This is a genomic window from Tepidanaerobacter sp. EBM-38, assembly GCA_001896545.1.
In the GTDB taxonomy this organism is placed as follows: Bacteria; Bacillota; Thermosediminibacteria; order Thermosediminibacterales; family Tepidanaerobacteraceae; genus Tepidanaerobacter.
Genome location: MPOT01000106.1, coordinates 1 through 57,671 on the forward strand (window position 1 = coordinate 1; position 57,671 = coordinate 57,671).

Annotated in this window: 66 protein-coding genes and 2 pseudogenes (1 of these 68 running past the window's edge); all 68 read right to left on the reverse strand. The window is 35.1% G+C overall.

Annotated elements, in window-relative coordinates; translation table 11 throughout:
- Positions 1–58 precede the first annotated feature (58 nt).
- Positions 59–886 carry a flagellar motor switch phosphatase FliY gene (gene fliY, locus BUC45_RS11465; protein ID WP_296972461.1) on the reverse strand — a complete coding sequence of 276 codons (828 nt, stop codon included), beginning with the start codon at positions 884–886 and terminating at the stop codon, positions 59–61.
- On the reverse strand, positions 879–1,874 hold the full coding sequence (gene fliM, locus BUC45_RS11470; protein ID WP_296972463.1) for a flagellar motor switch protein FliM: 996 nt from the start codon (positions 1,872–1,874) through the stop codon (positions 879–881). The genes fliY and fliM overlap by 8 nt, the downstream gene beginning before the upstream one ends.
- A gap of 19 nt (positions 1,875–1,893) precedes the next feature.
- Positions 1,894–2,358, reverse strand: a complete 465-nt coding sequence (locus BUC45_RS11475; protein WP_296972465.1) for a flagellar basal body-associated FliL family protein — start codon at positions 2,356–2,358, stop codon at positions 1,894–1,896.
- Between the two features lie 14 nt (positions 2,359–2,372).
- Positions 2,373–3,125: an OmpA family protein gene (locus tag BUC45_RS11480; protein WP_296972574.1), complete on the reverse strand. Its 753-nt coding sequence runs from the start codon at positions 3,123–3,125 to the stop codon at positions 2,373–2,375.
- Complete coding sequence (locus BUC45_RS11485) at positions 3,109–3,906, reverse strand: motility protein A (protein WP_296972466.1); 798 nt, start codon at positions 3,904–3,906, stop codon at positions 3,109–3,111. Before BUC45_RS11485 ends, BUC45_RS11480 begins: the two co-directional genes overlap by 17 nt.
- Before the next feature lie 35 nt (positions 3,907–3,941).
- Positions 3,942–4,127, reverse strand: coding sequence for a flagellar FlbD family protein (locus tag BUC45_RS11490; RefSeq protein WP_366750261.1), 186 nt, complete (start codon positions 4,125–4,127; stop codon positions 3,942–3,944).
- Positions 4,128–4,187: 60 nt separating this feature from the next.
- Positions 4,188–5,438, reverse strand: coding sequence for a flagellar hook protein FlgE (locus tag BUC45_RS11495; RefSeq protein WP_296972472.1), 1,251 nt, complete (start codon positions 5,436–5,438; stop codon positions 4,188–4,190).
- Between the two features lie 71 nt (positions 5,439–5,509).
- Entirely contained in the window at positions 5,510–5,893 is a 384-nt protein-coding gene (locus tag BUC45_RS11500; protein WP_013778296.1) for a TIGR02530 family flagellar biosynthesis protein, read from the reverse strand.
- A 15-nt stretch (positions 5,894–5,908) separates the two neighbouring features.
- Positions 5,909–6,295 (reverse strand): flagellar hook capping FlgD N-terminal domain-containing protein, encoded by a 387-nt coding sequence (locus BUC45_RS11505; protein WP_296972473.1) that lies wholly within the window; start codon positions 6,293–6,295, stop codon positions 5,909–5,911.
- Between the two features lie 12 nt (positions 6,296–6,307).
- A complete protein-coding gene (locus tag BUC45_RS11510; RefSeq protein WP_296972474.1) occupies positions 6,308–7,636 on the reverse strand; it encodes a flagellar hook-length control protein FliK in 1,329 nt (442 codons plus the stop codon).
- 34 nt (positions 7,637–7,670) lie between these two features.
- Entirely contained in the window at positions 7,671–8,234 is a 564-nt protein-coding gene (locus tag BUC45_RS11515) for a magnesium transporter MgtE (RefSeq protein ID WP_296972476.1), read from the reverse strand.
- Positions 8,218–8,688: a flagellar export protein FliJ gene (gene fliJ / locus BUC45_RS11520; protein WP_296972478.1), complete on the reverse strand. Its 471-nt coding sequence runs from the start codon at positions 8,686–8,688 to the stop codon at positions 8,218–8,220. Before fliJ ends, BUC45_RS11515 begins: the two co-directional genes overlap by 17 nt.
- Positions 8,685–10,013, reverse strand: coding sequence for a flagellar protein export ATPase FliI (gene fliI / locus BUC45_RS11525; RefSeq protein WP_296972482.1), 1,329 nt, complete (start codon positions 10,011–10,013; stop codon positions 8,685–8,687). Before fliI ends, fliJ begins: the two co-directional genes overlap by 4 nt.
- A complete protein-coding gene (locus BUC45_RS11530) occupies positions 10,003–10,764 on the reverse strand; it encodes a FliH/SctL family protein (protein WP_296972484.1) in 762 nt (253 codons plus the stop codon). Before BUC45_RS11530 ends, fliI begins: the two co-directional genes overlap by 11 nt.
- Positions 10,748–11,758: a flagellar motor switch protein FliG gene (gene fliG, locus BUC45_RS11535; protein WP_013778289.1), complete on the reverse strand. Its 1,011-nt coding sequence runs from the start codon at positions 11,756–11,758 to the stop codon at positions 10,748–10,750. Before fliG ends, BUC45_RS11530 begins: the two co-directional genes overlap by 17 nt.
- Positions 11,759–11,770: 12 nt before the next feature.
- Positions 11,771–13,330: a flagellar basal-body MS-ring/collar protein FliF gene (gene fliF, locus BUC45_RS11540; RefSeq protein WP_296972488.1), complete on the reverse strand. Its 1,560-nt coding sequence runs from the start codon at positions 13,328–13,330 to the stop codon at positions 11,771–11,773.
- A 20-nt stretch (positions 13,331–13,350) separates the two neighbouring features.
- On the reverse strand, positions 13,351–13,638 hold the full coding sequence (gene fliE / locus BUC45_RS11545) for a flagellar hook-basal body complex protein FliE (protein WP_296972491.1): 288 nt from the start codon (positions 13,636–13,638) through the stop codon (positions 13,351–13,353).
- A 22-nt stretch (positions 13,639–13,660) separates the two neighbouring features.
- The gene (gene flgC / locus BUC45_RS11550) at positions 13,661–14,092 is read right to left on the reverse strand and encodes a flagellar basal body rod protein FlgC (protein WP_296972494.1); all 432 of its coding nucleotides are present in this window, start codon (positions 14,090–14,092) and stop codon (positions 13,661–13,663) included.
- A 3-nt stretch (positions 14,093–14,095) separates the two neighbouring features.
- Positions 14,096–14,500 (reverse strand): flagellar basal body rod protein FlgB, encoded by a 405-nt coding sequence (gene flgB / locus BUC45_RS11555; RefSeq protein ID WP_296972495.1) that lies wholly within the window; start codon positions 14,498–14,500, stop codon positions 14,096–14,098.
- A gap of 393 nt (positions 14,501–14,893) precedes the next feature.
- Positions 14,894–15,679, reverse strand: coding sequence for a GTP-sensing pleiotropic transcriptional regulator CodY (gene codY, locus BUC45_RS11560; protein ID WP_296972497.1), 786 nt, complete (start codon positions 15,677–15,679; stop codon positions 14,894–14,896).
- Between the two features lie 44 nt (positions 15,680–15,723).
- Positions 15,724–17,120 (reverse strand): annotated as a pseudogene (gene hslU, locus BUC45_RS12085) (ATP-dependent protease ATPase subunit HslU).
- Positions 17,121–17,133: 13 nt separating this feature from the next.
- Positions 17,134–17,664, reverse strand: a complete 531-nt coding sequence (gene hslV, locus BUC45_RS11575; RefSeq protein ID WP_296972502.1) for an ATP-dependent protease subunit HslV — start codon at positions 17,662–17,664, stop codon at positions 17,134–17,136.
- Positions 17,665–17,685: 21 nt separating this feature from the next.
- Positions 17,686–18,588, reverse strand: a complete 903-nt coding sequence (gene xerC, locus BUC45_RS11580) for a tyrosine recombinase XerC (protein WP_296972504.1) — start codon at positions 18,586–18,588, stop codon at positions 17,686–17,688.
- Between the two features lie 76 nt (positions 18,589–18,664).
- Positions 18,665–20,005, reverse strand: coding sequence for an FADH(2)-oxidizing methylenetetrahydrofolate--tRNA-(uracil(54)-C(5))-methyltransferase TrmFO (trmFO, locus tag BUC45_RS11585; protein ID WP_296972507.1), 1,341 nt, complete (start codon positions 20,003–20,005; stop codon positions 18,665–18,667).
- 18 nt (positions 20,006–20,023) lie between these two features.
- Positions 20,024–22,096, reverse strand: coding sequence for a type I DNA topoisomerase (gene topA / locus BUC45_RS11590; RefSeq protein ID WP_296972508.1), 2,073 nt, complete (start codon positions 22,094–22,096; stop codon positions 20,024–20,026).
- Positions 22,097–22,173: 77 nt separating this feature from the next.
- Positions 22,174–23,268 (reverse strand): DNA-processing protein DprA, encoded by a 1,095-nt coding sequence (dprA, locus tag BUC45_RS11595; RefSeq protein ID WP_296972511.1) that lies wholly within the window; start codon positions 23,266–23,268, stop codon positions 22,174–22,176.
- Between the two features lie 14 nt (positions 23,269–23,282).
- Positions 23,283–23,819: pseudogene (gene cobO, locus BUC45_RS11600) on the reverse strand (cob(I)yrinic acid a,c-diamide adenosyltransferase); the annotation flags it as partial.
- Between the two features lie 21 nt (positions 23,820–23,840).
- The gene (locus BUC45_RS11605; RefSeq protein WP_296972513.1) at positions 23,841–25,388 is read right to left on the reverse strand and encodes a YifB family Mg chelatase-like AAA ATPase; all 1,548 of its coding nucleotides are present in this window, start codon (positions 25,386–25,388) and stop codon (positions 23,841–23,843) included.
- A gap of 11 nt (positions 25,389–25,399) precedes the next feature.
- On the reverse strand, positions 25,400–25,753 hold the full coding sequence (locus tag BUC45_RS11610; protein ID WP_296972515.1) for a YraN family protein: 354 nt from the start codon (positions 25,751–25,753) through the stop codon (positions 25,400–25,402).
- On the reverse strand, positions 25,750–26,388 hold the full coding sequence (locus BUC45_RS11615; RefSeq protein WP_296972517.1) for a ribonuclease HII: 639 nt from the start codon (positions 26,386–26,388) through the stop codon (positions 25,750–25,752). Before BUC45_RS11615 ends, BUC45_RS11610 begins: the two co-directional genes overlap by 4 nt.
- Positions 26,389–26,405: 17 nt before the next feature.
- The gene (gene ylqF, locus BUC45_RS11620; protein ID WP_296972575.1) at positions 26,406–27,263 is read right to left on the reverse strand and encodes a ribosome biogenesis GTPase YlqF; all 858 of its coding nucleotides are present in this window, start codon (positions 27,261–27,263) and stop codon (positions 26,406–26,408) included.
- Positions 27,264–27,299: 36 nt separating this feature from the next.
- A complete protein-coding gene (rplS, locus tag BUC45_RS11625; RefSeq protein ID WP_013778272.1) occupies positions 27,300–27,641 on the reverse strand; it encodes a 50S ribosomal protein L19 in 342 nt (113 codons plus the stop codon).
- Positions 27,642–27,773: 132 nt separating this feature from the next.
- Positions 27,774–28,493, reverse strand: coding sequence for a tRNA (guanosine(37)-N1)-methyltransferase TrmD (gene trmD, locus BUC45_RS11630; protein ID WP_296972519.1), 720 nt, complete (start codon positions 28,491–28,493; stop codon positions 27,774–27,776).
- Positions 28,493–29,050, reverse strand: a complete 558-nt coding sequence (rimM, locus tag BUC45_RS11635) for a ribosome maturation factor RimM (RefSeq protein WP_296972521.1) — start codon at positions 29,048–29,050, stop codon at positions 28,493–28,495. The genes trmD and rimM overlap by 1 nt, the downstream gene beginning before the upstream one ends.
- Positions 29,051–29,119: 69 nt before the next feature.
- A complete protein-coding gene (locus tag BUC45_RS11640) occupies positions 29,120–29,347 on the reverse strand; it encodes a KH domain-containing protein (RefSeq protein WP_013778269.1) in 228 nt (75 codons plus the stop codon).
- Between the two features lie 59 nt (positions 29,348–29,406).
- Positions 29,407–29,679, reverse strand: coding sequence for a 30S ribosomal protein S16 (gene rpsP, locus BUC45_RS11645; protein WP_296972523.1), 273 nt, complete (start codon positions 29,677–29,679; stop codon positions 29,407–29,409).
- A gap of 14 nt (positions 29,680–29,693) precedes the next feature.
- Complete coding sequence (ffh, locus tag BUC45_RS11650) at positions 29,694–31,031, reverse strand: signal recognition particle protein (protein WP_296972525.1); 1,338 nt, start codon at positions 31,029–31,031, stop codon at positions 29,694–29,696.
- Between the two features lie 2 nt (positions 31,032–31,033).
- Positions 31,034–31,393 carry a YlxM family DNA-binding protein gene (ylxM, locus tag BUC45_RS11655; RefSeq protein WP_296972526.1) on the reverse strand — a complete coding sequence of 120 codons (360 nt, stop codon included), beginning with the start codon at positions 31,391–31,393 and terminating at the stop codon, positions 31,034–31,036.
- A gap of 180 nt (positions 31,394–31,573) precedes the next feature.
- Positions 31,574–32,467 carry a signal recognition particle-docking protein FtsY gene (gene ftsY / locus BUC45_RS11660; RefSeq protein ID WP_296972528.1) on the reverse strand — a complete coding sequence of 298 codons (894 nt, stop codon included), beginning with the start codon at positions 32,465–32,467 and terminating at the stop codon, positions 31,574–31,576.
- Between the two features lie 19 nt (positions 32,468–32,486).
- The gene (smc, locus tag BUC45_RS11665) at positions 32,487–36,041 is read right to left on the reverse strand and encodes a chromosome segregation protein SMC (RefSeq protein ID WP_296972529.1); all 3,555 of its coding nucleotides are present in this window, start codon (positions 36,039–36,041) and stop codon (positions 32,487–32,489) included.
- A 128-nt stretch (positions 36,042–36,169) separates the two neighbouring features.
- Positions 36,170–36,430 (reverse strand): stage V sporulation protein S, encoded by a 261-nt coding sequence (locus tag BUC45_RS11670; protein ID WP_013778263.1) that lies wholly within the window; start codon positions 36,428–36,430, stop codon positions 36,170–36,172.
- Positions 36,431–36,532: 102 nt separating this feature from the next.
- Positions 36,533–37,249, reverse strand: a complete 717-nt coding sequence (gene rnc, locus BUC45_RS11675; protein ID WP_296972531.1) for a ribonuclease III — start codon at positions 37,247–37,249, stop codon at positions 36,533–36,535.
- 9 nt (positions 37,250–37,258) lie between these two features.
- Entirely contained in the window at positions 37,259–38,500 is a 1,242-nt protein-coding gene (gene fabF / locus BUC45_RS11680) for a beta-ketoacyl-ACP synthase II (protein WP_296972532.1), read from the reverse strand.
- Between the two features lie 139 nt (positions 38,501–38,639).
- Complete coding sequence (gene acpP / locus BUC45_RS11685) at positions 38,640–38,879, reverse strand: acyl carrier protein (protein WP_013778260.1); 240 nt, start codon at positions 38,877–38,879, stop codon at positions 38,640–38,642.
- 130 nt (positions 38,880–39,009) lie between these two features.
- The gene (fabG, locus tag BUC45_RS11690; RefSeq protein WP_296972533.1) at positions 39,010–39,750 is read right to left on the reverse strand and encodes a 3-oxoacyl-[acyl-carrier-protein] reductase; all 741 of its coding nucleotides are present in this window, start codon (positions 39,748–39,750) and stop codon (positions 39,010–39,012) included.
- Positions 39,751–39,753: 3 nt separating this feature from the next.
- Positions 39,754–40,689, reverse strand: coding sequence for an ACP S-malonyltransferase (gene fabD / locus BUC45_RS11695; RefSeq protein ID WP_296972535.1), 936 nt, complete (start codon positions 40,687–40,689; stop codon positions 39,754–39,756).
- 15 nt (positions 40,690–40,704) lie between these two features.
- A complete protein-coding gene (gene fabK, locus BUC45_RS11700) occupies positions 40,705–41,646 on the reverse strand; it encodes an enoyl-[acyl-carrier-protein] reductase FabK (RefSeq protein ID WP_296972536.1) in 942 nt (313 codons plus the stop codon).
- A gap of 49 nt (positions 41,647–41,695) precedes the next feature.
- Positions 41,696–42,676, reverse strand: a complete 981-nt coding sequence (locus BUC45_RS11705; RefSeq protein ID WP_296972537.1) for a beta-ketoacyl-ACP synthase III — start codon at positions 42,674–42,676, stop codon at positions 41,696–41,698.
- Positions 42,677–42,693: 17 nt separating this feature from the next.
- Positions 42,694–43,680, reverse strand: coding sequence for a phosphate acyltransferase PlsX (gene plsX / locus BUC45_RS11710; protein ID WP_296972539.1), 987 nt, complete (start codon positions 43,678–43,680; stop codon positions 42,694–42,696).
- A 22-nt stretch (positions 43,681–43,702) separates the two neighbouring features.
- Complete coding sequence (fapR, locus tag BUC45_RS11715; protein WP_296972540.1) at positions 43,703–44,287, reverse strand: transcription factor FapR; 585 nt, start codon at positions 44,285–44,287, stop codon at positions 43,703–43,705.
- 169 nt (positions 44,288–44,456) lie between these two features.
- Positions 44,457–44,765, reverse strand: a complete 309-nt coding sequence (locus tag BUC45_RS11720) for a hypothetical protein (RefSeq protein ID WP_296972541.1) — start codon at positions 44,763–44,765, stop codon at positions 44,457–44,459.
- 13 nt (positions 44,766–44,778) lie between these two features.
- The gene (gene secF, locus BUC45_RS11725) at positions 44,779–45,648 is read right to left on the reverse strand and encodes a protein translocase subunit SecF (RefSeq protein WP_296972542.1); all 870 of its coding nucleotides are present in this window, start codon (positions 45,646–45,648) and stop codon (positions 44,779–44,781) included.
- A 12-nt stretch (positions 45,649–45,660) separates the two neighbouring features.
- On the reverse strand, positions 45,661–46,902 hold the full coding sequence (gene secD / locus BUC45_RS11730) for a protein translocase subunit SecD (protein ID WP_296972544.1): 1,242 nt from the start codon (positions 46,900–46,902) through the stop codon (positions 45,661–45,663).
- 115 nt (positions 46,903–47,017) lie between these two features.
- Positions 47,018–47,167, reverse strand: a complete 150-nt coding sequence (scfA, locus tag BUC45_RS11735; RefSeq protein WP_296972545.1) for a six-cysteine ranthipeptide SCIFF — start codon at positions 47,165–47,167, stop codon at positions 47,018–47,020.
- A gap of 71 nt (positions 47,168–47,238) precedes the next feature.
- Positions 47,239–47,622, reverse strand: coding sequence for a TIGR04086 family membrane protein (locus BUC45_RS11740; protein WP_296972546.1), 384 nt, complete (start codon positions 47,620–47,622; stop codon positions 47,239–47,241).
- Between the two features lie 91 nt (positions 47,623–47,713).
- Positions 47,714–48,001, reverse strand: a complete 288-nt coding sequence (yajC, locus tag BUC45_RS11745) for a preprotein translocase subunit YajC (RefSeq protein ID WP_296972548.1) — start codon at positions 47,999–48,001, stop codon at positions 47,714–47,716.
- A gap of 181 nt (positions 48,002–48,182) precedes the next feature.
- Entirely contained in the window at positions 48,183–49,301 is a 1,119-nt protein-coding gene (gene tgt, locus BUC45_RS11750) for a tRNA guanosine(34) transglycosylase Tgt (RefSeq protein WP_366750264.1), read from the reverse strand.
- Positions 49,282–49,923, reverse strand: coding sequence for a transporter associated domain-containing protein (locus tag BUC45_RS11755; RefSeq protein WP_296972552.1), 642 nt, complete (start codon positions 49,921–49,923; stop codon positions 49,282–49,284). Before BUC45_RS11755 ends, tgt begins: the two co-directional genes overlap by 20 nt.
- A 16-nt stretch (positions 49,924–49,939) precedes the next feature.
- Positions 49,940–50,965: a tRNA preQ1(34) S-adenosylmethionine ribosyltransferase-isomerase QueA gene (queA, locus tag BUC45_RS11760; RefSeq protein ID WP_296972553.1), complete on the reverse strand. Its 1,026-nt coding sequence runs from the start codon at positions 50,963–50,965 to the stop codon at positions 49,940–49,942.
- Between the two features lie 36 nt (positions 50,966–51,001).
- On the reverse strand, positions 51,002–52,498 hold the full coding sequence (locus BUC45_RS11765) for a SpoIID/LytB domain-containing protein (RefSeq protein ID WP_296972555.1): 1,497 nt from the start codon (positions 52,496–52,498) through the stop codon (positions 51,002–51,004).
- A 33-nt stretch (positions 52,499–52,531) separates the two neighbouring features.
- Complete coding sequence (ruvB, locus tag BUC45_RS11770; RefSeq protein ID WP_296972557.1) at positions 52,532–53,530, reverse strand: Holliday junction branch migration DNA helicase RuvB; 999 nt, start codon at positions 53,528–53,530, stop codon at positions 52,532–52,534.
- Between the two features lie 12 nt (positions 53,531–53,542).
- Positions 53,543–54,124 carry a Holliday junction branch migration protein RuvA gene (gene ruvA / locus BUC45_RS11775; protein WP_296972559.1) on the reverse strand — a complete coding sequence of 194 codons (582 nt, stop codon included), beginning with the start codon at positions 54,122–54,124 and terminating at the stop codon, positions 53,543–53,545.
- 2 nt (positions 54,125–54,126) lie between these two features.
- On the reverse strand, positions 54,127–54,627 hold the full coding sequence (ruvC, locus tag BUC45_RS11780) for a crossover junction endodeoxyribonuclease RuvC (protein ID WP_296972561.1): 501 nt from the start codon (positions 54,625–54,627) through the stop codon (positions 54,127–54,129).
- 62 nt (positions 54,628–54,689) lie between these two features.
- Complete coding sequence (locus tag BUC45_RS11785; protein WP_296972562.1) at positions 54,690–55,247, reverse strand: BofC C-terminal domain-containing protein; 558 nt, start codon at positions 55,245–55,247, stop codon at positions 54,690–54,692.
- An 83-nt stretch (positions 55,248–55,330) separates the two neighbouring features.
- The gene (locus tag BUC45_RS11790; protein WP_296972564.1) at positions 55,331–56,065 is read right to left on the reverse strand and encodes a YebC/PmpR family DNA-binding transcriptional regulator; all 735 of its coding nucleotides are present in this window, start codon (positions 56,063–56,065) and stop codon (positions 55,331–55,333) included.
- Between the two features lie 46 nt (positions 56,066–56,111).
- The gene (gene nadE / locus BUC45_RS11795) at positions 56,112–56,837 is read right to left on the reverse strand and encodes an NAD(+) synthase (protein ID WP_296972566.1); all 726 of its coding nucleotides are present in this window, start codon (positions 56,835–56,837) and stop codon (positions 56,112–56,114) included.
- Between the two features lie 39 nt (positions 56,838–56,876).
- Positions 56,877–57,515 carry a YigZ family protein gene (locus BUC45_RS11800; RefSeq protein ID WP_296972568.1) on the reverse strand — a complete coding sequence of 213 codons (639 nt, stop codon included), beginning with the start codon at positions 57,513–57,515 and terminating at the stop codon, positions 56,877–56,879.
- A gap of 134 nt (positions 57,516–57,649) precedes the next feature.
- Positions 57,650–57,671: the final stretch of a cell wall hydrolase gene (locus tag BUC45_RS11805; RefSeq protein WP_296972570.1), read on the reverse strand. Its footprint extends 665 nt past the window's final position; only the last 22 of its 687 coding nucleotides appear in the window; its start codon lies beyond the right edge, outside the window — the gene reads right to left on this strand; its stop codon occupies positions 57,650–57,652.

Here is a 57,671-nt window from a genome sequence, read left to right on the forward strand (position 1 = left end):
ACGAGTTATCTCTTTTTGAGTCATGTTGAATGTCTCCTCTCGCATACCTGACATTTTATCAGAATAAATTCAACATGACATTATCACAGAATAACAACAGTTCTTTTTTAGATATAGTTGAAATAGTCTCCTGTTCTGTTATATTTTGAACTGGAGTATGTTCACTATGTATTTGTTTTGGTTCCTCAATAATTTTTTCATCCTTTGCAGTACCTATATTGGTATCTGTTTCGCTTAAGGAGAGGGAATAGAGTTGCTCTGCTAAACTTTTTGCAAAAGGGATAGGCATCAGTTGCATTATCTCACTTTTTAAAAAATCACCTACTTCCATTTTGAAAGAAATATTTACTATATCTTCAAATTCATCAAAATATCCTTTTAAAGAATCTGTAGCTAAATTCATTCTGGTCACACGCGGAGGTGATATATTAATATCTTTTTTGAGCATTATAGACAATGAAGTTGCTGCAGATCCCATCATTTGATTCATTGCTTCTCCAACGGCACTCATTCGAATATCATCTAATTCGATATCAATATTACTTCCGTCACCTCCCATCATAAGATCTGCTATTATTTTCGCATCATCTTCCTTCATAATCATTAAAGTGCTGCCATTAAGACCCTTTGTATAGGAAACTTCAATACTAATAAAGGGTATGGGATAAGCTTCCTTCAATTTTTTGATATTTGTAATATATACTTTTGGAGTGGTAATAATTACTTTATTTCTTAGTAAAGAATATAATGTGGTAGCCGAAGTTCCAATAGATATATTACCAATTTCTCCTAGCACATCCATTTCTTCTTTTGTTATTTGAACATTTTCAGTTACTCCATTCATAAGTTCCTTGATTTCTTCAGATGACAGCAACTGATCATCCATTAAATTCGCCCCCCTCTCCAAAGTTTTTTTGTATTTTAATTGCCATTTTATTATGGTGAACACCAATAGAACCCGAGAATTTCAATTTATCTTTAATGTAAATATCTGCGCCATCTCTTATATTTTTATTCAAAGCTATCACATCTCCGGTTGCGAGATTAATAAATTCACCAACTGTTATAAGAGCTCGACCGAGCTCCGCTCTAATTTCTGTTTTAGTATCGTAAATTTTATTAGTTATTAATTGCTTTGTTGTCTCTGATTGTTCTTGCTTACTGGTAGACAACCATATTCTAGTAGACAATTTAGGTATTATTGGTTCCAATACAATATGAGGTATACAAATATTAATCATACCTTCACTCTTGCCGACTTTAGCATTAAATGTAATTAAGGCAACTGCTTCATTAGGAGAAACTAACTGCACAAATTGAGAATTTGTTTCAAGCTTTTCCAAAGTTGTTTGTATATCTGCAATATCTTTCCATGCATCGCTTAATATTCTGGTCATTTTACTAAAGACTTTTTCAATAATACCGGTTTCAATTTCTGTTGGTTCTCGTAATTTTCCACTATATTCTCCCGGTCCTCCCAAGAGTCTATCGATAATTGAAAAAGCTATGGATGGATTTATCTCCATTATGGCAGCACCTTTTAATGGTGAAAAGTCTACAACAGCAATCAATGAAGGATTAGGTATAGAAAAAATAAACTCATTATATGTCATCTGTTCCACAAAAAATACATTTATTTGAACAACAGTCCGTAATTGTGCAGAAAGATAAGTAGTCAGTAATCGAGCAAAATTTTCGTGTATCATGCTTAATGTGTGTAGCTGCTCTTTTGAGAATTTATTTGGACGCTTAAAATCATATGGCTTGACTTTTTTATCCAATTCTTTGCTTTTAATTTCTTCTGCTTTTACTTCTCCAGTGGACAGGGCTGACAGAAGAGCATCTATTTCATTTTGAGAAAGTATATCAGACAATATATCCGCCTCCACCCACTTAATTTACGATGATGCTTGTAAAGTATACATCGACAATACTTCCATCATTTAGAATTTGGTTTAAGGACTCTTTAATTTTTTTTCTTAAATTCTCCATGCCTTTACTATCTTTAATTGAATCATAAGTTTCAGATCTAAGTATTACAAAAATCCTATCTCTTATTTCACTTTCTTTTAATTTAAGTTCATTTTCTACATCTTTACTATTTAATAGGTAGACCAAAGATAATCTTATATATCCTTTATCTGATAAATTTGTAAGAAATTCTCCTGCATCATAAGTTATGTTACTTTTGGATTGTTCTACAACTGTTTTATTGTTACCGGCTCCGGCTATGTTTTTTGCTACAAAATAGGCTATTCCACTTGTTATCAACATTAAAATAAATAAAAGCAAAATAATAATTAACAGGTTTTTGAATTTGCTCCTATTCTTTTTTTCTGTATTATTCTGTGTTGCCAAAATTATATCCTCCTTTATTTAGGTTCCTCTGCTTCTGATGCGGATTTTAAAATTATAATGTCAACACGTCGATTTAAAGCCCTGTTTTTTTCTGAATCATTAGGAGCTATCGGCCTGTACTCACTATAACCTGCAGCCGATATAATATATGGAGACAAGTTATGTCTTTCTATCATATATTTTACCACATTTACAGCTCTTGCAGTTGATAATTCCCAATTTGAGGGAAATTCCCTTGTATGTATAGGTAAATTATCTGTATGGCCTTCAATTCTTATTTGTCTGTGACTTTCGATAAGCAATGGTGCAAGTTTATCCAGAATTTCTTTTGCATCATTCCTTATATCCGCTTTTCCAGAATCAAATAAAACTCCCTCAACAAATCTTACGACTAATCCACGCTCATCTAAATTAACCTGGACACCACCTATATTATCTTCATCTATGATTTTCTGAATTTTTTCTTCTAATAACTCAAATTCTCTTTGTTCCTCTGCAGAAACTAAAAAACTTCCTACATCTCCTGCTTCGATAAAATCGCCTTTGCTTAAAGTCATACCACCTTCAATTATTCCCAATGAACCTTGCAGCGAAAGCATTGCCATATCAAATTTCTTTTGGTCAACACTTGAGAGTGAAAACAGCAGCACAAAGAATATAAGAATTTGTGTAATTAAATCACCGTAAGTAGTCATCCATGCAGGAGCACCTGCTGCTTGTTTGTCATTTTTATTACTTCGTCGTCTGCTGCTAGGCAATATCTTCACCGCTTTCAATATCTTTATTTGAGTTCACATACTTTCTACTAGCAGGTGCTAAAAATGCCTTTAGTTTTTCCTCAATAATTCTTGGGTTTTCACCGGCTTGTATGGAAAGCATGCCTTCTATCATTACTTCTTTAATGAGTATTTCTTCACGGCTTCGCACTTTAAGCTTTCCGGCCATAGGTATAAAAAACAAATTAGCAACTAATGAACCATAAAAGGTAGTAACCAGAGCTACTGCCATCCCGGGGCCTATTAAATCAGGGTTATCCAGGTTTTTCAACATATTTATCAGCCCAATAATTGTGCCTATTAGACCAAAAGCTGGTGCTAACGCACCCATTGTTTCAAGCATTCCTTGCCCTTCGCTGTGCCTTTCCTCTAAAAAAGCAAGTTCGGTTTCCATTATATTTTTTACCAACTCGGGATCCGTGCCATCGACAATCAGCAATATACCTTTTTGCATAAAATCATCTTTTAACTGATAAGCGGCATCTTCAAGTGCAAGCAGTCCTTCTCGGCGAGCAGTTTCGGCAAGGCTTATAATAGTTCTTATTACATCACCTGCATCAATAGGTTTTTCAGTAAATACAATCCTTATGATTTTCATTAGACTGGTGAATTTTGAGAAAGGATAGTTGACTAATGTGGCTGCTATAGTACCTCCAAATACTATCATAGCAGAAGGGATATCTATGAATGCCATTAATGTTCCACCCATAAAAATGGCCCACATAAACAATATAATGCCACTTATAATACCGATTATGGTAGCTAAATCCATTCTTTGCTGCACATCCCTTCAAAATTTTACAAGTTTTACTGCAAAAAAACACGCTTTTTGTATTGTATAACTTTATTAATAATCTCGTCTTTTTTCTCTAATACTACAAGTTTCTTATCTGTGGTTAATGTTATGACGGTGTCTGGTGTAGATTCTAGACTTTCAATCAATTCGGCATTTAAAACAAATTTTGTGCCGTTTAGCCTGGTCAGCTCTATCATATTATTTGACACCTCATTTCCGGGCTTGATTTTTATCAAGCCCGGTTATTTTATGATTGCCTACCGCTTGAGATTAACCAATTCTTGAAGCATTTCATCAGAAGTTGTAATTATACGCGAATTAGCTTGAAAGCCTCTTTGGGTTATTATCATTTGAGTAAACTCTTCCGAAAGATCTACATTAGACATTTCTAAATACCCAGGCGCAATAGCACCTCGGCCGCCGGTACCGCTCTCACCGATCTGCGGTTCTCCGGAGTTATTCGAGTATCGGTACATATTTTGCCCCGCTTTTATCAGACCTGCTGGGTTATCAAAATTTGCAAGAGCTACTTGTGCTAACTGTTTGCTGTAACCATTGTCAAAGATGCCGGTTATAACCCCTGTAGTATCAGTGGTAACATCCGTCAGAGTTCCTGCGGGGTATCCGTTTTGATAGGAAAGATCAACATTTGTTTCCTTGGCATATTGTGTAGTACCAGAAAAATCTATACTAATTGACATATCGGCAGCTCCATTTACATTGTTCAAAGCAATGGTCAATGGTCCTCCTGTAGCAGAATCGTATTTACCGCTTCCACTTGTTTCAAAAGTTATAGTGCCGGAATTGTCACCCGGATTGGTTTCTGTTCCGTCGGCATGAGTTATTTTGTAACCCCATTCATTGGCATTTGTTTTAGTAAATTCAATTGTTAAGTTATGAGCACATCCCAGAGAATCGTATACTTTAAATGGTAGCGAATATGTCCCATTATTTTCTGTTTCTGCATTGAGATTCTTTCCAAAACGGATTTCAGTCGTAGGTGACGCAGGTATCATCATGCCTTTCCTGATTTCTATGCTTCCAATTGACTGTGGTGACTTATCTGCTGGAACTTCATGTTTTTCCGTATCCTGCCAGCCCATGACTTTAAGTCCGTTAGCGGTATTTATTAGATTGCCGTTCTCGTCAAACCCAAAGTTTCCCGCTCTAGTATAGAACATATCAAGGCCGTCACCAACAATAAAGTATCCGTCGCCTTCAATGGATAAATCAGTCATGTTACCGGTATATTCAGCACTGCTTGATGAATGTATGGTATCAATCGATGCAATTGTCATGCCTAGTCCTACTTGCATTGGATTAGTACCGCCGCGATTTCCTTGGGGTGACGCAGCTCCGCGCATAGTTTGACTTAAAGTATCCTGGAATGTAACTCTGCTTTTTTTAAATCCGACTGTATTGACATTTGCAATGTTATTTCCTATAACGTCCATCTTGACTTGATGATTTCTTAGGCCGGTTACCCCAGAAAACATTGACCGCATCATAAAAACTCCTCCTTATTTTTGGCGCCTACTCCTTCAGTCAGTCCGGAGCTTAAGCCTCCTTACGGTCCGGCTTATAAAATTACGGCACCGTCTATATTTGTAAACACATTCTCTTTTACGCTGTCTCCATTCATAGCTGTAATTACTGTTCGATTTTTTATACTAACAACAAAAGCCATATCATTCATTAATATGAGCGATTCTCTTACACCCTTTTGCTCAGCTTTATCTACCGCATTATTAATCATTTCCTTTTGATCTTTTGTTAACTTGATGTTTCGCATATTCATACGCATTTGAGCATGCTGCGATATTTTAAGTTCTTTATCTTCTATCTTTTGCTGAAGAATTTGATCAAAGCCTTTTTCAGGAATCGTTTGTAGCTTTTTTACCCCTGTTGAAATCGGTGAAATACCAATATTCTTCCCGGATTGTATTTTAGAATAATCCTGCATATGCCCCCACCTCTTTTATCTTATCTCAGCTACATTTTCAATAGGTATCTTTACTTCACTATCTTCATTGCTAATTATCAAGTTTACGCTTCCTCTATCAAAGGCAATCCCCTTTATAGTGCCTTCAACTTCATTTTGCTCAACTACAGCTTTTGCTGTTTTACCTATTGTGCTTATAGCGGAAAGGCTGGCCATTTGCATATTAAGATTTTGCATTTGCTCTAAGGAACTAAATTGAGCTAATTGAGCGATATACTCATTGTTGTCCATAGGCTCTAACGGGTCTTGATACCTCAATTGGGTAACCAGAAGCTTTAGAAAGTCATCTTTATCCAAATTTGTTGTTCCAAGTTTCTGCTCTTGGTTTGCGGTGTAATAATAGTCAGTATTGATTATAGACACGATATCACATCCTCATACTTTATAGTTTATTCTGCTGACATTTCCCCATTGGTCATAGTAGTCCTGTAACAGAACCTCTCGATTTTCTGTTTCTTGTTTGTTAAAAATATTTCGTACGCCTTTGGATTTATTATAACTGCTGTTGCTATTTGACTGCTGATTGAATGCTCCCATTTCCAATTCATCCGACAACTTATATACATTTATTTCCGAAACACTATATCCTTGTTGCTTAATTTGATGTTGAAAGTCAATAGCATGGAGTTTTAGTATATCTCTTACTTGTGTATTTTCTACAAAAAGCTCTGCTTTCAACTTATCTTTATCTGTGAATACTTTGATTAATACATTACCAAGATAATCCGGTTTCAGCCTGATGCTCACCTGTTGGGTTTCGCCTTCTAAAGCAAAATGCATCTTGTCCACCAATTGATTTAATATTTCGGTGGTTTGGCTGTTTTCCGCGGAAAATAAAGTTGGACTAATTTTATCATTTTGCGAAACAGCGACTGATTCCTTTACATATGTGTTAGCAGCATCCAAATATAGTGATTCTGCCATGTTTTTATCATCATATATAATCTGATTGTTTCGTAAATCGTTGTTTAAACCATGTTCATCTCCAAAAACTTTTTCAACATTATTATCCCTGGTGTAAGTAGTAGGTGAACTGTTTTCTTCTTTATCTATTAAATTGTGAATATCGAACTTTTCAAGACTACTCTTTTCATGCTTGTCCTGGACTAATAAATTAGTCGTTGATGAATTATACTCCCCGATAAGCTTGTCACCATTACCATACCTTGTGAGGTCTTCGGTTTGCTCTATTTCCGGCTTAGTATTTGTAAGTATTTCGTTGAGCAAAACATGTATTTCTTTTGAATCTATTTCCAGCATATTTGTTGGAAAAGCCTTTTTCATTGCCAAATAGAATATTTCGGCAGTATCTTGGGTCACATCACCGTTTATACTGAATTCCTGCAATATTTCTTGCCAGCATTGAATTAACTTATTTTGGTGAAACTCCGTATTAGTATAAAGGTTAGCCAAATCTGCATTAAGATTTATATCTGCATCTTGCAATTGGCCGTTGACTGCTGCTTGTAAATCCTCAATTTGAACATTGATATTTAATAGATTTAATAGCTGTATCAAAAAAGCACTGTTTTCTTGCATCTTGCTATCCTTATCATCAGTATTCAAGTCTTTTTCAATTATTTTTCTTATACCTTCGAGATGATCTTCAAAGCTTTTTGAGTTTTTACCGATATTTGGTTTCTTTTCATTGAAGTTATTAACCGAGTCACACGCCACTTCAAAAGCTTGCAATGCCATTTCCATGTTTATCACCCCCTTTCCATAATAATAGTTTTATTTATAAGCCGCTCATTTTTTCAGTAATTGAAGCGGCTTTTTGTGGATCAAGGTTTGATAAGATTTCAGAAACTGTTTCTTTTTTCATGTTCTGAAATAGCTGTATTAAGAAATCATCTTCTATATTTTCTAAAATCTTAGCAGCACTTCTTGCTTCCATCAGTTCATAATACTGAGCTAAGTCTTTAATATTTTTTATCTGCGTTTCTTGTTTTCCCTTGGCGACCTCAAGTTCCTGCTCTAAAGCCTCAAGCTCAGCCTGTTTTTTAAGCAGCTCTGATTCTTTGTTTTTTATTTCCTGCTTTTGTTTTTCTATTTCTAACCATTCGTCTTCTATTCTCTCTTTTTCCTCTTCAATTGTTTTCTCATCTTCTGGTATTTCACTAAATTGTTCAAGAGATACTTTATTTTTCAAAATGGGAATCTTGGAAAAAACAGCTTTGACCGAGGGATGTAATCTATCTAAATCATAGAATTTAAAGCAAAAAAAGCAAACAGCTGCAATAATTAAAGCTATTATTATTCCAATTATGATAATAGTTTTGCCGCTAAAAATATTCTTCATCAGGTGTATTCCTCTCTAAACGACTATAATTTATATTAGCGACCTCGTCACTAATTTTTTGTTCTTCATTATTTACTCTTTTATTGTAGTCAATATATTTTTTTTCTTTAATTTTTTCGAAGATTTGCTTTTCGCGTCTATGAGCTAAATAGGAAAGTCTCCTTTTTTCATAAATATCATGAGCTTGTTTAACGGCTATCTTTTGCGCATCAATTTGGGATGTCATATGAGAAACATATATGCTATAGTCTGATAAAAGCCTTGTTTCAACTGAATCAGATAGTTTTTTTTCAATCCCCTCCCATACCTTTTTTTTTGATAATTCCAATTGAACCAAATGCTTTTCCTCTTTATTTCTTTTAATAACCGCCTCAGCAAGTCTTTGTTTTTCCATTTTTTCTTTAAGTTGTTTTATTCTTAAAGGAGTCTCTAATCTAAAGTAAAACTTCTTCATAATTCTTCATCCTCAAATATTCTTTCTAATGCGCTTATGGTCTGTTCAAACTCTATCTTTTCTTCTACTTCCTGTTTCAAGAACTTTTCTATTTTATCGATATACTTTATCGACTCATCAATCTGAGGATTGTTGCCTTTTACATATGCCCCTATGTTTATAAGATCTTCTGCTTCTTTATAAACTGAAAGTATGTTTTTTACTCTACCTGCCAGTTTCCGATGATTTGGAGTAACAATATCATTCATAAGCCTACTTATGCTTGCCATTACATCTATAGCGGGATAATGATTTTTATTTGCAAGTTCCCTTGACAAAACTATATGACCATCTAAAATGCCGCGAACCGCATCTGATATAGGTTCATTCAAATCATCGCCATCTACTAAAACCGTATAAATCCCGGTTATTGAACCCTTCGCAGATGTTCCCGCCCTTTCCAAAAGTTTGGGAAGTATTGCATAAACCGAAGGAGTATATCCTCTGGTCACTGGAGGTTCACCTGCTGCTAAGCCAACCTCCCTCTGGGCCATAGCAAATCTTGTTATTGAGTCCATCATTAATAAAACATTTGCTCCCTGGTCCCTGAAATATTCCGCTATGGCAGTTGCAGTAAAGGCTGCCCGAGTCCTTACCAAGGGTGGCTTATCAGAAGTAGCTACTACTATGACAGACCTTTTTACACCTTCTTCTCCCAAGTCTTTTGTTATAAAAGAGTTTAATTCCCTTCCCCTTTCACCAACCAAAGCTATCACATTAACATCAGCCTTTGTATTTCGGGCAATCATACCTAAAAGTGTACTTTTCCCTACACCGCTTCCTGCAAAAATTCCAAGTCTTTGGCCTATACCACAGGTTAATAATGCATCAATAGCCCTAACTCCGACGGGAAGCGGCTCACTAATTATTGGGCGTTCAACTGGATTAGGTGGATTATTGGAAACCGGATAACGCAATTTTGCCTTTAAAGGCCCTTTGTCATCAATAGGATTTCCCAAGCCATCCAGCACTCTTCCTAAAAGCTCATTGCCTACGGGAGTTGTCAATTTTTTCCCTGTAGCTTCAACATCCCACCCAGGACCTAGGTCTTCCATGTCACCTAATGGCATCAAAATCACAATTTTATCGCGAAAACCGACCACTTCTGAAAAAATCGCCTTTGGATTTTTAGGAGATTTTATTATACAAATCTCGCCTAACTCTGCAGGAGGACCTTCAGATTCAATCGTAAGCCCAACAATTTTGGATATCCTGCCTTTTGGTTTTATAGTCACTATATCATCTAAAAGAGAATAGACATAGTCAAAATTATTTTCATACATCATCTATTACTTCCAATTCTCTTAATGCTAACCTGATATTTTCTATTTGAGTATGAACTCCGGCATCAATCTCAAAATGCGGTCCCTCTATGATACAATCACCCGAGGATAAAAAGGGGTCTTTTATTATGGTGATTTTTTTAAGTTCATCTTTTAAATCTGCAGTCATATGCTTTACTCTCTCAAAATCATTTTCTGAAACACGAATTAAAATATCCTTTTCTTCACCTGCTTTTTCCATGCCCGTTCTAATTAAATCCAAGAAATAGGTATTATCGTTCTCCTGAATTTTTTTACATAATACCTTTTCTGCAACAGCTAGTGATAATTTTAAACATTCTTTTTCAAGATATTCCCTATACGAATCGTTCTGTTTATTAAGTTCTTTTAAGGTTTGGGTCAATTCTTTTATATGTTTATCCCATTTTACTTGCTGATCTTTTATAGCAGTTTCAATGCCTTCCTTATATCCTTTATCAAAAGCATCTCCCTCAATTTTTTCTTTTTCTGCATTAGCTCTAGAAATAAGCTCTGCTGCTTCTGCTTTTGATTTTTCAATAATTTCTCGAGCTTCCAAGAAAGCTTCGTCCAACAATTGCTTTGCTTTATCGTCATAAAGTTTTTCATAAGTTAGATCAGACCTGTTTATAATTTCTTTATTGTTTTTTTTAGTAGTCAAATAATATTCTTTAAGCTTTATAGGATTTTCTTTCTCAAATGCAACCCGTTTAAAAACATTAGACAATGATTTCATCACCTCCGCCGCGAGAAATGACGATTTCACCTGCATCTTCTAATTTTCTAATAATATTTACAATTTTCTGTTGAGCCTCTTCCACATCTCTTAATCTAACAGGTCCCATGTATTCCATATCCTCATTTACCATTTCAGCTTGACGTTTAGACATATTCTCAAAGATTCTCTTTTTGACTTCCTCACTAGCTCCTTTTAATGCCAACGTTAAATCACGATTATCAACTTCGCGAAGAGTACGCTGTATCGCACGATTGTCCAAAGCAAGAATATCTTCGAATACAAACATACGACGTCGTATTTCCTCAGCTAAATCTGGATTATCGGTTTCCAGTGCTTCAATAATATTCTTTTCCGTTCCTCTGTCCACATTATTTAAAATATTGACAACAGCCTGAATTCCCCCTACATTTGTATAATCCTCGGTTACAACTGAAGCTATCTGCCTTTCTAAAACCCTTTCAACTTCCATAATTATATCAGGCGAAGTTCTATCCATGGTAGCCACGCGCCGTGCAATATCTACTTGCTTTTCAGGTGGTAATGATGAAAGAAAGGAAGCAGCTTGTTCAGGATCTAAGTATGTCATTATAAGAGCTATGGTTTGAGAGTTCTCATTCTGTAAAAAGTTCATCAATTGAGATGGATCAGCCTTTCTAACAAAGTCAAAAGGTCTAACCTGGAGTGTTGATGTAAGACGGTTAATAATTTCGAGAGCTTTTTGAGTACCTAAGGCTTTCTCCAGCACCTCTTTTGCGTAATCTATTCCACCTTCTGTTATGAAGTTTTGAGCAAGTAACATTTGATAGAATTCTTCCATTACTTCGTTTTTTTCTTCATTGGATATTTTTCTCATATTGGCTATTTCAAGCGTTAGCTGCTCAATATCTTCTTCGTTTAAAAATCGATAGACATTGGCGGCTATTTCCGGGCCCAAAGAAACTATTAAAATAGCTGCTTTCTGCTTACTTGTTAATTTAGTTTGCTGTGCCATGAAAATACACCTCTAATCTTCTTTGAGCCAGGTTTTAAGCACCTTGGCAACTTCCTCAGGTTTTCTACGTGCAAGTTTCTCTATTTTATCATAAAAACTACTCTCTTTAACCTCTTGTGATTCGTCCTGCGTTTGAGTAGCTGCTGCCTGCTGCATTGCTAACATCTCATCGGAAATCATTTCTTCTTCACTTATTGCTTTCCTCCGATTTAAGATCGCTCGAATTATGATAAATGCCAAAATAATTGATAAAATAAGTCCAGCTATTTTAATATTCCTCATGCGTGCCTTTTCTTTTTGCTGACGTGCCATTTCATCCGCAAAAAACTTAGCCATATCATTTTTAAACTCCATACCTTCTACGGAAATCTGATCTCTATCAGGATTATAACCAATAGCATTGCCCACCACTTGGATAATCGAATCTTTCTCAGTATTATTTAATTCCTGATTTATAACTACTGAAACAGTTAGTTTGTCAACAGCTCCGGGCGCTACCGTAAGATTTTCGTTAGTTTCGTTTATCTCAAAGTTTCTTATAACTTCTGACCTTTGCTGTTCCGACTCACCGGTTTGAGTCTGGTTATATCCAGGTACATTTGAGTCGACTCCGGGAGTTCCTCCATAGGCACCACCTGTGCCGCTGAAATGCTCCTTTAATTCTTGAATGCTTCTAACTATTCCCTCGCCGGTTTCTTCATTAACAGGAGCAAATAGCTTGTTTTGTACAATCTTTTTGTCAAAATTAAGTTTGGCATTAACTCTCACAGCTACATTGCCTGGACCAAAGATTTGCTCAAGTAATGACTGGACACTAGCTTGAAGCTGATTTTGAAAATTATCTTGAATAACCAGCTGATTATTTATTAGTTCTTCATTATCTTCAGATTGTGAAAGAGCTGTATTGGAAAGTGTTTTGCCGTATTGATCCACAACCACTACATTTTCTTGTTTCATATTTTTTACCGAGTAAGTAACAAGATTAATTATGCCCATTATTTCTTCTTTAGTTATCTGAGCGCCGGGTTTAACCTCCAGGAAAATCGCGGCCGATGGTTCATGATTCGAGTCCGGTTCTATGAACAAAGATTTTTCCTGTTGGACAATATACACTCTAGCCGATTCAACTGACTCCATCATCTCTATGGCCTTAGTAAGTTCCCCTTGTAGTGCTTGGTTGTATTGTACCTGTCTTTCCCAGTCGGTAGTGCCAAGCCGTGTTTTATTGAACATTTCGTCAAATCCAGACGAATTGCTTTTAGGCAAACCTTCCTGCGCCAATGTTAACCTAGTCTTATATTTTTGTTCAGGATCTACTAATATGGTTTTTCCTCCGTCTTCAAGCTCGTATGGGACATTTAAATCTTCAAGTTTCTTTACTATTTCTCCGGCATCTTTTATATCCAGATTTGTATAAAGCGGTACATATTTTGGTCGACTTATAAGGTATAACATTATGCTTAAAATTACAATAACAGCTGTCACAGAAACTATAATCTTTACTTTTTGTGCCCTATCCCTGCTTTGCCAAAATTCAACAACTCGGTTCTTTAATTTTTGAAAATAATCCATTGCTTACACCTAGCCTACTACTATATCTGCATTCTCATAATTTCTTGATAAGCTTCCATGGCTTTATTACGTATTTGTAAAGTAAGCTCAAGTGCAATTTTGGCTTTTTCACCGGCAATAAGAACAGTATGTAGGTCAATCTCATCGCTGAAAACCTCTCGGCTGAGCAGAGATTCATATTCTTTTTGATATGTATTCGCCGATTCTAATACATCACTAAATATTTTGCCAAATGATTTATCCCCTTGAGTCTTTAATGCCCCGAAATTGTTATTTATATCTCTTGTATTATCAACTTCTATTTTCAATGGTCTGTCTCCTTTCGAACCATTATATCTTACTAATTTCGAGAGCTTTGCTCATCATGCTTTTTGCTGAATTAATAGCAGTTACATTAGCCTCATAGCTCCTAGCAGCAGATATCATATCTACCATTTCAGTAACAATATTTACATTGGGAAGCATCACATATCCCGATGGATCAGCGTCCGGATGTGTTGGATCATATAAAGCCTTAAACGGTGCAGTATCTTTCTCTATTGCTACCACCTTTACTCCTGCAGGTTTTTGCTGATTAAGGTAATTTGAAAAAGAAGTAGCTGTATTACGTTCTTGAAAGACAACTCTTTCTCTTTGAAAGGGACCTCCTTCTTCAGTTCGGGTTGTATTTGCATTAGCAATATTGTTCGAGATCGTGTCAAGTCTAAGCCTCTGCGCAGTCAGGCCTGAAGCACTGACATCCAAGGAATTAAAAAATCCCATAACCTACTTCCTCCCTTCACTAATAGCAGTTTGAAGAATTTTAAGGTTTGTTTGGATCTGATCAGATATAATATTATAGGAAAAATTATTTTTTATCATTTCCACCATTTCCTTGTCAATATCTACATTATTTTCATCATTCCTAAAACTACGGTCTTCCTGACGGTATATTTTCGGCTTTATATCCTCTAACTGTTTTTTTATCTCGATATGTTTATCATTTGTAGTAGTAAGTGGGATAGTACGCTTATTCAAGTCATTCATCAGTATTTCCTCAAAAGATATATCCATTCTTTTGTAGCCAGGTGTATCAACGTTAGCTAAATTATTGGAAATTAACTCGTGCCTCTTTAATTTTACATCTAATAATTTCTCCATCTTATTTATATTGCTAAATAAGTCAGTCAAGTCTTACCACCTTCCTAGATTTACTTTCATTTACTTTTTACGAAATTCTTACTTGTTTATGTAATATCACTTATCACTATCTAAAGTATAAATAAGTTACTTGTGAAATATAAAATATATGTTTTTTGGTTATTATGGAATTTATTGTTTATTATCAATATATATTAGACAAAAATCGGCAAAATCCTCCTTAAAATATTAAATACAAAGGTGTTTTTTCTATTTTTTGTAAAAAAACTAAGCAATCAATTCTGTTACATTTAATATTTGACATAAAACAACAAAACCCTGCCTTCTAAATAAAAAAAGCAGCAATTGCTGCTTTTTTTATTTAGAGTCTTAAATATTCATAAATACTTAAAAAGCCTGTTGTTTGACTAAGAAATTATTCACCTAGCCTCTTACCTTTTTTAATTCCTCCAAGAGTTTATCATTTAGGATTTTTATGTAAGTACCTTTCATGCCAAGCGAGCGAGATTCAATAACTCCAGCACTTTCAAGTTTTCTTAGTGCATTTACAATTACTGACCTTGTAATTCCTACTCTATCAGCTATTTTGCTAGCAACTAAAAGTCCTTCATTGCCATCTAATTCTTCAAAAATGTGTTCAACTGCTTCTAACTCCGAAAAAGATAAGGTTCCTATAGCTAACTGAACTACTGCTTTTTTTCTGGCCTCTTCTTCTATTTCATCGCTTTTTGATCTGAGTATTTCCATTCCTACTACAGTTGCACTGTATTCAGCTAGTACTAAGTCTTCTTCGGCAAATTCTTTTTTAAATCTAGACAGCACCAATGTACCAAGCCTTTCTCCACCACCATTGATAGGAACTATCGTCATGAATTTATCGGGGCCTGAATCATCTGTCTCATTAAAGAATATAGCTTCAGGGGAATCCTTCGTTATATTGGGTTTTGTTTCATGAATATCCAGCAGCTTGTCGTTATATTCTTTAGGAAGCATTTTCTCTTCTAAAATCTGTTCTTCAACGGTATCACATTCATAGTCTTCTAATAGATGGTATCCCAATATTTTACCCTTACGACTGGCTACATATGTGTTTGATGATAATACCTCACCTAGTGTTTTGCATACATCATTGAAATCTACGGGATATCCCGCCGATCTCTGTAAAAGTTTGTTAATCCTTCTTGTTTTTTCTAATAAGCTTTCACTCATTTAAATTCCTCCTAATTTTTAATACCTTTTACTTTTATGTTTTTTTATAAAATATACATACTGAGGTCTTTGTCTTTGACAATATTTTTTAACTTTTGATCGACATAATCTCTATCGATTATTATTTGACTTTGCAATAAATCAGGTGCATTGAAAGAAATATCCTCAAGTAATTTTTCCATAATTGTATGAAGTCGTCTTGCTCCTATGTTTTCAGATTCATGATTGACATGTACTGCCACTTTTACTATTTCATCAATAGCATCTTCGGAAAAACTAATTTTTATACCTTCGGTTTCAAGCAATGCAGTATATTGCTTAATTAATGAATTTTTAGGCTCTGTTAAAATCTTTTTTAAATCCTCTTCAGTCAAACTTTTCAGCTCTACTCGAATAGGAAAACGGCCTTGAAGCTCAGGTATCAAATCAGATGGCTTTGATACATGAAAAGCTCCTGCAGCTATAAATAATATATGATCGGTCTTTATGGGGCCATATTTTGTAACAACGGTAGAGCCTTCTATAATTGGTAATATATCTCTTTGAACACCTTCTCTGGAAACATCCTGACCATAGGATTCTTTACCGGCAATTTTATCTATTTCATCTATAAATATTATACCTGAACCCTCAGCTTTCCGAATAGACTCATTTATTACCTCATCCATATCTATCAGTTTTTGTGCTTCCTCTTGGGTCAAAATTCGCCGTGCATTCTCGATGGTGACAGTACACTTTTTTTGCGCTTAGGAAAAAGGCCTTCAAACAGATCTTGAAAGTTAATTCCGATTTCTTCCATACCAGATGCTGAAAATATTTCAAACATAGAAGGTAAATTATCTTCAATTTCAATTTCTATTAATTCTTTATCTAGACTTCCATTTTTTACTTTCTTCAAGATTTCTTTCTGATTTTCTCTTGCAATTTTTACTTTTTGTGTATGCATTTCTTCGTTATCAGTAGAATAATTCTGTTTTGAGCTGCCAAAAATTGTTTCAAAAGGGTTTACAGAAACTGTTTTTGTGGGAATCGGGCATAGTATAGCTGCAATTTTTTGATCAGCAAGTTCTTCTGCCCTATCTTTAACAGCCTCTATTTTCTCGTTTTTTACCATTCGTATAGATGTTTCTACTAAATCCCTTACCATAGAATCTACGTCTCTTCCTACATAGCCTACTTCAGTAAATTTAGTTGCTTCAACTTTTATAAAAGGTGCATTTACAAGTTTTGCAAGCCGTCTGGCTATTTCTGTCTTACCTACACCAGTAGGCCCTATCATTAAAATATTTTTGGGAATTACTTCGTCTTTTATCTCATCGGAAAGCATTTGCCGCCTATATCTATTTCTAAGAGCTATAGCAACCGATTTTTTTGCATCTTCTTGCCCTACAATGTAATTATTAAGCTCTTCTACAATTTTTTTTGGTGTTAGATTTTCCATGACCATCACCTCACTACAGAGACTCAACGGAAATATAATTATTAGTATAAACACATATTTCTGATGCTATCTTTAAAGATTCCTCAACTATTTTTTCTGCCGGCAAGTCCGAATAACGATTTAATGCTCTAGCCGCAGCTAAAGCATAAGAACCACCTGAACCTATAGCTGCTATCCCATCATCCGGTTCAACAACCTCTCCATTACCCGAAATAATTAATATATGCTCTTTATCTGCAGTAATTAGCAACGCCTCTAATTTTTGCAACATTTTATCCTTGCGCCATTCCTTAGCAAGCTCAACCGCAGCTTTTACAAGATTACCATGGGTCTCCTCAAGCTTGTCTTCATATTTTTCAAAAAGAGTAATTGCATCAGCTACAGAGCCGGCAAAGCCAGCTAAAACCTCACCATTATATATTTTCCTTACTTTTTTTGCATGATGCTTCATTATAGTATTTTGTCCAAAAGTAACCTGTCCGTCTCCGGCAATAGCAGCACCTTTTTCATTCACCATCGCTAAAATAGTTGTCGCCGAAAACATCTTAAATCCCCTTTCACATCTTCAGTTGGTTTTATTATGAGGGAAAGTTTTATCATATACTTCCTTCAATCTTTCTTTTGTCACATGTGTATAAATTTGCGTTGTAGATAGGCTTGAATGCCCCAATAGCTCTTGAACCGTTTTTAAATCTGCACCATTATTAAGCATATGCGTAGCAAAAGTGTGTCTTAGTGTATGAGGACTGACTTCACTGTTTAGTGCAGCAATTTTTACATATTTATCGATAATTCTCCTAATGCTTCTAGCAGAAATTGCTGTCCCATTTTTATTGAGAAACAAACTATCGTAATTAATATCTTTTATTAAAAATGGCCTACTCTCTTTTAAATATTTCTCTAAACTTTCCTCAGCCTTTTGCCCAAAAAAAACAACTCGCTCTTTTGAACCTTTACCAAAAACAATTATATAATTAGAACCGAAATTTATATCGCTAGTTTTTAGCAAAACCAATTCTCCCACTCTCATTCCAGTTGCATATAAAAGTTCCATAATTGCTTTATCTCTAATGCCTAAAACATCATTTTTCGGTGCTGAAAGAAGCGCTTCGATCTCTCCAGGATATAAAAAAAGTGGAAGTTTTTTTGATGTCTTGGGTGTGCTAATTGATTTTGCTATATTTTCTTGGACAAAACCCTCAACTACTAAATACTTATAAAAACTTCTTAGTGTAGAAAGCTTCCTTGCTGTAGTTCTTTTTGAAATCTTTTTTTCTTGAAGATATGCTAAAAAGCCTCTAATATGCAAATGAGTTGCATTAATGAGAATCGGTTCAGATAGTTTTTTTTGTTTTAAATATTCAAGAAACTGAGAAAGGTCTTCACTATAAGCTTTAATTGTATTTTGTGATTCAGTTTTCGTTGCCCTCAAGTAATCTATAAAGCTGTCTATCAATGCTTCATCCATAAGTCTAAAACCTCTCAACTAATAACATTTAATATACTACCATAACATTTTAATTAATGCAAGATTAAATTCTAAATTATTTATATATTGTCTTGTTATTTTCTTTTGAAAAAACTTTTTCATATTCAATAAATTGTCTAATTGAATCTAGTGCCCTTTGACTTAAGAGACTCTTCTTTAATTTACTTGATTTTATATCATTTTGCAATGGAGGTAAAATACCAAAATTTGCTTTCATGGGTTGAAAATTTTCAGGACTAGAAGATGTTATAAAATTTAACAAAGCACCGGTCATGGTTTCAAGTGGTAAAGCAATAGGGTCTACTTTTCTAATAAACCTTTCCATGTTTATTCCTGCAACAATTCCGGAAGCTGCTGATTCGATATATCCTTCAACTCCCGTTATTTGACCGGCAAAAAACAGTCCACGTAAAGCCTTAAATTCTAGAGTTGGTTTTAAATAAAGAGGGCTTGCTATAAACGTATTTCTGTGTATGAAACCATAGCGTATAAATTCAGCCTTTTTCATTCCGGGAATAAGGCTAAATACTCTTTTTTGTTCCCCCCATTTTAAACTGGTTTGAAAGCCAACCATATTAAATAATGTACCTTTGGCATTTTCTTTCCTCAATTGCACAACAGCATAAGGCTGTTTTCCAGTAGCAGGATCAAATATGCCCACAGGTTTTAAAGGACCAAAAAGCAAGGTTTTATACCCACGTTTAGCCATTACTTCTATAGGCATGCAACCTTCGAAAAAAATCGGTTTTTCGAATTCTTTCAAAGGATAGGTTTCTGCATTAATTAGCTCATTGTAAAAAGTATCATATTCATCATGAGTAAATGGTAAATTCACATAATCAGCTTCACCTTTATTATATCTTGAACCCCAAAAGGCTTTATCCCAATCAAGTGATTCGCTGGTAATAATCGGAGCCGCAGCATCATAAAAATAAAGATATTCTTTTTTTAACAGTTTGGCAAGAGCTGTCGACATGCCTTCAGAGGTAAGAGGACCCGTAGCAATAATCGTAGGGGTGGATGGTATCTCACATATTTCTTTTATATGAAGCTCTATATTAGGATGATTTTTTATTAGTTCAGTTACTTTTGAGGAAAATAATTCCCTATCTACAGCCAAGGCAGAACCGGCAGGAATACTCGTCATATCTGCAACTTTCATGATAATTGAGTCCATGGCCCTCATTTCTTGTTTTAACAAACCGGCGGCATTGGTAATTTCATTGGAACGGAGTGAATTACTGCATACCAATTCCGCCAGCTTATCAGTAAGATGAGCTGGCGTTGTTTTAACCGGTCTCATTTCAAAAAGATCCACTTTAATCCCATTTTGTGCCAGGTGCCATGCCGCTTCACATCCGGCTAGACCACCTCCTATAACATTAACACGTTCCATGTGGCCACCTCATACATCTTATTTTGAATCATACCCACATTCTTTATTAGTACAAACTTTATGTTCTCCATTTTTTGTTTTCTTTATTACCATTAAAGCTCCACATTTCGGACAAGGTTCATCACTCGGTTTATTCCATGACACAAATTTACAATTGGGATAATTAGAGCAACCATAAAAAGTTCTTCCTCGTTTAGATTTTCTTACTATAAGATTACCACCACATTGTGGGCATTTTACTCCAATTTCGGTTATAATAGGTTTCGTATTTTTGCACTCTGGAAATCCCGGGCATGCTAAAAATTTGCCGTATCTCCCATTCTTTATAACCATATTTCTTCCACAAAACTCGCACTTTTCATCGCTTACTTCATCTTCAATTTTAACCTTTTTTAATTCTTGTTCAGCAATTTTTAACTTTTTTTCAAAAGAAGTATAAAATGATTCAAGCAGTTCCTGACGTTTCTGATGACCCGACTCGATTTTATCCAGTTTTTCTTCCATTTCTGCCGTGAAATCTATATCCACTATATCACTGAAAAATTCTTGTAAAATCTGCACTACGATTTCTCCTAGTTCTGTCGGTTTAAAACGTCCTTTTTCTTTTTCCACATACCCGCGTTTTTGTATAACATCAATAGTAGGCGCATAAGTGCTGGGCCTACCTATACCCTTCTCTTCAAGAACTTTTACCAACATAGCTTCAGTATATCTGGGTGGTGGTTGTGTAAAATGTTGTTCCGGAATTAATTTTAGTAACTTGAGAACCTGACCTTTTTTTAATTGTGGAATTTTGCTGTCATCTTTTTCAGAATCTTCATCAGAACCTTCTGTATATAATAACATAAAGCCTGGAAATTTGACAGTTGAGCCTGAAACTTTGAAAATATATTCTCCCGCCCTGATACTAACAGATACTGTATCATATACAGCAGCTGCCATTTGACTACTTACAAATCTATCCCAGATAAGCTTATACAACTTATATTGATCCCTTGTAAGTGAGTCTTTTACTTTTTCAGGTGTTCTCAGCACTGATGTAGGTCTAATACCTTCATGAGCATCTTGCACATTTTTTTTATTGTTTTTGCGCGCCGTATACCCACTGCCTAAATATTCCTTACCATAGTTATGCCCTATATATTCTGCCGCTTCCTTCTTAGCTTGTTCAGATACTCTTGTAGAATCCGTTCTCATATAAGTTATTAATCCTACTGCGCCTTCTCCTTTTATATCCAAGCCCTCATATAATTGCTGTGCAATCATCATGGTTTTTTTAGCCGTAAATCCAAGCTTTCGAGCTGCTTCCTGCTGCATGCTGCTAGTTGTAAAAGTAAGAGGAGGCATCTTCCTTCTTTCACTAGTCTTTATTTCGGCAACTTCAAAAGTTTTATTCTTTATTTCCTCTAGAATCATATCTGCTTGTTCTTTATTTTCAATTTTTATTTTCTTATTATTTTTTGAATGAAGGCGAGCTCTAATTTTATCTTTATCGCCTTTTAAATCAGCATCAATAGTCCAATACTCATCAGGAATAAATTCTTTTATTTCCTTTTCTCTGTCACAGATAATTCTAACAGCAACTGATTGCACTCTGCCTGCGCTAAGACCCCATTTTACTTTTCTCCACAATATTGGGCTAATCTTATACCCCACTAATCTATCCAAGATTCTTCTGGCTTGCTGTGCCTCAACTAAATCTGTATTTATCGTTCTGGGATTTTTGAGGGATTCTAAAACAGCATTTTTTGTGATCTCATAAAATTCTATGCGGCATGGTTCACTTTCCGGTATGTCTAAAGCATTTGCTAAGTGCCAGGAAATAGCTTCACCTTCCCTATCCGGGTCAGTGGCTAATAATATTTTATCGGCTTTCGCCGCCTCTTTTTTTAAATTGTTAAGGAGCGGGCCTTTACCTCGTATCGTAATATATTTAGGCATAAATCCTGATTCGATATCTATACCTAATTGACTTTTCGGTAAGTCCTTTATATGACCCATTGAAGCCTCAATCTTGTAATTTTTACCTAAATACTTGCTTAGGGTTTTTGCTTTTGCTGGAGATTCCACAATAATTAAAGATTTAGCCATTTAAAATCACCTTTTACGCATCATAGCCATCATTGATAATAGCTTTCTCATATTATAATAACTTTTTAATATAAAAGTCAATTTCTAACAAAATATCCTCCAGGAAGAGCTGATATACAGCCTTTAAGTTCAAGGCAAGTCAATACAGCATTTACTTCCTGTGAATTTCTAAGTGATAAGTTTATTATTTGCTCAATTTGAATGGGTTGATAATCTATTACTTCTAAAATACTCTTCTCGGTTTCACTAAGATTTTGTAAATTTACACTATCTGCTGTATTTGTATTAGAGTTTTTAGGACTTTCTAAGTATAGCTCGTCTAATATATCATCAATGCTTTCTACCAGTTTTGCTCCCTGCTTAATTAGCTTATGAGTTCCTCGACTGTATGGATTAAAAATACTGCCGGGAATTGCAAAAACTTCCCTGCCTTGTTCCAATGAAAAGTCAGCTGTTATTAACGAGCCACTTTTTTCAGCAGCTTCTACTACTAAAGTGCCTAGAGATAATCCACTGATAATGCGATTCCTCGCAGGGAAATTTACAGCTTGCGGCGGTGTCCCTAGAGGAAAACTAGAAATCACACAACCACATTTTAATATTTCTTTCATTAAACTTATATTCTCAGGCGGATAGATAATATCTATTCCGCAGCCAAAAACCGCTGTAGTAGGACCACCTGCATCAATAGCTCCTTTATGCGCAAATGAGTCAATTCCACGAGCCATACCGCTAACTATGTTTATGGTTAGTGAAGCTAATTCTTTTGCAAACTTCATAGCAACATTTTTGCCATATGCAGATGCTTTTCTAGATCCAACTATAGCTATAGATTTGTTATGTAGAAAAGCTATCTCACCCTTTGTGTAAAGAACTGGAGGTGGATCATAGATCTGTTTTAGCAACTCAGGGTATTCTTTATCTAATAAAGTTACTATTTTTATTCCTAATTGGTTCGCTCGTTCTATTTCTCTGTTTGGATCAACTTTTTTCCTGTATTCTATTATTTTTTCACATATTATTTTTCCAATCCCAGGTATTTCTAATAAATCTTCAGGCTTAGCTTTTAAAAAATCATCATAGCATTTAAACTCTTCAGCTAGGCTTTGTATCTTAATAGAACCAAGCTTAGGAATTGCATTTAAAGCTATTAAAAGCGCATTGTCCGCCATAATTACCTCCAAAGTTAATATTCTATTCCTGGCTGAGCGGCAATTCCTTGTTTGTAATGGTGTTTAATCTCACGCACTTCACTTATCATATCGGCCTTTTCCAAGATTTTATCCGAAGCATATCTACCAGTCAAAACTATAGTTGTATGCTCAGGTTTCAGCTCTATTAAATTAAGGACTTCTTGTTCCGATAATAAACCATAATCTACTGCTACATTAATCTCATCTAATATAACCAAATCGTATTTTCCGGATGATATAATATTTTTTGCAAGGTTTAAACCTTCTTTAGCCAGACTTAAATCTTGTAAGCTGGGATTTCCTTTTATGACAAATGTGTCTAAACCCTTTTGAACCAATTCAATGTTTGGAAGATAACGTTTTATGGCTTTTACCTCTCCGTATTTTTCATCACCTTTCATAAATTGTATAATATAAACTTTTTCTCCGTGACCTACGGCACGCAAAGCTAGACCTAAAGAAGCTGTAGTTTTACCCTTTCCGTCTCCGGTATATACTAAAACTAATCCTTTTTTATTTTGCATTAAATTTTTCCTCCTTTCAGCACTTTGTTATATTTTAAGATTTTGATAATATTTATCTATATTTCTGTATTGAAGAGCTTCTGCTAAATGACTTTCTTTAATTAAGCGCTTACCATCTAAATCCGCTATGGTTCTAGCAACCTTCAATATTTTGCTGTGAGCTCGAGCACTTAGTTTCATGCTTTTGAATGCTTCTTTCATTAGAATTTTACCACTTTTATCTAATTTGCAGTGCTTATTCATTAAAGCTGGAGTAAGTTGTGAATTGAAGTATATATTGCATTCTTTATATCTCTCCAATTGCATCAGCCTTGCATCTTCAACCCGCTTTTTAATAGTCATCGAATCAGTAGTCGAAGGGCCTTCTAAATCTGAAAACTTGACCGGCGCCACTTCCAATTGTAAATCAATTCTATCCATCAGAGGGCCTGAGATTTTTGAAAGATATTTTTGGATTTGGTGCAGCGAACAAGTACATTCATGAAATGGATCCCCAAAAAATCCACATTGACATGGATTCATAGAGCCGACCATCATAAATTTGGCAGGATATGTAATGGTTGCATTTGCCCTAGCAATTGTAACCTTTTCATCTTCCAGCGGCTGACGTAAAAGCTCAAGTATGTCTCTTGGGAATTCCGGAATCTCGTCTAGGAAAAGCACGCCGTGGTGTGCTAAAGTGATTTCTCCCGGCTTAGGAATACGACCACCGCCGACCATTCCCACAGCAGAAATTGTGTGATGAGGGAATCTAAAAGGTCTTTTCTTAATCAACCCCGAATGATTAGAAATCAGGCCTGCAATGCTGTAAATTTTTGTAAGTTCTAATGACTCTTCGAAAGTCATTGAGGGAAGAATGGTCGGGATACGTCTTGCTATCATAGTTTTACCTGAGCCGGGTGGACCAATCATAAGCACATTATGGTGTCCTGCGGCAGCTATTTCAAGGCATCTCTTTAAATTTTCCTGACCTTTTACTTCAGAAAAATCTCCATCAAATGCAGTATCATTATCCTGCGTCTTGCATCTTAAAAAATCTTTATCCACAATTTTGTTTGTTTTATACTCCCCTTTAAAGTAAGCAACCGCATCCTTTAAAGAATTAACGCCGATTGCTTCCACACCATCTATAACAGCTGCTTCTTCCATATTCTCCCATGGAACGATAACACCCTTTAATCCGCTTTCTTTAACTGCAATTACCATAGGTAAAACACCGTTCACAGGTCTTATCCGGCCATCTAAAGAAAGCTCTCCTATCACTGCATATTCATTTAATGTATCAGAAGGCATTTGTTCTGTAGCTGCCAATATTCCCAGAGCTATAGGCAAATCAAAATGAGGTCCTTCTTTCCTTATATCTGCCGGTGCAAGATTAAGCGTAATCCTTTTTATGGGAAAATTAAATTCTTGATTTTTAATGGCTGCCCTTACTCGTTCTTTTGACTCTCTGACGGCAATATCAGGTAACCCAACTATATCAAAAGCCGGGAGACCACTTGAAATATCGACTTCTACATCTACTAAAAAACTTTCAAGTCCATATATAGAGCAGCTTTTCACCTGGGCTAGCATGAAATCACTCCCTAAAAGGCATTTTCAATATGTTCTATTTCAACAGTATACTCATCAACTATCAATATATCTATTACATCAAATCTAATATCATTAAAACCTGGAGAATTCCCTTTAAGATAATATAATGCAACTTTTTTTATTTTCTGTTGTTTATTATAATTTACTGCTTCCATGCCTTTTCCATAATTTGTAGACCTTCTGGTTTTAACTTCAATAAAAACAATATTTTTTCTATCTCGTGCTACAATATCTATTTCTCCATATCTACAACTGAAATTCATTTGAAGAATTTTATAATGTTTCTTTTTTAAATATTCGGCTGCATACTTCTCACCGGCTGCTCCAATTTCTTTAGTATTCAATTTTGTATTTCCAACCCCTTTACGGAAAAACTCCGGCGATGAATAGGACAGATACCATGTTTTTTAATTGAGTTTATATGCTCTTTGGTGCCATATCCCTTATTCCTTATAAAACCATATTCAGGATAAACAAGATCGTATTTTCTCATTATCCTGTCTCTTTCCACTTTAGCTACTATAGAGGCCGCTGCTATGCATGCACAGATATTATCTCCATGTATTATAGATTCTTGTGGCACAGCAATATCTGGTATTTTCAATGCATCGACTAAAATATATTCAGGTTTAACAGGGAGTTTCTCAACTGCATTTTTCATGGCCATTAAGGTTGAATTTAAAATATTATATTTATCTATGTAATCAGCATCGATAACATCATAGGCATAGGCAACTGCCCTTTTCTTTATATCCTCATAAACTTCTTCTCGTTTCTTTTCACTTATTTTTTTCGAATCCTTTAAATTTAATATTTCTGTATCCAAAACCAAAATAACAGCTGCTGCCACTACCGGTCCTGCCAAAGGTCCCCGACCTGCCTCATCTATGCCTGCAACCAGTGTAAAGCCTTCTTGTTTTAATTTTCGTTCCCTATCATACAGCTTTAATATTCTAGCCCGCTCTTTTTCTATATCCATTTGAAATAACCCTTTCCTCAGACAATATCTTGATTCGATATCTCTAACCAGAATCCTTCTTTTTCCTCAGGTTTTTCTAGGGATATTTTTCCTAACTTTCCCTGTCGAAATTCATTTATCAGAGTTTTTGCGCTTCTGTCAATATCAAATACTCCACCCTCTACCAAGAAACCGCGATTTTGAGCTATTTTTTCTAGAATTTCCGCGGGCGTATTAGAATCAACTCCGTACCTATCCTTAAGAGCCTGAGGATAATTTACTAATAAATATTTTATAAGAATTAGCGAAAGTTTCTCGAAATCCAATAGTTCCTGTTTGATTGAGCCTAAAATTGCAAGTTTAATGCCTGCCGCTTTATCCTCGAATTTAGGCCATAAAATACCCGGCGTATCCAACAATTCCAAACTATCGTCTACTTTTAGCCACATTTTATTTCGAGTTACGCCCGGTGTATCCGCAGTTCTGGCACTTTTTCTTCCCGCCATCTGGTTGATTAAAGAAGATTTTCCGACATTAGGAATCCCAATAATCATACATCTTGTTGATCTTAGCATCGTTTTCTTCTTTGTATTTCTAAGCAAGTTATAAAGGTTTTTTAATTCTGATTTTTTTAGACTGTTTACAGCTATAGCTTTAACACCTTGCTTCTTAAAATATTTTATCCACATATCAGTAACTTTTTTATCTGCTAAATCAGCTTTGTTCATAATCATGATACTATTCTTGTTGCCTATTAAACTATCAATATCAGGAAGATGTGTGCTAAGCGGTGCCCGAGCATCAGTCAACTCCAATACAATGTCAACCAGCTTTAAATTATCCTTAATCATTTTTTTTGTTTTCGCCATATGGCCGGGATACCATTGAATATCCATAATATCCACCTCTGTGAAATAACAGAGGGACTGTTATCAGTCCCTCTCCTTTATCCTTGCAGCTTTACCTCTTAATTTTCGCATATAATAAAGTTTTGCTCGACGCACTTTACCCTTCTTTACAACTTCGATTCTATCGATTCGAGGTGAGTTTAACGGAAAAATTCTTTCAACTCCTACACCATAAGATATCTTACGAACTGTAAAAGTCTCTCTTAAACCGCCACCTTTTCTTGCAATAACAATTCCTTCAAAAACCTGAATTCGTTCACGGCCGCCTTCGACAACCTTAGTATATACACTAACGGTGTCCCCTGGCCTAAAATCAGGAATATCTTTCTTTATTTGTTCTTGTTCTACGGAAGTTAGTAAATCCATCTGCCTTCCCTCCTTCTGCGCTTTATTACGTATTTCAGAATAGTCACTACAACACAGCAAAACATATTATAACATAAAGGCTTTACCTTGGCAATCAACAACTTCTTTTGAACTTAGGAAAAAACAAGAAGTTTATTCTAAAAGTTTTTTATCCTCGTTCTTCAATTCTAATTTCTTAAATAAATCTGGCCTTTTTTCACGAGTTCTTTTTAATGCTTCTTTGCGCCTATAAATTTCAATTTCTTTGTGATTACCGGATAGGAGCACATCAGGGACTTTGAGATTCCTATAAATTTGCGGCCTTGTATATTGAGGATATTCCAAAAGCCCATTACAAAAAGACTCATCTTGCGGCGACTCACTGCTACCTAAAACACCTGGAACAAGTCTAATTACTGCATCTACAATAGCGAGAGCCGGAACTTCCCCACCTGTCAAAATGAAATCACCTATGGATATCTCATCAGTCACTATTGTTTTAACTCTTTCATCTATACCCTCATAATGTCCGCAAATAAAAACCAGATTTTCTTCCTTAGATAAATCTTGAGCTAAGGACTGATTGAATATTTTTCCCTGTGGAGAAAGTAAAATTATTTGGCGATTCTTAGTGTTTATTTTTTCATCTACATAATCTATCGCCTCGAAAATAGGTTCTGGTTTCATAACCATCCCACATCCGCCACCGTAAGGATAGTCATCCACTTTTCTATGTTTATCATGAGAAAAATCTCTTATGTCGATTAACTCAATTTTGACTAATCCTTTATCGCAAGCTCGCTTTATTATACTAACACTAAATGGGCTTTTGAAAAACTCAGGGAATAAAGTAAGGATATAAATATTTAACATTACAACATCCCCTCCAGCGGTCTGATTATCATAATGCCATTTTTTAAATCTACTTTTTTTACTACTTGTTTAATTGCTGGAATGAGGATTTCATTTTTATCTTTTGTTTCAACAACATATACATCATTAGCACCTGTTTGAATTACTTCTATAACAGTTCCTATATATGTATCAAATTCGTTGAAAACATGAAGACCTATGATGTCACATATAAAAAAACGATCCTCCGATAATTTTATAGCATCTTTCCTGTCAATATTAATATAATGTCCCTTTAAAGTATCTGCCTCTTCTTTCGAATTAATACATTCGAATTTTAAAACAGGAAAATACTCTCTTAAAAACATGACTGATTCAACCTTATAGGAAACAACTTGGCTTTTAAAGTCAATAAAAACTTCATTAAGTGTTTTAAATCTCTTTGGATTATCTGTTAAAGGTTCAACTTTCACTTGACCTCTAACACCCCAAGAAGATAGTATTTTACCTACAGTAATATACTGTTTTCCATTCAAGTCTATTCTCCTTCGGTTTGCAAAGGCTTTATCTGGAAGCATTTTTAATTACCTTTTCACCAAAAGACCATACACGCGGAAAGGGTTGGGTTACCCCACCCTCCCTGAAACTTATATAATCTCAACAACAACCCTCTTACCTTCCTTGGCAGCTGCTGCTTTAACGACAGTGCGTATCGCTTTAGCAATCCTTCCCTGTTTTCCAATAACCTTCCCCATATCTTCAGGATCTACTTTTAGTTCTAAAATAATGGACTGTTCACCTTCCACTTGATTTACAGTAACATTTTCAGGATGATCTACCAAGGCTTTTGCAATATATTCGACTAATTCTATCACGGATACTTCCTCCTTTAGGTTCCTAATAACCACTGATTTTATAGTGAATTAGCTTCGCTTTAAGACTCTTGTTCTATTGCTTTTTTATCAGGCAAAATTCCAAGATTTTTAAATAGGTATTTCACCGAATCAGTAGGGATAGCTCCTTTGTTTAGCCAATCAACAGCCTTTTCTTCATTAATCTTTATTTCTATTGGGTTTGTCAAAGGATTATAATAACCAATTTCTTCTATAAATCTACCATCTCTTGGCATGCGACTATCAGCCACTACCACTCTATAAAAGGGTTTTTTCTTGGCACCCATACGCTTTAATCTTATTTTAACAGCCATTGCTTCACCTCCTTTTAAAAATTAAAAAACGGTAATCGCTGTCTACTTCTTTTGCGACTCTTATCTGACCCTGCAAATTGTTTTATCATCTTTTTAGTTTGAGCGTACTGCTTTAGCAGTCTATTCACATCTTGAATTGCAGTTCCACTTCCGGCTGCAATACGCTTGCGGCGACTACCATTAATAATAGAAGGATTGCTTCGTTCTTCCAATGTCATTGAATTAATAATAGCCTCTACCCGACTGAGTTCTTTATCGTCAATCTCAACTCCCTTGAGCTTTTGTGGTGAAAAACCGGGTATCATATTTAATATTTGATCCAAAGAACCCATTTTTTTAACTTGTGATAACTGATCCATAAAATCATTTAAATCGAAGGATTGAGTTCTGAGTTTATCTTCCAGTTCTTGAGCCTTTTTTAAATCAAAATCTGCGGTTGCTTTCTCTATAAGTGTTAAGACATCACCCATCCCTAAAATCCTTGAAGCCATTCTTTCAGGGTGAAAAATTTCTAAATCATCAAGTTTTTCTCCCATTCCCACATATTTTATAGGACAACCAGTAACTGCTTTAACTGAAAGAGCTGCCCCACCACGACTATCGCCATCTAACTTCGTTAAAATTAAACCAGTCAGTTGCAGCCTGTTATTAAATTCTTCAGCTACATTTACCGCATCCTGACCAGTCATGCTGTCTACTACAAGCAATATCTCGCTGGGATTGATAGCATGACTGATATTGACAAGTTCATTCATTAAGTCGTCATCAACATGCAAACGTCCAGCTGTATCTATTATTACTACATCATGATTGTGTTTTTTTGCATAATCTATCGATGCCTTAGAGATATCAACGGGATCTTGTTGTCCCATAGTAAAAACAGGTAGACCTACTTTTTCTCCGACTATTTTAAGCTGCGTTATAGCCGCCGGACGATAAACATCGGCAGCTACTAAAAGAGGTTTTTTGCCACTCTTGGAAAGTAATTTGCCAAGTTTACCTGCAGTTGTAGTTTTTCCGGAGCCTTGAAGTCCAACCAGCATTATAATTGTAATCTCTTTTGAAAAATCTACCTTGCTCTGAGTAGAACCCATCAGCAACGTAAGCTCTTCATTAACGATTTTTATCACTTGCTGTGCCGGAGTCAAGCTTTCCATAACTTCCTGACCAATTGCTCGCTCAGTTATCTTGGAAATTAAATCCTTTACAACCTTAAAATTTACATCGGCTTCGAGCAACGCAAGCCGAACTTCTTTCATAGCTTGTTTAACATCAGCTTCAGATAGCTTGCCTTTTCCTCGAAGTTTCTTAAAAACATCATTTAATTTCTGGGTAAGGGACTCAAAAGCCAAGCCTATACACCACCTTCCTTCAACAGTGAAGAAACACGATTATAAACATCTCTGTATTTTTCTTTGTAACTAAGATCAAGCCCAGGCTCGATTTCTTTAAGAAGTATAAGTATTTCTTCAATCTCTTTTCTTTGTTGTATATGTTTTTTCACCATGCCGAGCTTTTCTTCAAAATTAACTAATGTTTCTTGAGAGCGGCGAAGGAGATCATGAACACCCTGTCGGGTTATACCAGTATTTTCTGCAATTTCGCCAAGTGATAAATCATTTAGGTAGTATTGCTCAAAGATATTTTTTTGTTTTTTTGTCAAAAAATCACCGTAGTAATCAAATAAGAGATTAAGTTTTGTAATATTATCCATATAATTCACCTGTAAAGCAATTATACTTTACAGGTGTTATTTTACATAAAAATCAAATGATAGTCAACTATTTTTTGAAATTAATTTTAAATCTCTCACAGAAACTTATATAAAATGCAAGTATCTTCCTTCCAGCAAACTTATTGCTAATCTTTATTTTTAACACACATAAATTACTTTCTAGGCAAATATGGCATCTACGAAATCCTGAGAGTTAAATTCATGCAAATCATTTATGCCTTCACCAACTCCGATATACCATACAGGTATCCCAAGCTCTGAAGCAATAGCAATAACGATCCCCCCTTTAGCCGTTCCATCTAGTTTCGTTAAAATTATTCCTGAGAAATTTACTGCTTCCTTAAACATCTTTGCTTGAATTAAAGCATTTTGCCCAGTAGTGGCATCCAAAACTATGAGACTTACAACATTGGCTTGTGGGTATTCTTTTTGACAAACCCTGTAGAGTTTTTTAAGTTCATCCATCAAATTCTTTTTCGTATGAAGTCGGCCTGCTGTATCACAAATAATCAAATCGGCCTTTCTAGCTTTTCCAGCTTGTAGCGCATCAAACAGTACCGATGCAGGATCAGCACCTTCTTGATGTTTGATTACGTCTACACCTACTCTCTGAGCCCATATTTCTAGTTGATCAATCGCCGCCGCTCTAAAAGTATCCGCAGCGGCTAAAATAACTTTCTTGCCTTGGTTTTTATATATGTTAGCCAATTTCCCTATGGAGGTAGTTTTGCCAACTCCATTAACTCCAACGACTAACATAACAGTTGGATATGTCAAAGATATATTTTCTTTTGGAAAAAGATCCATAATCTCTTCTTTTAAAACTGCTTTTAGTTCTTCAGCAGTAGTTATCTTCTTAGAATTTTCTTTTAATTTTTCTATAAGCATCTGAGTTGTACTGACGCCTACATCTGCTGAAATCAACAATTCTTCCAACTCTTCAAAGGTTTCTTCATCAATTTTTTTATTGAATTTTAATATATTATCAAATTTCTCGCTAAAACTCTCCCTAGTCTTACTTAAGCTTTGCTTTAATTTGTCAAAAAAAGCCATTGTGCTCACTCCATTTTTATTATTCCATTTTTACTGCTAAAACCTTTGAAACAGCATCATCTTCCATGGATATACCATATAGTGCATCTGCTATTTCCATAGTAGGCTTTCGATGTGTAATTATAATAAATTGAGTATGTTTTGATACTTTTTTAAGATATCTTGTAAAGCGAACAATATTAGCATCATCCAGTGCTGCCTCTATCTCATCTAATACACAAAAAGGTGTTGCTTTTGTGTTTAAAATAGCAAAAAGCAGAGCTATAGCGGTTAATGTTCTCTCGCCTCCGGACAAGAGTGAAATACTTTGGAGCTTTTTACCCGGCGGCTGGGCGCTAACTTCCACTCCGCACTCAAGTATGCTGCCTTCACCTTCAATAATTAGTTGTGCGCTGCCACCTTCAAAAAGTTCAAAAAATACTTTATTGAACTCTTTATTAACTTTTTCTATAGATGCTAAAAGCATATCCTCCATCGTATAGGTTATTTCTTTTATAAGATTGTCCAAGTCAATTTTAGCTTTTACTAAATCGTCCCGTTGTGATTTGAGAAAATCATAGCGTGTCTTTAAATTATCATAGTCTTCAATTGCTTGCATGTTTATTGGGCCAAGTGCTTCAATTTCACTTTTTAAAGATACTAACCTTTTTTTCATGTCATCTATACTACCAAATTCATCTTTTATTTTCAAGTTTTCGTAATCAGTAATTGAATATCTTTCATATAATTGATTTTTAATTTGATTTAATTCCGTAACTATTTTTGCTTCTTCTATACGACTATTTTGTAACGTTTTTTCCGTTTGATTATAGTCTTTCTCAAGCTGATTCAGGTTGGCTTGAACTTGGTTTATGTTAATTTTTATAATTTCTTTTTTTGCCCTTAAGGACTCAATAAGTTCTTGATATTCATGTTCCTTATTCGTTAGAACACTTATACTTTCTTTATATGCGGAAACCTTTTCATCTAATGATATAATTGTTTTGTTGTTTTCTTCCAGCTTTTCTTTAAGTTTCTTTATTTCATCTTTATAAACCGCAATTCCTTCCCTAATAGTTTGTAAACTTTGTATAACGCTTGTTTCTTCTTGATTATATGATGCTAATTTGATTTTTAATTTAGTTATTTTTTCAGATAGTATTTCTTTAATTTCCTTACTTTTATCTATATCTTTTTGTAAGTTTTTCACTTTAGATTGGCCGGATATATTCTGGCTATCTACATTTTTTATATCTGTTTCAATTGAAGAAACTTGAGACAATATTTCTTGAGTTTCAAATTCAATATGTAGTTTTTCTTCCATTAACTGTTTTTCTCGTTGATATCTCTCTTCCAAAATACCTTGTTTTTCCTGAAGCTGTTGATTGAAAACTGCTATCTTTGATTTTATAGAATATAAGTTGTTGGTTTTTTCTTCAAGCATTTTTTGCTTATCTTGAATTTCTTTTTTTAATTCTTGATTGGTCTGTTTTATTAGACTGAGCTGTTCTTCTAATTGAGCAATTTTCTGTTCAAATTCAATTAGTTGCCTTTTTCTTAAAAACAAAAAGTTTGATCTCTTTTGGCTCCCACCGGTTATAGAACCACCGGGGTTTAAAAGTTCACCTTGAATAGTAACGATTTTAAAACTAAAATTACACCGTCTTGCAATATATATAGCATCGTCCAAAGTATTTGACACTAACACTCTTCCCAGAAGAAATGCAATAACCGGATAATACTTATTATCAAATTTCACAAGGTTAATTGCCTCTGAAACGCGGCCTTTCGTCGACAATAAATTCAGCTCATTAGGTTCTATAATCCGTGGTTTTACAGCTGAAAGAGGCAAGAAAGTAACTCTACCGTAATCGTGTTTTTTCAAGTATTCTATAGCTTTTTTTGCATTCTCTTCATTTTCACAGATAATATTTTGCACAGCTGCACCTAAGGCAGTTTCAATTGCAACTTCATACTGTTGTTTTACCGAAATCACATCAGCTACTGTACCGTAAATACCATTGTCATTATATCGTTGATTTTTAAGAGCAAGTAACAGATTTTTTACTCCATACTGATAACCTTCATAGCTATCAGTAATTTCTTTCAGAGTATTTTTTTTTGAAAGAATAGTTGCTAAATCTTGTTGTTTTTGTGCTTTTATGTTTTCGCCATAATCAAATTCTACAATCTTTTGATCGAGAATTTCCTTTAGATTTTTTATATTTTGTTCGTATTCTTTAGATAAGCATTCTAAGCGAATTATTTCATCCTTAATATTTGAAACTTCTTTTAAGGTAATTGCATTTGCTTTATCCAATTCCAACTCCTCGTTTTGTATCTGATTTAATCGCTTTTCTAAAGTTAATTTCATACTATTAAGACCAGAAACCACATTCTTCTTTTCTGATACATAGTTCAGTAAATTAATCACATCACCCTTAGCATTTTCGATAAGTCTTTGCTTTTCATTAATTTCATCATTTACAGAAATTAGCTTTTTTTCATTTTGATTTATTGTATGTTTTAACTCATTAATAGCTTCTATCTTTTCTTCTAATTCATCAGATTTTAATTTTAGAGTTTCTTCAGCAGCCTGTAATTCATTTTTTTTCTTTTCTATGCTGTTAGATAAATCCTCATTTTCTTGCTGTATTCTGTTTCTTTCAGCAGTAACCAATTGAAAATCTCTTTCGATATCTTTCTTCTTGCTGTTTATCTCATAAAATTCTACTTGTGCTTTTTCATATGCTTCTTCAGTAGCACTTTGTTGTATTTTATACTCGCTTATTTGTTTTTTTGACGATTCAATATTATTACGCAACTGTGTTAATAATGTTTCTTTGTCTTCAAGTTTCTCCTTTATATATCTTATATGCTTCTCTCTACTGTTTACTTCAAATAAAAGTAAATTAATATCTATTTCTTTAAAAGCCGCAGCAAGTTCTTTATACTTCAGTGCCACATCTTTTTGAACAGCCAAAGGTTCCATCTGGTTTAAAAGTTCAGTAATGATATCATTAATCCTGGATATATTATCCATGGTTTCTTCCAGTCTTTTTTCTGCCTCTTTTTTTCTAATCCTGTATTTCACAATCCCTGCCGTTTCTTCGAAAATAGTTCGCCTTTCCTCTGCTTTACAGGTAAGCATTTCATCTATTTGTCCTTGACTAATTATAGAATAACCATCTTTCCCGACTCCAGAATCAACAAGTATTTCTTGAATGTCTTTTAATCTGCAAGGAGTCCGATTTAAGTAGAACTCGCTTTCGCCAGAACGAAAGGTCCGACGGACGAGATATATTTCAGAATAATCCAAAGGAATAAGATTATCAAAATTATCAATGGTTATAGCAACTTCAGCCATACCCATGGGCTTTTTCTTATTGCTCCCAGCAAATATTACATCCTCAAGCTTATATCCTCGTAATGTTTTTACACTCTGTTCTCCAAGCACCCATCGTATAGCATCGATTATATTGCTTTTTCCACTGCCGTTAGGGCCAACAATAGCATTAATTCCAGGTTGAAACTCCAAAATAACCCTATCAGCAAAAGATTTAAAGCCGTGAAGTTCGATTCTTTTTAGATACAAAGGCATCCCTCCTTACTTCTACAATTTTAACATAACCATTTAAAAAAAAGAACCAATAGGATTAATATTAACTTTAAACATAAAAATACCTGCCTTAAAAGACAGGTATTAGTTTAATAAGGTTTCTTCTATCGGGGTTCTACAATAAATTTTATAGCTGTTCTTTCCTCGCCATCGATATCGATTTCTGCAAAAGCCGGGATGGTAACAAGGTCAATTCCGTTTGGCGCAACAAAGCCTCTTGCAATGGCTATGGCCTTAACTGCTTGATTTACAGCTCCAGCCCCTACCGCTTGAAGCTCTGCCACACCATTTTCTCTTAAGACAGCTGCTAAAGCTCCTGCCACAGATTTAGGTTTTGATTGTGCTGATACTTTTAGTACTTCCATTCCATATATCCCCCTTAATCTAGCAATATTTATTATATTATATCATTTCAATATATATTCTATGATGGTTTCAAATTTCCTTCTTTTTGCAATATTATATTTTTATAGTTCATTATTCATTTTATATAAAGCCTCTTTTGCTGCATTCTGTTCTGCTTGCTTTTTGCTCTTGCCAATACCAGTACCTAAAACTTTATTTTTCCAGACAACCTCTACATAAAACAATTTATCATGGTCTGGTCCAGATTCTTTTACTACATTATAAATTATTTTATCCTCATTAAATTTTTGTAAGAGTTCCTGAAGGTCTGTTTTGTAATCTGTACCCCATTCGCCTTGGATAGCTTTAAAAATAATTGCTTCTAAATTTTTAATTATAAAATCATATGTGGTTTTATAGTTTTTATCAATATATATAGCTCCGATTAATGCTTCTAGTGTATCCGCAAGAATAGAAACTTTTTCTCGGCCACCAGTATTTTCTTCTCCTTTGCTAAGAATTAGATAATCTCCTAAAAAAAGTTGCCTCGCAATCTGGGCCAGACTTGACTCACAGACGGTAAATGCCCGAATTTTTGTCATTTGTCCTTCGGTAAGAAAGTCATAATGCCTATAAAGATACTCGCTTATTGATAATTCTAATACCGCATCACCAAGGAATTCTAATCTCTGATTATTTTCTTGATATGGTTTTTCTTTTTCATTAGTCAGGGAAGGGTGGATAAATGCTTGATTTAAGGTATTTAAATTACTAAACCGAATCCCAATATTTTCTTGTAAAATCATAAGTTGTTGGAGCCTTTTTTCATCTATACACATACTCTTACCTCATTTATATTTTTTAACTATTACACTGGCATTATGTCCTCCAAAACCCATTGAGTTTGATAAAGCTATATTTACAGTTCTATTTATCGCCTTATTTGGGACGTAATTTAAATCACATTCAGGGTCAGCATTATCGTAGTTAATTGTAGGAGGAATCTCGTCCTTAAAGCTTGCAAGAAGTGAAACAATAAATTCAACGGCACCTGCAGCTCCAAGTAGATGCCCAGTCATAGATTTTGTAGAACTTATGGCAAGTTTATATGCATGTTCACCAAATGCATTCTTTATAGCTAGGGTTTCAAATTTATCGTTTAATGGCGTTGAAGTGCCGTGCGCATTTATATAATCAACCTCATTAGGCAAAATCCCCGCATCCAGTATAGAGGCTTTCATCGCTCGAGCAGCTCCTTCACCATCCGGTGACGGTTGTGTCAAATGATATGCGTCTGCCGTTGACCCATAACCTATGATTTCACCATAAATCCTAGCATTTCTTTTTAACGCACTATCAAGCGTTTCCATTATTATTATTCCTGCACCTTCACCCATCACAAAACCATCTCTGTCCTTGTCGAAAGGTCGGCTAGCTTTACTGGGTTCATCATTTCTTGTTGATAGTGCCTTCATTGATGAAAATCCTGCAAGCGAAAGTCTTGTTATCGGTGCCTCAGTACCTCCTGATATCATTATGTCTGCATCACCTCTCTGCAAGACTTTAAAGGCCTCTCCTATAGCATTGGTACCAGAAGCGCAAGCCGTTACAACTGTAAAATTTGGCCCTTTTAAGTCAAATGCCATAGAAACCTGACCTGATGCCATGTTAATAATCATCATAGGAATGAAAAACGGACTGACACGTCTTGCACCCTTTTCTAAGAGCACACTATGCTGTTCTTCCCATGTTGTGGCACCACCAATTCCAGAACCTAATATAACACCCGCTCTTGTCCTGTCAATTTGCAAAAGATCCAATTTTGAATCTTCTAATGCCATTTTTGTTGCTGCAATTGCAAACTGTGTAAACCTATCCAACCTTTTAATTTCTTTCTTTTCAATATAATTCTCAGGGTTGAAATCTCTAACCTCTCCGGCTATATTAGTGGGCAAATCATCAGTATCAAAACTTGTAATTGTATCAATACCTGATTTGCCTTCTATAAGGGATTTCCAGAATTTATCCAGTCCAATCCCGACAGGTGATATCACACCCATTCCTGTTACTACTACTCGTTTCTTATCCATTCTAATCCTCCCAAAAGTTTACGATCTCTTAATTTTTATTTAAACGGGATGCTCCCGAATTTAGCGCTTAGTTAAAATACCTGCATTTAAATAATATAAAAACAAAGTCCCGTAAATGAAGCTACGGGACGTTTTAGTATTATGCGGAATGGTTTTTTATATAATCTATAACATTTTGTACAGTCTTTATTTTTTCCGCATCTTCATCAGGTATTTCTATATCGAATTCTTCTTCGAAAGCCATTATCAATTCAACAATATCAAGAGAGTCGGCTCCTAAATCATCAATAAATGAAGCATCTGGAACAACCTCATCCTCATCTATACTTAATTGATCCGCAATAATTTGTTTTATTTTATCTAATACCTCTGCATCCACTGTCTTTCACCTCCCTTCCCAGTTTCATGCCCTAGCGCTTTATTTATTTTATACCATTTTATAGTTTACTATAGAAATCAAAAATTTTAAATCAGCTTTCTATATAAAATAATACTTCTTAGCTAATCAATTATAAGGTCAAGCCGCCGTCAACAGCAATTACTTGGCCTGTTATGTAATCAGCTTTTTTTGATGCCAAAAAGGCTACAAGGTTAGCTACATCCTCAGGCATTCCCACTCTTTTTAAAGGTATATTTTTACCAATATCGGCATCTTTTTCAAGTAAAGAGAAGGTCATATCAGTTTTTATAAAGCCTGGTGCAACTGCATTTACCGTAATACCTCGGCTTCCTAATTCTTTTGCAAGGGATTTGGTAAAACCTATTATACCTGCCTTAGCTGCTGCATAATTAACCTGACCGGCATTGCCATAAATACCTACAATAGAGGAAATATTTATTATTTTTCCTTCTTTTTGTTTAACCATATATTTCGCACAGGCTTTTGAAGTATTAAAAACACCTTTTAGGTTTACATCAAGCACCTTATCCCAATCTTTTTCTGTCATTCTAAGAATTAAAGCATCTCTTGCAACACCTGCATTGTTAACTAAAATATCTATCTTCCCAAATTCATTATATACATCATCAACCATATTTACTACCTGGTCAAAACTAGATACATCAGCTTTATACATTTTAGCTTTTTTCCCTAGAAGCTCTATTTCATTTACTACCTGTGCTGCAGCCTTTTCGTCAGAAGAATAATTAACAATAACGTCAGCACCGCTTCTAGCCAATTCCAAGCAGATACTCCTTCCAATACCTCTTGAGCCGCCTGTAACCAAGCATACTTTATCTGTAATATCCATTGCTCAGCCTCCAAAATAATTAATCGTCTTATAGAGCGATTCTACATCTTCCACATTTAAAACTGTCAGGCTTTTATTTATTTTTTTCATAAATCCACTTAATACCCTACCCGGGCCTACCTCAATAAATATTTCAGCACCATAGTCTATCATACATCGAATACAGTCTTCCCAAAATACAGGAGAAAACACTTGCTTTATAAGTAGCTGTTTAATTTCACAGCTATTTCTAACAATCTCAGCATTAACATTTGAAACTACCGGAATTTTACCATCTATTATTTTAACTTTATCTAATTCATTTGCTAACTTATCAGCAGCTGGTTTAAGCAGACTGCAATGAAACGGCGCACTAACAGCAAGTATTACTGCTTTTTTTGCCCCTCTAGCTTTTGCTAGCTCAATTGCTTTCTTTACTGCTTTAACCTCACCGGCCAGAACTATCTGACCTGGACAATTGAAATTGGCTGCCTGGACTATTCCTTCCTCTGAAGCAATATCGCAAATTTGCAATACTTCTTCTCTTTCAAGGCCTAAAATAGCAGCCATAGTTCCTTCTCCAAGAGGTACCGCTTCTTGCATATATTTGCCACGTTTTTGCACTAATGGTACTGCTTGATTAAACTCTATAGACTCAGCGGCAACCAGTGCAGAATATTCACCGATGCTTAAACCTGCAACTATATCCGGCATAATCCCTTTATCTTTTAATATGGAAAAACATGCTATACTATGTGTTAAAATAGCCGGTTGTGTATTAATTGTTTCTTGTAATTTTTCATCCGGACCATTAAAGCATATCTCTGATATCTTTTCTCCCAAGGATTCATCAGCTTCATCAAATATTCTACGTGCTATAGGGAACTGATCATACAAATCTTTACCCATACCAACATTTTGTGCACCCTGCCCCGGGAAAATAAATGCTATCTTGCCCACGCGGTAACCTCCTTGTTAAATTAAATTATGTAGTCTTTTTACTAAATCTTCAGCATCCATAATAATATCTTTTATAATGTCCGCAGCAGGTTTTATATCCTTAATCAAACCGGAAATCTGGCCTGCCATTACAGAGCCATTATCAACATCTCCTTCAACAACTGCTAATCTGAGCTTACCACTGCCAAGTTCGTCTAATTCATCAATCGAAGCACATCTTTCTTCCAGTTCTTCGAAGCGATTGGTTAATTTATTTTTCAAAACTCTCACTGGATGCCCAGTAGTTTTTCCAGTTATTACCGTGCTTCTATCTTTTGCCTTAACTATTGCTTCTTTAAAATTTTTATTTGCTGTGCATTCTTTTGCACATACAAAGCGAGTACCCATTTGGACGCCTTCAGCACCCAAGGCCAAAGCAGCAACAAATCCTCTTGCATCTGCTATTCCGCCGGCTGCAATAACTGGTATTTTGACAGCATCAACTACCTGAGGAACCATCGCCATAGTAGTTAATTCGCCTATATGCCCGCCACATTCCATGCCTTCGGCAATTAAAGCATCTACGCCAGACTTTTCCAGCCTACGCGCCAACGCCACTGATGAAACAACCGGTATTACCTTGGTACCTGACTGTTTTAATCGAGAGATGTACTTGCCAGGATTTCCGGCACCTGTAGTTATTACTTGCACTCTTTCTTCCAAGATAACATTTATAACTTCATCGACATATGGCGACATAAAATAAACATTAACGCCAAAAGGTCTATCTGTAAGATTTTTAGTTTTTTTTATCTCATTTCTGACAAATTCAGGCGGAGCACTACCAGCTCCAATTATTCCAAGCCCTCCAGCATTTGACACTGCTGCTGCAAGTTCTGCCGTTGCTACCCAAGCCATGCCACCTTGTATTATGGGGTATTTGATATTCAGTAAATCGCAAACTCTAGTATCAAACATTTTATTTCCTCCTAGGCATCACAGCCGTTTCTATTTTACTACTCCGATTTTACAAACTCCAATCGATAAGGTTTGCACCCCATGTTAATCCGGCTCCAAATCCTACTAATACTATCTTGTGCCCTTTTTTTATTTTTCCAGTATGAAAAGCTTCGTCTAGTGCTACCGGAATGGATGCAGACGACATATTTCCATATTTGTCTAGATTTATTACCACATGCTCTCGTGGAAACTTTAGTCGTTTTATAGCTGCTTCAATAATCCTTATATTGGCTTGGTGTGGAATAATATAATCTATGTCTTCCAATGAAAGGTTAGACTTTTCAATAACTTTTTTGGTACAATCCTCAAAAATTCTAACCGCAAATTTGAATACTTCATTGCCTTCCATTTTTATATAATGCCTGCGATTTTCTATTGTATCGAAGCTGGCGGGCTCCTTCGTACCCCCGGCCGGTAATTCAAGAAGTTCTGACCCACCGCCATCTGCACCTAAAATACTAGCTAACACTCCTCCAGCCTCGACTTCGCTTAAAACAACCGCACCGGCACCATCACCAAATAGCACACAGGTATTTCTATCTTCCCAGTCAGTTAGCTTTGAAAGCACTTCACTTCCAACTACAAGAACATTTTTATATTGTCCCGCCATGATGTATTGGGTCGCAGTAGTCAATGCATAAATAAATCCACTGCAAGCAGCTTGAATATCTAGTGCAGCAGCATTTTTTGCACCAATTTTATTTTGTATAATGCAAGCTGTAGCAGGGAATATTCTATCCGGACTCGAGGAAGCTGAAATAATCAAATCAATATCTTCAGGTTTTAAATTAGCATCTTTGATAGCCAATTTTGCTGCCTCAGCTCCTAAATCCGAAGAACAAATATTGTAATCAGCCTTTCTCCTATTAGATATCCCAGTTCTCTCAATAATCCATTCATTAGATGTGTCAACAATCTTTTCCAGGTCAAAATTAGATATAACTTTATCTGGCACATAAGAACCAATTCCAATAATTCCAGCTCTCATTTTAATTATTTCTCCTTTTATAAGGTCACTTCGAGGTTTTGCTTCAATTTTTCACTGATGTTTGCTTCGACAAATCTGCAAGCAGCTTTAATACCATTTGCAATAGCCTTTCTATCTGAAGAGCCATGACATTTAATTAGTACTCCATCAATACCTAAAAACATGGCTCCACCATGTTCGGAATAGTCCATGCTCGCTCGAACTTTATTTATTGCCGGTTTCATCAACGCTGCACCCAACGAATACACGATATTGCTTTTTATTTCCTGTTTTAATTGTTTGAATATATACATTCCAAATCCTTCTACTGTCTTTAAAAATATATTTCCGGTAAAACCATCGCAAACTACTACATCAACATTACCGTCAAATATATTTCGTGATTCTATATTTCCAACGAAATTAATATTTTCTAACCGGTTCAAATCAGAATATGCCGCTTTTATCACTGAATTACCTTTTTCTTTTTCGGTACCTATATTCATCAGGCCCACGCTTGGGTTTTTCCTATTTAAAATTTCAGCCGAATAGATACTTCCCATTATGGCAAATTGAACCAAGTTTTTGGATTTCACCTCACTATTTGCTCCAATATCCAACAGTAGAACCGGATTTTTAGCAGTGGGAAACAGAGTAGCAATAGCTGGTCTATCAATACCTTCTAATCGGCCTAAAATAAATAATCCTCCAGCCATTAATGCTCCAGTGCTACCCGCCGATACCATTGCATGAGCCTTACCTTCCTTTAATAGTCTTAGCCCTTTAACTATGGATGAATCCTTTTTTTTTCGAATAGCAGCTACAGGTTGCTCGTCATATGTAATTATTTCTTCAGCATTTACTATTTCAATAGATTTTTTAGATGCTTGCAAGTAAGGTTTTATCTTGCTTTCATTGCCTACCAAAATAATTTCTATATCCGGATTATTTGAAGCGTCAATAGCACCTTTAACTATCTCTTCAGGAGCATGATCTCCCCCCATTGCATCAACTAAAATTTTCAATTACTGTCGCTGCCTCCTTTATCTATATATCAGTATTGTTATCCTCTGCTTCAAGGGATACAAGGATAAATTTGCCTCTAAAAACCTCTTTTTGTTTAACATATGTCCTGACAAAAACGAATTTCTTATTTCCTCGGACCCTTGTTACTTCTGCTTTAGCTACAAGTTTTTGGCCTGCATAGACCGGCAATTTATATTTGATGTTAGCAACTCCTGTTAATGCAACCTTTGCATCAATTGTAGCTATAGCAAGAGAATTAGCTTGAGCAAAAATTATGTCACCTCTTATAACCTTCGTCTTTCCAAAAGTCATCTTATTCGTTGTTTCTAAAATTGATATTCCTCTTTTATCCAATTCAAGATCCACTAATTCCCCAACTATCTCGGCTACATCAATAGATCGAACTTTGGCATAGTTATCTTCAGCTACTGCCCTAATCCTTTCTCTGAGCTCAGGTAGTTTTAATTCCATCCGGTCTAAGCGTATTGTCTGTACGCTTACATTGAATTTTTCTGCCAACTCTTCATCATTTAAAAAAGGGTCTTCGGCAATTGTTTTAATAAGAAGCATTTGCCTTGTTTTTTTTGATAACCCTCTTTTTGACAATAAATCACCCCAATATTAGTTGTTTTTAAGAGCAGATGCTAATAGTATATATTATATTAATTTAAAAATCAATAGTTTACAATTTATAAAATTAAATCATATATTTTTTGAACCTAACCTATCTACTTTAAAAATAAATTAATAAATAAAGCCAAAAAGAGGTTTAAACTTAAACCTCTTTTTGGCTTTGGATTTCATCCAATTGTTTTTCTAATTCAGCAATTCTTTGTAAGATTTCATCTAACTCCGTCTTTTTGACAAGATTCATAGATGTAATTGCATTATCAACCTGTTCATTGATTTTTTGCTTTAATTTTTCGCTTTCCTCCTGCATCCTGCACATGAGAGTATTCAAAGCATCTTTTCCTTCTTCTTGTGACATTTCACCTTTCTTAACAAGCTCTGAAATTACTTCTTCAGCCTTTTCTTTTGTAACGGTAGCAAGGCCAATTCCTGCATAAAGTATTTGTTTTAACATTGTTTCACCTCACTTACGCTTTTGCTGTTTTGAGCTTTCCTCTAAACATTGACCATAAGGGGCTTGCAATAAATATTGAAGAGTATGTTCCGGCACTTATACCAACAATCAATGCTAATGTAAAATCCTTTATCGTTTCACCGCCTAGTAAAAATAAGGCCGTAATGGTTAAAAGCGTAGTCAGCGAAGTATTTACAGACCTTGTTATGGTCTGAGAAATGCTGAGATTAGCTACTTCCTCAAAGGGAACTTTTCTCATATTTTTAAGATTTTCTCTGACCCGGTCAAAAATAACTATTGTATCATTTATAGAATATCCTACTATAGTAAGAATTACTGCTATAATTGTACTGTCAACCGGAATGTAGAAAATCGCATAAAAACTTAAGACAATCAAAACATCATGTAATAATGCTAAAACTGCGGCTAACGCCGAATTGAATTCAAATCTGAAGGTTATATATATAAGCATTCCTATATTTGCTATAATCAAAGCAATAACAGCCTGTTTTTGTAATTCTTTGCCAATGATGGCATCAATAGTTTCAGCCCTTACTAGCTTAGTATCCGGCCATTTTTGCTTTAATGCATCAAGAATCTCATCCTGCATTTCCTTTGATAAATCAACTGTCTTTATTATTAACTCCTGCCCTGTGTCACCAGCTTTTTTAGCTTCAAAATCTATGTCAAGTTTTTCCAAAACATTCCTTGCTTCTGACAATTCATAAGTTTGATGGATGTCAAAATGCAGCATATTGCCACCGGTAAAGTCAATACCCCAGTTAAAGCCACGCATTACCATGAACACAAGACCCAGAGCGATTATTGCGAGGGAAATACCAAACCATATATGTTTTTTTTCTATTATCTTATATACTTTCACTTTTTCCACCTCTTATACGCCAAAAAGTTTTTTGTTTGTAAATAACCGCGTATTAACCAAATTTATCAATATCACCCTGGTTACGGTTATTGCCGTAAACATACTAACTACAATACCTATTATCAAAGTAACTGCAAAGCCTTTTATCGGCCCAGTTCCAAAATATAAAAGAACAATAGCTGCTATAATTGTAGTTATGTTTGAGTCAATAATTGTGGTAAGAGCCCGGTGAAATCCAGCATCTACTGCAGCTCTTAAAGTTTTACCATTTCTCAATTCTTCTTTCATTCTTTCAAAAATTAATACGTTTGCATCCACAGCCATACCTATCGAAAGGATAAAACCTGCAATACCCGGCAATGTCAATGTTGCACCTATTGCTGAAAAAATTGTCAATACAAGCATTATATATACCAATAAAGAAAAATCTGCTACCAGGCCAGGGATTCTGTAATAGAACAGCATAAACAAGAAAACCAAAACTACTCCGATTAAACCGGCTTTTAAACTTTTATTCAGCGAATCAGCACCCAAAGTAGGACCGACAGTCATTACCTGACGTTGCTCAAGATCAACGGGTAATGCACCGGCTCTTATAAGTGCAGCTAATTCTGCAGCATTTTCAATGCTTTGAATATTGGTTATAACCGCTTCACCGTTTGTTATTACATCTTGGACAGTTGGAGCCGATATTAGTTGTTCATCCAATACTATAGCAATAGGCTGTTTTAAATATTTCTCTGTTGCTTTAGCAAATTTTTTTGCACCCTCAGAGTCAAACTTCAAGCTTACCATTGGTTCATTCTGCTGGCCATAAACTGCTTTTGCATCCTTGACGTTATCTCCTGTCAGAATAACCTCATTGTCAGGCCCAACAAATTGAAGTGATGCTGTTTTACCAATAATTTCTAACGCCCGCTGCGAATCTTCCACTCCTGGAAGCTCTACTAAAATCCTGGTATTCCCTTGCCTTACTATAACAGGCTCTGTAACTCCCAGTTGGTCGATTCTACTACGTATAACATTTTCCGCTCCTGTCATTTTTTCATCGGTTACTTTTTCACCAGGCTTTGGCTTAGCTTCAAGTAGGACCGACACACCACCTCGCAAATCAAGGCCCAGTTTTATGGATTCTTTTATAGGGATAATCTTATATCCGGCTATTTGGAAACCACATAGTGTCGCATATGCTAAAATAGCTGCAACAATGACTATAGCGGCAATTTTTATGAGGCTTTTTGTTTTTGAATTCATCTTAGGTTTTTTCCCCCATTCTTTACGTTGATGCAATCTTAATTATATATCTGGTTTTATTTACTTGTCAATAAACTTGAATTATGCACACAAAAAATAGGGCCTTACAGGCCCTTTATTTTTCCTTGGAACATACCTGATTGGCTACAGTGCATGAGGTCTTACATGCTGACTGGCACGAAGATTGACATTCTCCACAACCTTTGTACATAAGATCTTCTTTTTTGTTTAAGCAACCTTTATGTAAGGGTTTTATGTGTTTCATTATTAGTTTCTCCTTCCATTACTATAATCTTAAAATATTATAGCATAAAATGCTAGTGTTGAAAAGACAAATTAAATATTGACTCCTAATATACCTGCCAATACTCCCGTAAGAAACCCTAGAAAAAGGTCAATTGCGATATCCCATTTAAAGTAAAATGATGGCATGATTAAAGAACTTAAAATCAATAAAATCGCAATATACAAAAAGCCTATTAAACCCCCATGCAGCCATCCCATGCTATCTATATTCCTGGTCACATCAATGCCGCTTAAAAAAATACTAACAGCACTTATAATAACCACAGCTTTTGGAATAATGCTTTCAGAAACCTTCGTGAAATATATTAATACGGCTAATATTAAAAATAGAAATAAGGTAAATAAATACGCTCTAAAAACACCTTTTAAGATTCTTATAAAGTCTATTTTTTTGCTATCTGCTGATGATTTCATATCAATCTACCTCCCTTTATTATAATCTATTTAAAAAGAGGTATAATATGATAAAAAGCAAGAGATTTTCTCTTGCTTTTTATCACCTTGATTAATCTTCAGTTTTTTCTCTTTTCTTTAATACATTTCCAATAGCCGTTCTTGTCACTTTTATTTTTATCTTATCACCAACATCAAGGGTAATTATATCATCTTTTATGTTGAGAATTTTGCCATATATGCCCCCTACCGTTATAACATCATCACCTTCTTTCAAACTCGAAAGCATATCTCTGCGCTCTTTTTCCCGCTTTTGTTGTGGCCGAATTATCAAGAAATAAAAAATTGCAAAAATAATTATAATCGGCCCAAATTGCTGCATAAATGTTGCTGTATTCATTTTTTGATTCCATCCTTTCAATTAAAATATGTATTTAGATATTTATTTAGTTCTATGTAGAAATAAGAAATCCTTTTTATTCCGGCAATTTGACATTAATTATTTTTAAAAATCAGTTTTATTATGCACCATTATTTAGCTGCTTTTTTCGTTTTTATATAAATATTTAATCTTACACCTGTTATAATATTCCAAAGTTTGCATAAAACTCATCCTTCAATTCTAGTAAATAACCGCCTTCAATTGCTTTTTGTATATCTTGCATCAGGCTTACAAGGAAATGTAAATTATGTATCGTAGTCAGCCTGATACCTAGTATCTCACCGACATTAATCAGGTGGCGAATATAGGCGCGAGTAAAGTTTTTACACGCATAACAATCGCAATCTGGATCAAGCGGCGTAAAATCTCTGGCATAAGCTGCGTTTCGAACAACAAGTTTTCCTTTTTTCGTAAATACGGTACCATGTCTAGCAATGCGCGTAGGTAAGACACAATCAAACATATCTATGCCTCTAATAACTCCTTCAAATAAATCCTCCGGTGTCCCAACTCCCATCAAATATCTTGGTTTATCGTCAGGTAGAAGTGGAACTGTAAAATCTAACATCTCATACATTTCTTTTTTGGGTTCACCTACACTCAGCCCACCAATTGCATAACCTTCAAATCCAAGTGACACTATATCCATGGCACTTTTTCTTCTTAATTCTTTATAAACTCCACCTTGAACAATTCCAAACAATGTCTGAGTATCTATGTTATTATGCGCCTTTTGACATCTTTCGGCCCACCTTGTAGTTCTTTCAACAGACCTTAGAACGTATTCATAAGTAGCGGGATAAGGAATGCACTCATCAAAAGCCATCATTATATCGCTGCCGAGAGCATTTTGTATTTCTACGGATGTTTCAGGACCAATAAAGTGAATCGAACCGTCTATATGTGAGCGAAAAGTTACTCCTTCCTCATTTATCTCTCGTAATTCTCCCAAGCTAAAAACCTGAAACCCTCCACTATCTGTTAAAATAGAACCGTCCCAATTCATAAACTTATGTAAGCCTCCTGCCTCTCTGATAAGTTCATGACCCGGCCTTAAATACAAATGATATGTGTTGCTTAATATTATTTTTGCACCTATTTCCTTTAGTTCATCTGGAGTCATGGTTTTAACAGTAGCTTGTGTGCCAACAGGCATAAATACCGGAGTTGTAAAACTTCCATGGAGGGTTTCAAGTTTTCCTAATCTTGCTGAAGTATTTGCAGACTTTTTTAAAACATTAAATTTCATAGTGTAAATCATCCTTTTCTTCGCACTTTATTACCTTTAATTCTCTGATTAATTCTCCGTCCATAGCTAGGATAGTGATTTCGGCATCAGCAATTCTTAGACTCTTACCCTCTATCAGCTTTTCACCGCTTTCTTGGCAAACTTTTACTACAACACCACCTATAGTATTGCCAAGGTCTTCAGGAATATTAACTTTTAACTTTTTGTTTAAATCACTAACAAGAGTAGCAGGGTTAACAATATTTATGTCTGTAATAAAAGTTCTTGCCGGATCGAAATATTTATTAATAAAAAACAAACCACCTATAGCAACTATTCCTAAAACTATATCAAACATGTTTTTAGATTCAATTATTATTTTGCGTGCTATTGCATATAGTAAAACCTCAATTACACTTGAAGGAGTATGCCTAACAAGCATCACAGCAAGCTCTAAGCCAATTACCAATGTAAGGATGTGCCCTAAAAAAGTTTGTAATACCGGAAATGTTTCCATTGGGGGCGTGTAATATATAATTTTAAAATATCTTAAAATATCAGTAGAACCGATAACGACACCAATGGCAAGCAAGAATGCCAATATAGCTTCTAATATAATAACAGCCTTTGCAATCCTGGAGGATATTTTCATTTTTACACAACCTATCTTAAATTATTAACATCGCGTCACCAAAACTGAAAAATCTATATTTCTCATTTACTGCCTCTTTATATGCTTTTAAAATTTTTTCCCTTCCCGCGAAAGCACTGACAAGCATTATAAGTGTCGATTTAGGAAGGTGAAAGTTGGTTATAAGGCCGTCTACGGCTTTAAAGTTATAGCCCGGATAGATAAATATGTCGGACCATCCGTTGCCGGGCTTTATCTGTCCGTTTACATCGGCAACTGTCTCCAGAGTTCGGGTCGAAGTGGTGCCAACTGCAAACACTTTTCTGCCAGCTTGTCTAGTAGAATTTATTACTTCTGCAGTTTCCTTGCTTATTTCGTAATATTCCGCATGCATTTTATGTTCTTCGATATTCTCAACTTTTACAGGCCTGAAAGTTCCAAGACCGACATGAAGTGTAATAAAAGCAATTGAAACACCTTTTTCTCTTATTTTTTCTAAAAGTTTTTCCGTAAAGTGTAACCCTGCCGTCGGAGCAGCAGCTGATCCTGGAACTTGAGCATATACAGTTTGATATCGGTTTTTGTCTTGTAATTTCTTCTTAATATAAGGTGGTGTAGGCATCTGACCTAACTCATTAAGAATCTCTTCAAAAGAAGTATCATAAAGAAACTTAACAATTCTACCCCCAAAGTCAGTATTGTCAACTATCTTAGCTATTAGACGGCCGTCGCCAAAAATAATTTCATCACCTATGCGAGCTTTATGCCCTGGTTTTACTAGAACTTCCCATGTATCGCTACCAATAGACTTTAAAAGCACTACTTCAACTTTGCCATTAGTTTTTTTACGGTATCCAATTAATCTAGCAGGTATAACTTTGGTATCATTTAATACCAAACAATCACCCTGCTCAAAGTAGTTAATTACATCTTCAAAAATTTTATGTTCAATCTCTCCGGTAGTTTTATTTAAAACCAACAATCTAGATTTTGAGCGGTCTTTTATCGGTTCTTGAGCTATTAGTTCTTCCGGCAAATCAAAGTCAAAATCTTCGAGCTTCATTTTTACACTTCTTTCTAAAACTGCTATAGTTAATGTTTATAATGCTATTTCAACACCTGTATAATAGTGTGACAAAATCTCAATATAATTATACCCATTTTCTGCCATTGCCTTAGCTCCCCACTGGCTCATTCCTACTCCATGCCCATAGCCGTGGCCATAGAATATATATGTATTGGCGGTGGTATTAAGATTAATATTTCTAAATAAATTAGCACCTGCAATAGAAGCATACCCCGTCGAGATGTGGTTTAACCCTTCCTGTGCTATAACATTTTTCCCATTTAACTGAATATTTTTCTTTGTTCCGTCTCCAGTTATTGAAACAACATCAAGTTTTGCTCCTCCTGAAATATTAAAGAAATTGCTTTTTAATTGAAGCACATTCCTTATATTGCTGTTTTCAATTATAACTTCTCCCGACTTGCCTTTCACCAACAGTTTCTTGACTCTACCAGCTGAAGTGCTTTCAATTATGGAGACTTCATTAATTTCACCTACAGTTTGTACAGCGGATCTTGCACGCTCGCTGATATCATTTGCTGATAAGTGTATCTCCCAATTTGAATATGGAGAATTTACATCGACTATATCATCTACCGATTGTAAATACGGTAAATCTAAGCCAAAAACATCTTTACATGTTTCTGTCCTTCCACCACTATCGGCATGGTAAAAAGCGGTGATAGGGTTTTCATTATAAAGGATAATTTGCCCTTTTGTTTCATCAACTGCCTGGTTGGTTCTGACATCTTCAACATCGTAACCGCCATAAAGTTGATCGCTAGAGCTTGCATTAACATCAAAACCATAGTTTTGCCATTTAGATAGATTTGCAACCGCATAAGTCCTAGCTGCTACTGCCTGGGCTTTTAAAGCTTCCATATGCCAGCTTGTTGGCATCTCCCCAGGGACAACACCATATAAATATTCATCTAATTCAAGTTCATTTACTACTTGAATACTTTTTCCTGAAATCAGCGCCATCTCAAGTATGCCACGATATTGTCGACCTTCAATTGATATTGGACTTGTCGTGTCATTGCTTGCTAAAAATATCGGTTTATCCATCGTATTAGGGAAAATAAGCCCTGGATTTTGAGAATCTCCTTTAACTACCATTAAATCAAAATTACTTGAAGTTGTAGTTTTATTTGAACTTCTAATCCAAACCGACCAGTCATCATCAAAAAGCAGATAACTTTCAATACCCATCTGTGCCAATTGTGATGCATATTCTAAGGCACTGTTTTTATCTCTTATATTATTTTTTTTAGGCACAAAATCTATTGAATTTGCGCTACAAACCTCTAATAACCTATCAGGAAGATTTATTGCTGCTTGATCTGTCCTAAATCCTACTTTAAACCCACCGGCTGAATATAATTCATATGAACTGCGTGCTGAGCTGTCATAATAAAGGCCTACTCTTATTTTATCTGGAATAAGATACATTGCTTGTCCCTTGATGGGTATTAAGATACTTATACATATGATAAAAATCATAAGGCATAATAAAAAATACTTTCTCATTTTTTAATAACTGCCTCCTCCCAGGAAAATTAATTATTCACGTTTTTTGTCAAGATGGTCATATGCCTTATCTGAAACAATTCGGCCTCTTGCTGTTCTGAATATGTAACCTTCCTGAATAAGATAAGGTTCATAAATATCTTCAATTGTTGAAACATCCTCATTAAGTGCGGCTGCAATCGACTCAATACCTACGGGGCCTCCACCGAATTTGTCAATAACAGTCAAAAGCAATCTTCGATCGTTTTGATCAAGACCGTGAGAATCAATTTCCAAAAGCCTTAATCCTTCTTCTGTAATATCCATCGTAATTACTCCATCTCCTCGGACCTGTGCAAAATCCCTGATACGCTTGAGCAACCTATTTGCAAGCCTTGGCGTTCCTCTGGAACATAATGCTATCCGCTCAGCAGCTTTTTGCTCGATATCAACTTTTAAAAGTGCAGCAGACCTTTTTATAATTGTTACCAGATCTGATATTTTATAAAAGTCTAAATGCAAACTCATACCAAAGCGATCCCTCAAAGGTGATGTTAATCGCCCTGCCTTAGTAGTAGCACCTACTAAGGTAAAAGGGCTTAAGTTCAGCCTCATAGATCGAGCGCTAGGTCCTTTGCCCACCATAATATCTAATGCAAAGTCTTCCATGGCGGGGTATAGTATTTCTTCAACACTAGGATGAAGTCGATGTATTTCATCGATGAACAGTAAATCCCTATTCCCCAGATTCGTAAGAATTGCCGCCAAATCTCCCGCCCGTTCTATAGCAGGCCCCGAGGTTATTCTTATATTTACACCTAGTTCCCTGGCTATAATGTAGGCTAAGGTTGTTTTTCCAAGTCCAGGCGGTCCAAATAAAAGAACGTGATCTAAAGCTTCACGTCTCATTAAAGCTGCCTTTATAAAAACTTGAAGGTTTTCCTTTACACGATCTTGACCAACGTATTCATTAAAACTCAGTGGCCTTATATTTTTTTCATATTCTAATTCCTCATCATTTTTCAAAGCCGGAGTAACAATTCTATCGTCCAATTTTTCCACCCTTTACTTTGACAGTTTTTTCAGTGCAGATTTTATGATATCTTCTACAGAATCATTGTTTTTTACCGAATCCTCATCTAAAACTAATTGTATTTCCATAGGATTAAAGCCCAAAGAAATAAGTGCCTCTCTTGCTTCAATAATAGAATTATACTTGCCTTCATCAGAGGTTACGGGTAAGTCTTTTATACGGTCTTTTAATTCGATTATGATTTTTTGTGCCGTTTTCTTGCCAATACCTGGTACCTTTACAAGGTCTTTGACATCTTCAGATAATATACTAGTTTTTAATCGTGCAACATCCATCAACGATAGAATAGAAATTGCTGCTTTGGGGCCAATTCCAGAAACCTTATTTAAAAGCACATAGGCTTGCCTTTCAACTACATCAAAAAAACCAAATAGCTCCACAGCATCATCTCTTAACACCATTTGCGTATAAAGTTTTAATTTATTACCCTGCCCAGTTTTTATTTTATTGTAAGTGAACATTGAAATGTTTAGCTTTAAGCCCCAACCACCTATATCAATTATGGCAAAGTTAGGTTCAACATGAACTAATAAACCTTCTAAATAATCTAACATACTTAAAATCTTCTTCCATCCATTATATTTTGAAGTTTATATGAGTTCATGTGGCATAAAGCTACTGCCAAAGCATCGGCAGCATCATCGGGTTTGGGTAGTTCTTCTAAATTAAAACTGGCTTTAATCATTTGCTGAACTTGCCGTTTATCTGCATGACCATAACCAACAACCGCCTGCTTTACTTGTAATGGAGTGTACTCAAAAACCTCAATTTTCGACAATGCTGCAGCCAAAACCGCCACTCCGCGTGCTTGTCCTACAGAAATTATTGTCTTTGCGTTTTTATTAAAAAACAATTCTTCAACAGCTACAACATCAGGTTTATACTTTTGTATGAGTTCAAGATAGCCTTCATGTATTTGCTTTAATCTATAAGGCATAGAAAATTTTGGTGGTGTTCTTATTACTCCGTATTCAACGACATAACAATTATTCTGCTCATTAGAAATAATTCCATATCCGCTTATGGCTATACCTGGATCAACTCCCATAATCAACATAAAATCACCCTTAGTGTAATTCTACATCTAAGGGTGAATATCCTTCTTGACTATAAAAACTATTAATTTGTTAAACCTTCTCTAATTTTTAAAAATTCCTGTTCGTCCTTAATAACAAGACCTCTTTCTAGAATTGCTCTGTCATCTTCTCTTAAAGTATCTGCAATAATATCTGTTTGTTCTACAAGAGTCGACTTTATCCCTGGAATACCTTGAAAAAGTGATACATATCCATTTTGTACACCGATATAGTAATGGTCATCGCAAATATCGTTTATTTCCCTTTTTAATTTAACTTCATCAGGTGTAAAGCTAAAAATCTCCCAGCCTTTTTCGTTCTGCTGTAATTCAGTTTTTGTGCAATTTATATATTTATCATCAATATATTTTTCTTCAACCACCTCATCGCCACATATCACATAATAAGTAATATATATCAATTTTGCACCTGCATTAAGCTTCATTTCAGGTATATCTGATACATTTTGTTCTAAGTAATCAAGACTATGACTTTCATCAGGCGGTTTAAAGGAAAAGAAAGTCTTGAAATACCCGTAACTAAAACCTATCACAATTATAAAAAGTACTATAATAATATACCTAAAAATACTTTTGGGCATACGTACTCCTCCTTTAACTCTTCAGATGAATAGTATGCCCAGTTAATACATAATTATACAATTATAGTATTTATTACTTACTATTAGGATTGTTCTTCAGGTTCATAATTCGTATAAACATTTTGAACATCGTCATGTTCTTCCAGGATTTCTAACAACTTTTCCAGCTTTTCACTTTCCGATTCAGGCAGGGTAACAGTTGTGTTTGGTATGAATGATAATTCTGCAGAGAAAATATCTATGTTATTCTCTTGTAAATAATTCTTTACTGTCTCAAATTTTTCAACACTTGTAGTTATCTCAATAGAATCTTCGAGCTCTTCAACATCTTCTGCACCTGAGTCTATAGCCAGCATCATTATCTGCTCAACATCAGTATCGTCTTTTTTTTCGATTAATATTAATCCTTTCTTTTCAAACATCCAAGCAACGCAGCCTGTCTCGCCTAAATTTCCACCATGCTTATCAAATAAATGTCTCATCTCTCCGGCAGTTCGATTTCTGTTATCTGTAGTAGCATCAATTAAAATTGCAACACCGCCCGGACCATATCCTTCATACATAATTTCCTCATAATCGGCGCCACCAAGCTCTCCGCTTCCTCTTTTAATTGCTCTTTCAATATTATCATTAGGCATGTTAGCCTGCTTAGCTTTTTCAATTATATCCTTAAGTCGCGAATTAGTATTCGGGTCTGGACCGCCCTCGCGCGCAGCTACTATAATTAATTTGCTAAATCTTGTATATATCTTCCCTTTTTGAGCATCCATCTTAGCTTTTTTGTTTTTAATATTTGACCATTTAGAATGTCCTGACATACTAGTTCCCCCTTTGACTTAATTCACAAAAAGTAATTAATATTTATTAATTGAGTTTAAACTCAGGTATCTGGGCAAGTCTTCGTTTGTGTTCACTCTTTATATATAATGTTCTTATTCGATCTCTAATTTCAGGGTTTATAGTTTCACCTGTTAAAATATATCTGTCCAGTTCATCGTAAGTTATACCCATCTCTTTTTCATCGCTTTGACCACTCCAAAGGCCCGCTGTAGGAACCTTGTCAATAATTTTTTGTGGAATACCAAGGTAAGCAGCAAGCATTTTTACTTGACCTTTTACAAGATTGCCTATGGGCCATAAATCTGCCCCACCATCACCGTATTTTGTAAAATATCCCACTGTAAGTTCACTTTTGTTTTCCGATCCTACAACAAGATAATGATTCAGTGCTGCATAATAATAAAGTGCTATCATCCTCAGGCGCGGTTTAATATTCGCTTTAGCCATTTGATTTTCACTTTTATCCATTACTTTTAAAAACTCATCATAAATACCATCAAGAATGATGGTTTGATATTTTATATCAAATTTATCGGCTATTAATTTTGCATCCATTTCATCATTTTTGTCACTGTAGCACGGCATTATAAGACCAAGTGTATTTTCGCCAAAAGCTCTTTTACACAACACGCTGACTACTGCTGAATCAATTCCGCCACTCATACCGAAAACAGCTCCTAGTGCTCCAGCTTTTTGAGTGTATTCTTTTAGCCATGTTACTAAACTATCGCATAATTCATTGACATCCAATATAAACACTCCTTGCAAAGCTTCTAATATAAGCTGATTTTAAAAATCATATTGTGTAACATAATAATTTCCGACCCATTCAATCAATGCACTACCCGATGTTATATTTGAAATAAGCTGTTCTAAATCTATATTATAAATTATCGGAACATATATATTCAGTTGTACATTTTCCGTATAGTTAATATCGTTAATAATAATATTCCTTTGATTTAGCTCCCACTGCACCTTTCCCAGCATATTATAATCAGTAATTATTTTGTATGCGTTACACCTTATTTTCTTAATTATACTGGAATTTTTCAAGCCCCTTGAGGCACTTTCACTATATGCTCTTACAAGTCCACCAGCTCCCAACAAAATACCTCCAAAGTAGCGAGTTACAACTATTAGCACGTTTTTTATATTATTGGATTTTATTACTTCCAAAACTGGCTTACCAGCAGTTCCAGAAGGCTCACCATCGTCACTGAACTTTTGTATATCATCATTTAAACCTAGCACGTAAGCATAAACATTATGAGTTGCATCCCAGTATTTTTTACGGATTTTTTTGATGTAATCTTCTGCTTCTTCATTATCTTTTATAGGTACAACATTAGAAATAAATTTGGATTTTTTAACTGTATAAAGACTCTCAGAAGGTTTTGCAACAGTTAAGAATTCAGCTTTGCACATTTAAATAACCTCTTTCGGCACTTACAACATTAAAAATGCATCTAGTTAATTATAACATAAAAGTAATCTTCGGACTATACACAATCACTAAATATGAATAAAAGGGGCTTCTTTTTAGAAGTCCCTTTTATCTATTATTTCGAAAAAACATGGTTT

Excerpts from the sequence above, each read along its gene's own strand:
- fliG (WP_013778289.1), bottom strand. The coding sequence starts at position 11,758 with ATGGCACAGCAAACTAAATTAACAAGTAAGCAGAAAGCAGCTATTTTA.
- BUC45_RS11720 (WP_296972541.1), bottom strand. The coding sequence starts at position 44,765 with ATGTTAAAACAAATACTTTATGCAGGAATTGGCCTTGCTACCGTTACA.
- BUC45_RS11670 (WP_013778263.1), bottom strand. The coding sequence starts at position 36,430 with ATGGAAGTACTAAAAGTATCAGCACAATCAAAACCTAAATCTGTGGCA.
- BUC45_RS11705 (WP_296972537.1), bottom strand. The coding sequence starts at position 42,676 with ATGAGAGCTGGAATTATTGGAATTGGTTCTTATGTGCCAGATAAAGTT.
- BUC45_RS11615 (WP_296972517.1), bottom strand. The coding sequence starts at position 26,388 with ATGGATATAGAAAAAGAGCGGGCTAGAATATTAAAGCTGTATGATAGG.
- BUC45_RS11530 (WP_296972484.1), bottom strand. The coding sequence starts at position 10,764 with ATGAAATCATTGTCTAATGTTTTTAAACGGGTTGCATTTGAGAAAGAA.
- ylqF (WP_296972575.1), bottom strand. The coding sequence starts at position 27,263 with ATGGATATTCAATGGTATCCCGGCCATATGGCGAAAACAAAAAAAATG.
- BUC45_RS11515 (WP_296972476.1), bottom strand. The coding sequence starts at position 8,234 with ATGAAGAATATTTTTAGCGGCAAAACTATTATCATAATTGGAATAATA.
- BUC45_RS11485 (WP_296972466.1), bottom strand. The coding sequence starts at position 3,906 with ATGGATTTAGCTACCATAATCGGTATTATAAGTGGCATTATATTGTTT.
- ylxM (WP_296972526.1), bottom strand. The coding sequence starts at position 31,393 with ATGGATAATATTACAAAACTTAATCTCTTATTTGATTACTACGGTGAT.
- codY (WP_296972497.1), bottom strand. The coding sequence starts at position 15,679 with ATGAGTGAAAGCTTATTAGAAAAAACAAGAAGGATTAACAAACTTTTA.
- rnc (WP_296972531.1), bottom strand. The coding sequence starts at position 37,249 with ATGTGTATAGATGAAAAAAGGCTCCAACAACTTATGATTTTACAAGAA.
- yajC (WP_296972548.1), bottom strand. The coding sequence starts at position 48,001 with ATGAATACAGCAACATTTATGCAGCAATTTGGGCCGATTATAATTATT.
- BUC45_RS11755 (WP_296972552.1), bottom strand. The coding sequence starts at position 49,923 with ATGAAAATATCCTCCAGGATTGCAAAGGCTGTTATTATATTAGAAGCT.
- BUC45_RS11790 (WP_296972564.1), bottom strand. The coding sequence starts at position 56,065 with ATGTCAGGACATTCTAAATGGTCAAATATTAAAAACAAAAAAGCTAAG.
- rplS (WP_013778272.1), bottom strand. The coding sequence starts at position 27,641 with ATGGATTTACTAACTTCCGTAGAACAAGAACAAATAAAGAAAGATATT.
- BUC45_RS11765 (WP_296972555.1), bottom strand. The coding sequence starts at position 52,498 with ATGAGAAAGTATTTTTTATTATGCCTTATGATTTTTATCATATGTATA.
- rpsP (WP_296972523.1), bottom strand. The coding sequence starts at position 29,679 with ATGGCTGTTAAAATAAGATTAAAGCGTATGGGTGCCAAGAAAAAACCC.
- BUC45_RS11800 (WP_296972568.1), bottom strand. The coding sequence starts at position 57,515 with ATGTGCAAAGCTGAATTCTTAACTGTTGCAAAACCTTCTGAGAGTCTT.
- BUC45_RS11605 (WP_296972513.1), bottom strand. The coding sequence starts at position 25,388 with ATGCTAGCCCAGGTGAAAAGCTGCTCTATATATGGACTTGAAAGTTTT.
- rimM (WP_296972521.1), bottom strand. The coding sequence starts at position 29,050 with ATGCTTCCAGATAAAGCCTTTGCAAACCGAAGGAGAATAGACTTGAAT.
- fliF (WP_296972488.1), bottom strand. The coding sequence starts at position 13,330 with ATGGATTATTTTCAAAAATTAAAGAACCGAGTTGTTGAATTTTGGCAA.
- BUC45_RS11495 (WP_296972472.1), bottom strand. The coding sequence starts at position 5,438 with ATGATGCGGTCAATGTTTTCTGGGGTAACCGGCCTAAGAAATCATCAA.
- BUC45_RS11740 (WP_296972546.1), bottom strand. The coding sequence starts at position 47,622 with ATGAAATCATCAGCAGATAGCAAAAAAATAGACTTTATAAGAATCTTA.
- topA (WP_296972508.1), bottom strand. The coding sequence starts at position 22,096 with ATGGCTAAATCTTTAATTATTGTGGAATCTCCAGCAAAAGCAAAAACC.
- fabF (WP_296972532.1), bottom strand. The coding sequence starts at position 38,500 with ATGGATAAGAAACGAGTAGTAGTAACAGGAATGGGTGTGATATCACCT.
- ruvC (WP_296972561.1), bottom strand. The coding sequence starts at position 54,627 with ATGTTGATTATGGGAGTTGATCCAGGTATAGCCATAAGCGGATATGGA.
- BUC45_RS11785 (WP_296972562.1), bottom strand. The coding sequence starts at position 55,247 with ATGCCCAAAAGTATTTTTAGGTATATTATTATAGTACTTTTTATAATT.
- fabG (WP_296972533.1), bottom strand. The coding sequence starts at position 39,750 with ATGGATATTACAGATAAAGTATGCTTGGTTACAGGCGGCTCAAGAGGT.
- BUC45_RS11500 (WP_013778296.1), bottom strand. The coding sequence starts at position 5,893 with ATGCAGGATTATTCTAAAATACAATCCGGGAAGAATATTGGTATTTCA.
- dprA (WP_296972511.1), bottom strand. The coding sequence starts at position 23,268 with ATGGCGGACAATGCGCTTTTAATAGCTTTAAATGCAATTCCTAAGCTT.
- queA (WP_296972553.1), bottom strand. The coding sequence starts at position 50,965 with ATGAAGCTCGAAGATTTTGACTTTGATTTGCCGGAAGAACTAATAGCT.
- hslV (WP_296972502.1), bottom strand. The coding sequence starts at position 17,664 with ATGTTTTCGGCGACAACTATTTTAGCGATGGTGAATGAAAAAGGTGCT.
- xerC (WP_296972504.1), bottom strand. The coding sequence starts at position 18,588 with ATGGATGAAGCATTGATAGACAGCTTTATAGATTACTTGAGGGCAACG.
- fliY (WP_296972461.1), bottom strand. The coding sequence starts at position 886 with ATGGATGATCAGTTGCTGTCATCTGAAGAAATCAAGGAACTTATGAAT.
- fabK (WP_296972536.1), bottom strand. The coding sequence starts at position 41,646 with ATGTTTGATACTAGAGTTTGCGATTTACTGAATATCAAATACCCCATA.
- ruvA (WP_296972559.1), bottom strand. The coding sequence starts at position 54,124 with ATGTTAGATTATTTAGAAGGTTTATTAGTTCATGTTGAACCTAACTTT.
- fliI (WP_296972482.1), bottom strand. The coding sequence starts at position 10,013 with ATGATGTATGAAAATAATTTTGACTATGTCTATTCTCTTTTAGATGAT.
- trmFO (WP_296972507.1), bottom strand. The coding sequence starts at position 20,005 with ATGGAACGTGTTAATGTTATAGGAGGTGGTCTAGCCGGATGTGAAGCG.
- secD (WP_296972544.1), bottom strand. The coding sequence starts at position 46,902 with ATGAATTCAAAAACAAAAAGCCTCATAAAAATTGCCGCTATAGTCATT.
- trmD (WP_296972519.1), bottom strand. The coding sequence starts at position 28,493 with ATGTTAAATATTTATATCCTTACTTTATTCCCTGAGTTTTTCAAAAGC.
- BUC45_RS11490 (WP_366750261.1), bottom strand. The coding sequence starts at position 4,127 with ATGATAGAGCTGACCAGGCTAAACGGCACAAAATTTGTTTTAAATGCC.
- fliJ (WP_296972478.1), bottom strand. The coding sequence starts at position 8,688 with ATGAAGAAGTTTTACTTTAGATTAGAGACTCCTTTAAGAATAAAACAA.
- flgC (WP_296972494.1), bottom strand. The coding sequence starts at position 14,092 with ATGGGATTTTTTAATTCCTTGGATGTCAGTGCTTCAGGCCTGACTGCG.
- ftsY (WP_296972528.1), bottom strand. The coding sequence starts at position 32,467 with ATGGCTTTTTTTGACAAATTAAAGCAAAGCTTAAGTAAGACTAGGGAG.
- scfA (WP_296972545.1), bottom strand. The coding sequence starts at position 47,167 with ATGAAACACATAAAACCCTTACATAAAGGTTGCTTAAACAAAAAAGAA.
- BUC45_RS11510 (WP_296972474.1), bottom strand. The coding sequence starts at position 7,636 with ATGGAAATGGCATTGCAAGCTTTTGAAGTGGCGTGTGACTCGGTTAAT.